Origin of the sequence: Carnobacterium sp. (assembly GCF_045617425.1) — a bacterium.
Classification (GTDB): Bacteria; Bacillota; Bacilli; order Lactobacillales; family Carnobacteriaceae; genus Carnobacterium_B.
The window spans coordinates 519,042-576,712 of record NZ_JAZLIO010000009.1 but is presented as its reverse complement, the minus strand read 5'-3'; the positions used below and the strand labels follow the sequence as shown (position 1 = coordinate 576,712).

Below are 57,671 nucleotides of genomic sequence, written 5' to 3'. Positions count from 1 at the left end.
TTGGGAAATTTTCAAAAAAAGACGGGTATATTGTTTTAAATTCATCGAATGACGTGATTACTTGGGGATTTGGACACTTAGTCGAATTGGCTTCTCCAGAGGAATACAAGGATGAATGGAAGAAATGGAACCTGAAAGAGCTGCCGATTATTCCAGAAATATTTAAATTTAAAGTAGGGCAGGGAAAAGCCAAGCAATTTAATGTCGTAAAAAAATTGTTAAAAGAAGCTGATCAAATCATTATCGCTACCGATAGTGATCGCGAAGGAGAAAATATTGCGCGTTCGATCATCAATCAAGCTAAAGCAGGGAATAAAGAAATTAAACGATTATGGATCAATTCACTAGAATCTGATGAAATCCAAAAAGGTTTTTCTGATTTAAAAGATGGAAAAGAATTTTATTCTTCCTATATTGAAGCTCAAACAAGGCAAATAAGTGATTGGTTAGTAGGGATTAATTTATCTCGTATGTATACTCTCTCTTTGCAAAAAAAAGGCATCAATGAAGGAGTATTCAGTGTCGGACGCGTTCAAACACCAACGCTTTATATGATTTATATGCGTCAAAAACAGATTGAAAATTTTATTCCAGAACCCTTTTTCGAATTGCATGCAACAGTAAAAGCTGTAAATGGCTCATTTAAATCCAAGTACAATAAGAAATTTCCAACAAAAAAAGAATTGCAAGAATATATCAAAAAACACGATTTATTGGCTAGCAATCCTGGCATAATTTCTTCAGTTGAAACTAAACGGATATCACAGCCTTCGCCATTTCTGTTTTCATTAAGTGATTTGCAAAGTTTAATAAACAAAAAATATAAAGTGAGTCCTTCAGACACATTAAAACATGTCCAGTCGCTGTATGAGGCTAAATTAGTCAGTTATCCTAGAAGTGATTGTAGATACATCACTGATTCAGAGTTTCGGTATTTGTTAGAAAGAATTGAAGGGTATCAAAGGGTATTAAACCACACCATTAAAGAGTCAAATACTAGCAAACGAAAACGCTATGTAGACGGTTCGAAGGTTCAAGAGCATTATGCTATTATTCCAACTAAAAAAGTACCTACACAAAAAGCATTAGAGAAGCTGCCCTCTATTCAAAGAGAGATTTACTTTACTATTTTAAGGCGAACAATGGCTATGTTTGAGACAGACTATAAATATGATGAAACAACTGTCATTGTAGACATCAAAACTGTTCCGTTTTTAAGCAAAGGAAAAGTGATATTGGATAAAGGTTGGCAGAGATTAGAATATGGAGTAAGTAAAAAATCGGATAAAGAAGCAACTAGTGAATTACCGTTAGTAAAAAAAGGGGAGTCAGTAGAAGCAGATCTAAATACTTCCGAAGGGTTTACTTCGCCACCGAAAACTTACACAGAAGGTACGTTGATTACCGCAATGAAAACATGTGGCAAAGAATTAGAGAATGAAGAAGAAAAAGAGATCTTAAAGGCAACAGAAGGTATTGGAACAGAAGCAACAAGAGCGAATGTTTTAGAAACCCTTAAAAAGCAGCACTATATAGAGATTCAAAAAAATAGTGTGACGGTTACTGAAAAAGGGGGAATCTTGTGCCAAGCTGTCGAAAACACTCTTCTAAGCAGTCCTGAAATGACCGCTAAATGGGAAACCTATCTAAAGAAAATAAAAAATGAGAACGGTACTCAACAAGCTTTCTTAGACAGTATTGAAAAATTTATTGCTCATACCTTAGATTCAAGTACACAAATTATTGAAAAGAACGATTGGTCTACACATACCAAAAGTATCAGTCCTTTGTCGCAGAAGACAATTGGAAAATGTCCAGTTTGTGGGCAGATGATGATCAATAAAGGGGAATTTTATGGCTGCAGTGGTTATAGCAATGGCTGCACCTTTACCTTGCCAAAAAGATATGTAGGGAAAACACTTTCTGAAGCAACCCTTAAAAAATTACTTGATACGAGAGAAACGCAGTTGTTAAAAGGATTTAAGAAAAAAACGGGTCAAACATTTTCAGCTGCCCTTATACTGACAGAAGACAACAAGTTACAATTTAAACCTTACGAAAAAACGGAAAAGGAATGAGAGTAAAGAAAGAACAGTAAGGAAAAAGCAGTTCGTTTTGCTGCACCTAATGATTAAACAAATTGAATCGTAAAAGTATCACTAAAACTGGTTCTTCGTTAAATGATATGGATGAGTTTACCAAGAGTCAAAGCGGAAGTAGTGCTTTGACTCTTTTAGTAGATAAAATTTCTTTTATAATGAACGAGAACTCGTACCCTATGATCCACTCTGTTTGTAAGTTCAGATTATGAGCTAGCCCTCCTTCACCTCACAATCTAGTATGTTTTTAGATCGAATTATGAGCTACAACTGCTTTATCTCATAACCGTATATTCTTTTCATACAGTTTTATGAAGTAGAGCCTATATAAATTATACTAGATTCTTGTCTCTATCAAAAATTGTGAGGTAAACCCCTATTACCTAATCCTAAAATGCTCAAAACGTTTTTGATGTTCGTTCATCAATACAAAAAAAGAAAATTGTTGCGTATAGATAGAATGTCATCTATATTAGTAAGAGTAGAAAAAAAGAAAGAGGTTTAACTATGGACTATGAATCTTATGCAAAAGTGATGAAAGCTTTGTCTGATCCTAAACGTGTACAAATAATAGATATGCTTTCTAATGGTAAGTTATGTGCTTGCGATATTCTGGAGCAATTTGATTTTACACAGCCTACGTTATCTCATCATATAAAAGTTCTTTTAAATGCAGGTTTAGTTACAGTAGAAAAAATTGGAACATGGCATCATTATTCATTAAATGAAAAGTGTATTAATCAACTAGTGTCTGATACTAGTCAACTTACTTCTGCAACTACACGGTAAATAGGAGAAGAAAATTCCTGGGAATTGTTGTGATTGAATCCGTTGCAACTAAAGCTTCAAAATACAGGTGAGACTCTGCAAATCGTCGATACGCGTTCAAAGAAGGATTTTTAAAAAGCTCATATTAAAGGAGCGATTTATTTCCCTATTGCTGATTTAAGAGAGAGAAGTATTGTGTTAGTTGGATCCATCTGTAGCAATAATCACCTACAGCAACAAAAGAGTTACCTCAAGATGGTGAAATTAAAAAAATAATACTCTACTCATAACTACTATTCGGGACAAATAGGAAGTTTCCTTTCTATTTGTTTTTTTTGTTTGAAATATAATGATGTCTAAAAAATTCAGTAAGTAAAAGAAAGGGACGAAATGATGTTTAATACGTTAAAAAAATATGGCTGGTTTTTTAAATTACGTTGGAAAAGCTATTCTTTTGGTGTTTCTGCGCTAATTATTTGTGCCATTTTACAAGTGATGAATCCTAAAATTATCGGGACTATCATTGACCATTTTATAGCAGGAACGTTAAGTTGGAAGATATTACTTTTTTGGGTGAGTTTGATTCTTATTTTTGCCCTAGTTATGTACGCTTTGCGTTATGGATGGAGAATGGCTTTATTTGGAAATTCAACATTAATTGAATCTATCTTGCGCAATCGATTGTTTTCATTTTTCACGCGTATGGATTCAGAATTTTTCCACAAATACCGAACGGGTGATTTGATGGCACATGCTACAAACGACTTGGCAGCTATCCGGTTTGTTGCGGCGGATGGTGTGTTAACGTTGACGGATGCCTTATCATTAGGTGGGGTAACACTCTTTTCGATGTTCTTTTTCATCGATTGGAAATTAACACTAGTGTCCGTTTTGCCATTACCTATTTTGATTATTGTTTCGACGTATCTAGGTAAAATGATCCATGCACGTTACCGTGGTGCGCTACAAGCTTTTTCATCAATGAATGACCATGTTCAAGAAAGTGTAACAGGAATGAAGGTCTTGAAAACGTTGGGTGAAGAAAAAGAAGATTTATCTGCTTTTAAAGAAGAGACGCAACATGTTGTCGATGAAAATCAACGTGTCTACAAATTAAAAGCAGCATTAAATCCAAGTATAGAAATTGTCATGGGGCTAACGTATGTGATTGCTTTATTAGTTGGTGGAAATTATGTTCAAAGTGGACGGATATCAATTGGAGATTTAGTAGCTTTTATCAGTTACATCGGCATGATGCAGTGGCCGTTACTCGCAGTAGGGGGACTAATCAATACCCTTGAAAGAGGGAGTGCAGCTTATGATAGAGTAGATGTTTTATTAGCTTATACCCCTTCTATTGTAGAAATAGAAAATCCTTATCGCCAAGCATTAGATGGAGATATTATTTTTGATATCCAATCGTTTACTTATCCAGATGATGAGAAACCTGTTTTAACGAATATCTCTTTTCACTTAGCAAAAGGAAACATGCTGGGAGTTGTCGGCAGAACGGGTGCTGGAAAGAGCGCACTCTATAAATTGTTGTTACGCGATTACGATCAATATGAAGGTATGATTTCATATAACGATATTAATATAAAGGATTATGCTTTAGAGTCGCTAAAAAAAGGCATTGCAATTGTCCCACAAGAAAATTTTCTGTTTTCAACAACCATTAGAGAAAATATCCGATTTGGGAATCCAAATTTAACTCAAGAAGAAGTTGAAAAATATGCAAAATTAGCGAATGTTCATGAAGATATTTTGCAGTTTCCACAGGGGTACGATACCGAAGTGGGCGAACGAGGCGTTTCTTTATCTGGTGGACAAAAACAGCGTATTGCTATTGCTCGCGCTTTAGCAGTGGAGCCAGATTGTCTGATTCTAGATGATTCCTTATCAGCTGTAGATGCTCACACAGAAGAAGCTATTTTAAATTCATTGAAAAAAGAACGAAGCAACAAAACAACGATTATTTCTGCTCACCGCATCAGTTCAATTATGCACGCAGATGAAATCATCGTCATGGAAAAAGGAAGCATTAGTGAACGTGGTTCTCATGAGCAGTTAATCGAAACAAAAGGTTGGTACCGTGATATGTATCAAAAACAACAACTAGAGAAAAAACTAGATGGGGAGGGGTTATAATGGATAAACAAAAACAAACGGCTTTTTCTACTAAAGAATCTTGGCGTATTTTACTTAGTCTGTTTCGTTTTGCAAAACCCTATCAGTTTCTATTTCTCATTTCGTTTGTATTCCTAGCATTGGGTTCAGCTATCGCTGCGTATCTGCCCATTATTATTCAGCGTTACATCGATACGTATTTAGCAAATGGAACAGCAACAATCGAGATTACGGTACGTATAGTAACTTTTTATGGGATATTAACCCTTCTTAAAGCTGTATTTGCTTATGCAAAAGACTTTCTCTTCAACACGGCTTCAGAAAGAACCGTGGGCAATATTCGAAATCAATTGTATGAAAAGGTCGTTTTACTTGGCATGCGCTATTTCGATCAGACACCAGCGGGGACAGTTGTTTCCAGAGTGACAAATGATACGGAGACGATCAAAGAATTTTGGACGGTCTTTTTGACCATTGCCACTGGGTTATTCAATGTATTATCGATTACGATTGCTATGTTTGCGCTAAACTGGCGTATGGCGTTAGTTTTTCTTCTCTTCACACCCGTTATTGTTTGGATCGCAGGTGTTTATCGAAAGAAGAGTACCCTAGTTTACAGTCGTATGCGAAAAGTATTAAGTCAGTTGAATGCCAATTTAAGTGAATCCATTAGTGGGATGAGTATTATTCAAAAATACAACCAAGAAGAGCGGTTGGTAGATGAGTTTAATACGGTCAATGAAGAATATGTTATTTCTCGTCGTTCTATGTATAGTATGAATGCATTACTATTGGCACCTGCAATCAATGTGATTGAATCGGTTGCTTTAGTAGCGGTGCTGCTTATTTTTGGGTATCAAGATTGGACTCAAGGGAATATTAATATAGGTTTGGTATACGCGTTTACGGCTTATTCACGATCATTTTTCCAACCAATCAGCCAAATGATGAATAGTTTAAGTTCGTTACAAGATGGAATCGTGTCAGGACATAGAGTGCAAGAATTACTGAAAAGTGAAGAACTTGCTCCGCAATCTAAGACTGGTACCACTGGTATGATTACAGAAGGCCATATTCGTGTAAATAACTTGAATTTCTCATACGATGGGAGTAAGCAAGTCTTGCGTGATATCAGCTTTGAAGTGAAACCTGGACAAACGGTTGCTTTAGTCGGTCAAACGGGATCAGGGAAAAGTTCTATTATTAATGTACTGATGCGGTTCTACGAATACCACGAAGGAGAAATCACCATTGATGGTCACTCACTCAAGGATATGCCAATAGAAGGTCTTAGGACTAAAATGGGATTGGTTCTGCAGGATAGTTTCCTATTTTATGGAAATATCGCTGACAATATTCGAATGTACAATAATGACTACACAGAAGCTGAAGTAAAAAAAGCTGCGGAGTTTGTTTATGCAGATGAGTTTATATCTGAAATGGAACATGGATACGCATCAAAGGTCATCGAACGTGGGGCCAGTTTATCTGCTGGAGAAAAGCAATTAATCAGTTTTGCTAGAACCATACTACGTTCGCCTCGTATTCTAATTCTTGATGAAGCAACAGCTAATATAGATACCGAAACAGAAGAGAAAATTCAAAAAGGTTTAGCCAATATGCGCAAAGACCGAACATCTTTAATCATTGCTCATCGATTATCCACGGTCAAAGACGCAGATCGAATTTTAGTTTTGAGTAACGGTGAAATTGTGGAAAAAGGAACTCATGATGAATTGATCGATAAAAAAGGAACTTATTTTGATATGTATGAACTGCAAACCTATCAAGAAAAAACTGGTGAAATGTAACCATTAGATTGAATACCTAAAAGAAAGGGCTGAGATTTTTATCTCAGCCCTTTCTTTTATATATGGATTTTTATTCTAGTACGTCCTCAAATAGTATAGAGCGAGACCAAGAATCTTTATTTTCCTTTGAAAATAGTTCCAATTTGATATTGAAGCAAGTTTTCTAATTTTATCAAACTTTCTCACTTACAGAAACGTCCTTTTTACGCCATGTCAACATAAAGGCTGTAAGCCAGGCAGTAATCGGTATAATCAGAATGGCGCCTGTTCCAATACAGAATATGGAAATGACTTCTGAGCTAAATACTTTAGAATTGATTACTTCACCAAGCGAGTAAGACAAGTCTTTAAACCAAACGATTAAGGCTAAATATCCACCAATAAATGCAAAATACAAAGTGTTTGTGGTGGTGCCCAGGATATCTTTTCCAACAGTCATACCGGATTTAAAAAGATTGTAGCGGTCCATGAATGGATTGTGGATAAAAATTTCGTTCATTGCAGAAGAAATGGAAATAGAAGTATCTGTAATAGCCCCTATAGAACCCATTATGATGGTGCAACTAGCGATTTCAAGAAAATTAACCCCAACATAGAGATTGAAGAAAGAAAGCTCTTCTATCTCTTCTACGCCAAATCCCTGTATCATAGCTTTTTCAACAAATATAAAAATAATCCCGACTAAAAAGAACAGCGTCATCAGCGTTGCAATAAATGAAATAACGGATTTAAGATTTATCGTATTTATATAAAAGAGGTTGATGCAACTAATAAGGATACAAGCAATCATGGTTAGAAAAATCGGATCAAAGGATTCTCTCGTCATTAAGATTATCGTCAAAAGAGTGATACCAAAGTTTAAAAAAAGAGCAATAAACGATCTTGTCCCTTTTTTGCCACTAATCCATTTCATGAGTACAAATAAAATAATGGATAAGCATACTAAGACATTCATTTAGATGACCTCCTTTTTTGAATGAAATAAGTCGCAGTATAGATACTTATTGGGATGGTCAGTACAATTCCAATACTTCCAACGAGCGCACGGGTCAATTCCAAGGATAAATTCATCGCTAATGTGTAACCTAGTGTAGAGCCGTTTTTTAAGTATAGAAGAATCATTGGTATGCTTCCGCTGACATATGCAAAAAACAAAACATTTGTCATTGTGCCCATGATGTCTGCACCAATTTCCTTTCCAGAAGCTCTTAAGTCTGTTAAGGGAATGGAGTTGTTTTTATTATATAACTCATAAAGAGAAGAGGTGATCGTAATCGCAATATCCATTACCGCACCCAAAGAACCAACTAGAATGCTAGCTAAAAATATCTTTTGTGGAGATCTTGTTATAAAAGCCATCTCCTCATATCTAAGTCCTTTTTCCGCTGTTAACTGCATGACAACATAAGCAATCAGTAGAGCAGAAAAGGTACCCGTCAATGTGGCTAAGATAGCAGCATATGTTTTCTCGGTATTTCCACTAACTAAGAATAAAGAAGTAATCGTGAAGAAAACGACTAAACCACTGCATATAAGTAGTAAATTAGCATTTTCTGAACTTGCATAAACAGTTAATGCGAGTGACAATACTAAGATGTTAATGAGTAAACTGACTAATGAAAACCAGCCGCTTTTCTTTCCAACCAGTAATACCGTTACTATAAATAACCAAGCGGCTGCTAAAATATAAGTATCTCGTTTTGGGCCATCAATGCTTCCACGTAACTCACTGCCTGAATTCTTTTGAATGGAAACAAAGAGGTCATCACCTATTTCATACTCGTGATCATATGCTCCAGATAGAGAGTAAGTATTTTCTAATGTGATTAATTCGCCCTTTTGTTCACCACTTACTAGTCTCCCAACTAGAGTTTGATCAAACAAACGATTATTAGTAGTTGGATCGTTTTCGTTTTGTTGTTCGTTAAGGGTCACTGTTACGACTTCTGCTATGGGATTATCATATAAATAGAAATTGTTTTGTACAAATAACATAGACAGAATGATACATAGCAAAAGACTACCGTATAAATAACTAGACTTTTTATTCAAAGAGATACCTCCAGTTTAAAGATGGTTCAAACAAAATAAGCATGTTTATTGTAACATATATTGTTTTACTGACGATTCTAGCTAAAAAAATTATGTGTATTTGATTTCGCGTAGCATGACCAATAAAATAGCAGTGTGATAAGAATAGTAGGCACAACAAACAAATGAGTGGATTATCCAGTAGAATGATTTGCCCAAAAGGAGTGTAATATGAAATAGAAATTTATCACTGATTTTGAGATTATGATTCAAAGTATTCAATCTGTTTCATCTCAACAATTTGTAGGTACGATACTTTTATTCGTAGTCGAAGGGAATTTTATGGTTTCTATGGATAGAAAAGAGTACCACTACTTGCAAGAGAGCGATATTTTAATCATCAATATATAGATCATTTGAAAAGAACAAAAGAAAAAATAATCCTTTTGGGTAAATCTTTGACCTATTTTTTTCTAAATCAGATCTAAAATAGAATAGTAATGAACGGATGAGCAAATTTATTCGTTTCGAATATAAAATAGGAGGTTAAGTTATGAATGAATCAATAAAAAATAGTCTTTTTGAAAAAATGAATGAGAAACAGAATCGTATGATTGATATACGCCGTTATTTACATGAGAATCCTGAATTATCTTTTCAAGAAGAAAAAACTGCAGCTTATATTGCAGATTTTTATAAAGGTAAAGATTGTGATGTACGTACAAATGTAGGTGGACGTGGAATAGTTGTAACAATTGATTCAGGTAACCCTGGAAAAACAATTGCGATTCGTGCGGATTTTGATGCCTTGCCGATTCAAGAAGAATCTGATGTTCCTTTTCAATCAAAAAATCCAGGAGTGATGCATGCTTGTGGGCATGATGGTCATACGGCATACATGTTGATCTTAGCAGAGTCTTTAATTGAAATAAAAGAACAATTAAACGGGAAAGTCGTTGTGTTGCATCAACATGCCGAAGAAATGCCACCAGGTGGTGCGATTCAAATGATTGAAGATCACGCATTAGATGGTGTGGATAATGTTTTTGGTATTCATGTGATGTCTCAAATGGAATCAGGTAAACTATTTTACCGTCCTGAAAATATCCAAACAGGACGTGCAAATTTCCATGTTAAAATCCAAGGTCTCGGTGGACATGGTTCTTCTCCGCACAAAGCAAATGATGCAATTGTTGCAGCAAGTTATTTTGTCGTAGCTGTTCAATCTATTGTGAGTCGTCGTTTGAATCCATTTGATGTGGGTTCAATTACCATTGGAAATTTTGATGGACGTGGATCCTTTAACGTCATTAAAGATTCTGTTCAATTAGATGGCGATGTCCGCTCAATGTCTGAAGAAGTGCGTACAATAGTTGAAAAAGAAATTCGTGCTAAATTAGATGGTATTGCAGCCATGTTTGATGTTACTTATGAATTGCAATATGAAAATGATTATCCTGTCTTATATAATGACCCAGATCTAACAGATGAAACGATCAGTCATTTGAAACAAACAACAATTTCTGAATTAAAAGGAATTGAAATGTGTGATGCACAACCCCCTTCAGAGGACTTTGCGTATTATGCAAAGGAACGTCCAAGTATGTTCTTTTATGTTGGTGCTGCTCCCGAAGGAAGCGAAGCTTACCCGCACCATCATCCTAAATTTAAAATTAGTGAATCAAGTTTAATTGTTGCAGCAAAAGCTATGGGTTCAATTGTAGTGGATTATCTAATATAAGGAATATAGAAAGAAAACAGAAACAAGATATAAAAGTTCAAATAGTTTTTTCGAGGTAGCAGTTATGACTGACTATCAAAACTTGTTTTTAAACAAAAGAAAAACTAAATGTAAATCCAACTAATACACGATTTGCTGCTAATCCTTTGATTGGAATATAGTACCGCGTTAGGATACTATGAATCTTTTTTCGTATCTTTCAATCCTTAATTATTCATGCTAAGATAAATAATAGTCACGACTTTTCTTTATTTTGTAGTAATTTTTGTTTACTTTTAAAAGATAGGCGAAGTAGGAAGATTATTATACAAAAAAATTAAAGTCCTCTATGTAAAAGTGAATGAAAACGTATTTATATTACATTTATTAATGAGTGGAGATCGAGTATAAGAAACTTTGTTGGAAGACAATGCTTTAAAGACGATATCGAGTAAAATCAGTTAACAAGGTATAAAATAAATTTTGAATATGAGGAGATAGAGAGATGTCTGAAAAAGAACGAATGGTAGCAGGAAGATTGTATCTTGCCCAAGGAGAAGAATTGAAAGCTATGCGACAAAAAGGACAACAATTAATTCGATTATTTAATGGTACCACTGAAGAGGAAAAACCGTATCGTACGCAACTGTTAATGGATATTTTTGGTGAAGTAGCAGGGGGCATCTACATTGAGCCGACTTTACGGGTTGATTACGGACAAAACATTACTATTGGTAAAAATTTTTATGCAAACTTTGATTGCGTTATGATAGATGTTGCTCCAATCAAGATCGGAGATAATGCTATGTTTGGGCCGCGAGTATGCTTGTATACAGCAGGTCATCCGATTGATCCAACTATACGCAATAGTGGATTAGAATTTGGGACATCGATTACTATTGGAGATAATGTTTGGATCGGTGGTAGTGCAGTGGTGAATCCCGGTGTGACAATTGGAGATAATGTCGTTATTGGATCTGGATCTGTTGTAACAAAAGACATTCCATCGAATACGATAGCCGTTGGAAACCCTTGTCGGGTCATTCGAGACATTACTCAAGAAGATAAAGACTTCTGGGAAGATAAACAAGCTGCTTACTGGACAGAAATCGCGAACGAACAGAATACCACAATTAAGGAAGAGGTTTCTAAATGAAAATTGCACATGTAGCATTGTGGACCAAAGATATTGAACGAATGCGCCAATTTTATGAAACTTATTTTAAAGCTCAATCAGGAGAACGTTATGAAAACACTAATCGAGGTTTTGCCAGTTACTTTTTAACTTTTTCTGAATCAGAAGTTCGATTAGAATTGATGCAACAACCCACGATTACTTATCGACCAGAAGAAACACCATTAGGTTGGGCACATCTGGCTATTAGTGTGGGTAGTGAAGAAGCAGTCAATGCGGTAACCAAGGTTATTTCAAGTGATGGGTATGCTGTTATTGGTCAACCTCGTTGGACAGGAGACGGGTACTACGAAAGTGTTGTGGCCGATCCGGAAGGGAATTGGATAGAAATTACGATTTAACATTTAAGAAACTTCAAATAAACTTGTTTAAATAAATAGTAAGCTAAGTTATAAGATAAAAGCAGCATCTCAGTTTATAATGAGAGGTTGCTTTTTTTGATTCTTTATATAAACCAAATTACTTGAACTTTCCATTTGTTTTTCCTATCCTTATGCTGTAGTACAAATAGATAGAAGAGGAGATGTTAGGATGAGTCAAAAATTTGATGAACTGAAACAAAAACTCAAGGGTGTAGATAAGAAAAAAGCAGGGCAACTATTGAAAGAAGTTAAACAAGCCCATGACGATGGAAAAATCGATGATAATGAGAAAAAAGAATTAATGAGTGAAGCTAAAAAAACAGTTGGAGATAATCCACTTGGTTGATTTGGAAAACAACAAAAAATAAATAAAATAGATTAAATAACCATTGCAATAAAAGAGGCTGGAATTATCATTCCAGTCTCCTTTATTGCATGCATTCATACATATGCTTATTCAAAATTGTATTCAAGACTAGATTTAATGATCCACTCAGGAATAAAGCGATGAACTTTGCCGAAAGAGTGGAACGGATAAATGTGAGTCTCTACTCTTCCGTGAATAAAAAAGTTTTATCTTAAACGAATAACAAACCATCTAAATCAATTATTTGAATTTGTTTATGTGTCAATTGCTTGATATAACCTCGCTCTTCTAGCTCGTTAAATTTACGGCTGATCGTTTCAGGTGTGGTTCCTAAATAAGAAGCTAAGTCTTTTTTACTCATTGGTAAAGTGAGTTCATCTCCTCCAACTTTTTCTTTATCGAGATAATCCACTAAAAATAAAGCAATACGCGTATCAACTTTTTCTGTTACGAAGCGAGAAGACTGTTTTTCAGAAGTTTCAAGCCGATGTGAAAATTCAACCAAAATTTTTAAAGAGATTGAGGGGTACTGCACTAGAAATTCTTGTAAATCTAAACGGTTAATCATACATATTTTTGTATCGACCATTGCTTCTGCATAAGTCTCATGTGTGGATTCAGAAAATAAGGCCATTTCGCCAGTAAAATCACCAGGATTTAAAATTCTAACTAATTGTTCTTTACCAGATTTCGATAATCGGTATATGCGAATTTTTCCTTGGTTGATAATATAAAGAGCATTAGACTCATCTCCAGCATGATAAATAAGTTCATGTTTCTTATATGAAACTGAATGAGTGGTTACCATGATTTCATCTAACTGTTCATCTTCTAAATGATTGAAAATCGGGACTAAGGAAACGCAAGCTTTATGTGATTCTGCGGAATGATTATGGTGTTTAGTGTCTTTAGTCATTGTAATCCCTCCGTTAACATACTTTTTAAGCCTATTCGATAATCCAAGTATAACAATCTTTGCTGCATTCTTCGAGTTAAGATTGCTTTTTTAAATTTTTACCGGTGCTCTAGTTGGCTCAACTGATTGTGGAGGTTTACGGTTAAAACGAATCAAACGCATAGCATTTAAGATAACCACTAGTACACTAGCTTCATGAATGAACATTCCAGATGCCAAATGAACGTTTCCCATTAAGACGCCACCTAATAAAAGGACTACGACACTAACTGCAATCAAGATATTCTGCTTCATATTTCGGATGGTTGCTTTAGCTAAAGAATAGGAATGAGAAAATTGCATCAACTGATCTGCCATTAAGACAACATCAGCTGTTTCCATTGAGATATCTGTTCCGCCTTTACCCATTGCTAAGCCAATATCAGCTGTTGCAATAGCGGGAGCATCATTGACGCCGTCTCCAGCCATGGCAACAATATGACCGGAATTTTTTAATTGGTTTACATAGTCTACTTTATTTTCTGGTAACAATTCAGCATGAAATTCATCCAATCCCAACTCAGTTGCGACAGCTTCAGCGGTGTGTTTATTATCACCGGTTAACATAACAATTTTTTTTATTCCATCTTCTCTCATTTGTGTTAAAGCTATTTTGGCATCGTCGCGAATTTGATCAGCAATAGAGATGATACCTGTTATTTTCCCATCAATTGCAATGAAAATAGCAGAGTTACCTGCTTTTTCGCGAACCACTGCATATTGATCAACAGTAGCTTCTAGTGAGATAGTTTCAGCCTTCATTAATTTTCGATTTCCAGCAACTATGTTGTGGTTGTTTACGATAGCTTTGATTCCATTTCCTTTGATTATTTCTCCATCTCTTAATTCTATAGAAGAAAGATCTAATTTACGGGTTTGAGCTGCTTTCACAATCGTTTGCCCTAAATGGTGCTCTGAAATTGTTTCTGCTTTAGCCACGAGTTCCAATAAAGTATCCTGATTGCTGTTGTTAAAGATATGAATATCGGTAACTTCAGGTTTTCCTTTAGTCAAAGTACCTGTTTTATCAAAGACTATGGTATCTACTTTAGAGAATGTATCCATTATTTCTCCACCTTTGATCAGTACACCTTTTTTGGCTCCATTTCCGATACCTGCAACATTTGAAACAGGCGCTCCAATTACTAAAGCTCCAGGACAAGCAATAACTAGGAACGTAATGGCCAGATGTAGATCTCTGGTAAAGAGGTAGACAAGGATGGATAAAATGACGACAGACGGCGTATAAATCGTGGCAAATTTATCTAAAAATTTTTCTGCTTTTGATTTGGATTCTTGCGCTTCTTCGACAAGTTCAATGATTTTAGCAAAGGTCGTATCGTTTCCGATTCTTTCGGCAATCATTTCAATGTAACCATTATCCAAGATTGTTCCACTGAAAACGAGATCATCAATTGCCTTTGATGCTGGAACAGATTCACCGGTGATAGCTGATTCATTAATAGAAGCCTTACCATAGACAATTTTACCGTCAACTGGAATTTTATCGCCTGAATGAACGAGGACACGATTGCCTTCTTTGACATCTTTAACGGGAACAGTTTCTGTTTGGCCGTCTTCATGCAATAAAGTTGCTTCTTGAGGAGCTAAGTCAACCAATTCTCTTAATGATGAACGTGTTTTTTCTAAAGTTCTCATTTCTAAGTAATCACCGAATAAAAATAAAAAGGTTACAATGGAAGATTCCGTGTATTCTCCAATGTACAAGGCGCCAAGAACAGCGATACTAACTAGCAGATCGATACTGAATACTTTCATTCGTAAAGCTTGAAGGGCTTTAATAAAAATAGGTATGCTGGTAATGAGGGTTGCAGTAATCAATGCAATATCCTGTAGATTTTTAGTTCCCATGAAGCCAGAAATAAAGCCGATAGCGATTAAGCTAGCTGATAGAATAATGATGTGTTTTTTATGATGATTGATATGGGTAATCATTTTGATTCCTCCTTATGTTTACGCGGTTATTTTTGAATAAATGTGATGACCTGTTTGTAAAAGTATATCTTCGACTTTATAGAGGATTAGTTCTTTACTGTCGAATGAGATAAGTATTTTTCCAAGTTGTGGAAAAACTTTGACAAATTCGATTCCTTTTAATGCATTGATTTGATTCGCTATTTTTTTAGCACAGCCATTACATTCAAGTGGTTCAATTAGAAATAGGGCTTTTTCCATAAGGAACGCTCCTTTCTTTTGGTAGTTTTTTCATATATTTATCTTACTTCATATCTAATAGTTAAAAATTGACAGTGATCAAGAATAATTGAGTTGCTTCATTAAGTTCATTCTCGTTGAAAGAGATTGTATCAAATGTAAAAGTATTCTTATTCAAAAAAATGAGACTGGGAACTATGTCCCAGCCTCATTTTTTTTGTATTCTTCTCCTTAACTACCTACGCACTCAATGCGTAAAGTGCTTTCGTTTTGGTTCATTGATAAAATAGATGGCCCGATAAGGCTCTATTTGACTAATAAAAAAGTTTTATTGATTAAATGAGCATTAAAATAACTTTTCACTTGACTAATAAAATAGGTTTATTGATTAAATGGGCATCAAAAAATTGTCTATTTGGCTAATAATATAGACTTATCGATTAAGAGAGTATAGAAGATAAAACTGGATAACCTAGTTTTTGAATGGTTTCTTGAATCTTACCAGCTTGGATTTTTGATTCATCGAATTGTGCTTTTACTTTGCTGGAGTTGAACATCACCTTAACGGATTCAATTCCTTCCGTTTTAGTTAACGTTGTTTCGATTTTTTTGATACAAGATGGACATGATAATGGTTCTAATTGATATATGGCCTTTTTCATAATTGCATTCCTCCTATCGGTTAGTACCTTTAGTATAAGGAGTAGGGGAATAAAAAAAATTGATCTTTATCAATATTTTTTACGCATCAAAAAAGATTCTCACTTATGAGGAGTTTTCTATCTTTACATATAGTAGATATCCATAATGAAAATTTAACAATTTAAAATTTTCATTATAATTTTGCTGTTCGAAATGCTAGTATGGTCTTTATTTAAGAAGGACACTACAAAACAAGTGATCAAGTATTATAATAAGCAATATTTGAGTTGGAAGAAAAATATCTTCCTCAAGTAAATCACCGTATTTTTAGGTTCTCATCAATAGAAACACAAGGTGAATCTCATGTAATGGGACATATGGAATTAAAAATTTAGAATTATAGATTTCTATTGACAAAGATCCAGAATCCCCTATCTTTATTCACTTTGATTATAGTTATATTGGAGATTCAGCTGATTTATTATATGTTAGTTTATTAAACATAACTGAAACGATACAAGCATATAATTTGAAATTGTATGCTGAAAATTTTAAGATGAACTTATTCATTACTAATTTAAAAGGAGAGAGATAAATGCAAAATAAAAAGTTAGAAAATCCATTAAATCAATTTTTTACGGAAGACTTTCCAAAGCAATATCAAGAACCTCCAGCTTTACAAAGTAAAATGGATCCGCGTCCAGATTGTGGTGAAGAATCCTATAAAGGAAATGAACAATTAGTTGGACGAAAAGCTCTTGTAACTGGGGGAGACTCTGGTATAGGTCGCGCTGCAGCTATTGCTTACGCACGTGAAGGAGCCGATATTGTATTGAACTACCTTCCAGAAGAAGAATCAGATGCACAAGAAGTGAAGCAGCTGATTGAACAAGCTGGTCGAAAAGCTATTCTTATCCCAGGTGATTTAAGTGATGAAGCATTTTGTAAACAACTGGTTGATCAAGCACATAAAGAACTTGGTGGATTAGATATATTAGCTTTAATTGCTGGAAAACAGCAAGCTGTTGAAGACATCTTAGAACTTTCAACAGAACAGTTAAGACAAACATTCGAAATTAATGTTTTCTCTCTATTTTGGGTGATAAAAGCTGCATTGCCTTATCTACCAGAAGGTTCTTCTATTATCACAACATCCTCTGTACAAGGATACAATCCAAGTGCAAATTTACTAGATTATGCATCAACTAAGTTTGCAATCAATGGGTTTAGCCGAGGTCTAGCAAAACAACTAGCGCCAAAAGGCATTCGTGTTAATGTAGTAGCTCCTGGACCTATCTGGACACCATTACAAATTTCTGGTGGTCAGCCAAGTGAAGCCATTCCAACGTTTGGACAAAAGACTCCATTGCAACGAGCTGGACAACCGGTAGAACTTTCCGATATCTATGTGTTCTTAGCTTCTACAAAATCAAGCTACGTGACTGCACAAATTTACGGTGTAACCGGTGGTACCGAATTAGCTTAAAATAGTAACGAGATAAAAAGTAGTAGAATCTATTGATTTAGAGTATACTGCTTTTTTATTTTTTGAATAAGTTAGTCTATTTAGAAAGTACATATTTTGTAAAAAGAACGGTTTCATTAATGGTAAAATAAATTGACTATATCTTGATGCATACTAAAGTATAAAAGACAGATAAAAGGGTGATGGGATGAAACTACTAGTTGAAGAAATTATAAATTGGATAAATAAATCAGACAGGCCGGTGATTATTGGTATATCGGGTCATGGTGCGGCAGGTAAAACAACTTTTTCTACTAAACTGGCTCAATTGATAGGACTAAATGAAGTATCGTATCTCAATACAGACCCCTATATTGTTCCATCACAATTACGAAAGTACACCATGATTACCTATACCCATCAACATAAAAGCTATCATTCAAAAATGACTGCTTGCCATTCAGACGCTCATCATACACCGTCTTTAGAAAGGGATATTCGAATGGTCAAATCTGGATTAGACTTTTATACTATAGATACGGACTACAAAAAAAGTGAGTTGATATCTCCTAAAAAAATCACGATCATAGAAGGAATGAGTGTCGCATTTATTGATCCTAAGTTAATGGATCTGAAAATTTACTTTTACACAGATGATGAGACAGAGTTAGTAAGAAGAGTTGGAAGAGATATTTTGGAAAGAGGTACGGATATAACTGCTGTACGTCAGTCTCACGAACAACGACGAATTCAGTACGAATTGTTTATGCATCCATTCAGCCAGAACTTTGATATTATTATCAAAAATTCAAATGAAGAAGTATGCATAGAAAAGAATCTTTTTACTAAACTAGTGAAACCGAGCGGAAATTAGAGGATATAAAAATTACTCTATTATTCATATGAACTTATTGAACAAAGTACCTTGTCTTTAAGTAGATAATGCGTAATATACTTTTAAATAGCTATTGCATTAGTAGTGATTAATTGTTAATATATTCACATGAAGAGTGAGTTCTTAAGAAAGTGAAGGTGGATGATATCGAGAAATGGTTGAAAAATTATCGCGAACTATTTTTGTGTATCCAACTGTTTTTGATGCTGTATTTTTTAGTTTTCTCGATCGATTATACAACTACGGAATTGGCCGGTTGGATCTTAGTTAGTTGTATAGGTCTATTTATAGTGGCTTTTTCTGTTAAAGATTATTTAGTTAAGAAGAAAATGAAATACATTTTGTTAAGTATTTTTTTGAGTTCGATCAGTTCACTAGTTTTGATCATGGGTTTATGGATAATCACAACACTCACATCGAATATGGGAAATTAAAGAAATTAGCATTGGAAGTAATAATCAATTAGTTTTTGTCAAAAAAGCTATATGAATGAAATTTTTCAGTCTACTTAGTAAGGAGCGATTAAAATGACTAATCCACGCAAAAAAATGCAAAATAATAACGGTAAATACATTAAAAGTATTGTTTATGGAGGATTGGATGGCATTGTCACGACTTTTGCTGTGGTAGCAGGAAGCGTTGGTGGTGAATTAGCGCTTAAAGTTATTTTGATTCTAGGGTTTTCCAATTTGTTGGCTGACGGGTTTTCGATGGCAGTCGGAGATTACCTTTCAACAAAATCTCAAAACGAGTATGAAAAAATGATACGACAAAATGAACAATTAGAGATAGCGACCCATCATGAACAAGAAGTGAAACGAATGAAGGAATCATTTGTAGACCAAGGGGTGGAGAAAGAGGACGCAGACTTAATCGTAAAAACACTGGCAAAGTACGAAGAACCTTTTATAAAACAAGTGAGGAAAGAAAAATACGGTACTGACTCAGTAGAAGAATTGCCTCTAAAAAATGCTCTAGCCACCTTTTTGTCTTTTAGTCTCTTTGGTGTTGTTCCACTCTTAACATACGTGTTTTCACTACGTTTACCAATATTAATTCAAAATTCTTTTTTGATTGCTTCTATACTTACTGGAATAACATTATTTATTCTGGGGGCAGTTAAATCTAAAATTAATCACTCAAATTGGTTGAAGTCTGGTATTGAAATGTTAGTAGTTGGAGGATTGGCTGCTGTAGTTGCCTATGTTGTAGGTGTCGTTTTAGGGAATATTTGATGTAGAGAGCATCAATTTTTAGGAAAATAGAAGTTCCATAAGCAACGTATAGTTGCTTATTTTTTTTTTGCATTTTTCCTCATCTTATTTTAATGAACATTAGAGGATAATTTTGCTAGAAATCCTGATTAAATAAACAAAACACGATTAAACACGAACAATAAATGTATTTTGTGTATATTAATTCGATAAAGTGATTGTCCAATCACTTTTTTATAGTTATACTGATTTGTGTAGAAGCATGTATGTTAAGAAATAGCAGGAACGATACAAGAGCGCTCTTCATCGTCTCTTGGTCTTTTCATTTTTTAAGGAGGATTTATCTTATGTCGAAAAAAATCCCGTATCTAATATTAGCACCGGGATTCATCTTACTTATTTTCTTTTTATTGATTCCATTAGTGTCAGTCATTTGGCCAACATTTTATAATGGATCATTCTCAATTGAGTCTTATACTTCTTTTTTTCAGGACTCATATAATGTCGGTATTTTTATCCGAACGATTCGCGTTTCACTCATTGTAACGTTCATTTGCATTATCCTTGGAGTTCCTACTGCTTACTTTATAGCTGGAACATCTCCAAAATGGAGAGGGTTATTAATGGCATTTACATTATTTCCGATGTTGACCAATTCTGTTATTCGAAGTTTTGCATGGATCAATTTACTAGGACAAAATGGTGTGATCAATAAATTATTGTCTAGTATAGGGATTATTTCTGAGCCATTGACCTTACTATATACTGAGTTTTCAATTATTATTGGGTCAATTTACTTATTTTTACCCATTTTAATCATTACATTAGTAGGTGTAATGGAAAATATCAATCCAGAAATCATGGAAGCGGCAGAAATGCTTGGGGCAAGTCGCATTAAAGCGTTCATTAAAGTTGTTTTACCTTTGAGTACTCCAGGTATCATCGTAGGAAGTGTTTTAGTATTTACAGGGACATTGACAGCTTATACGACTCCTCAATTACTTGGAGGCAATCGTAATATGATGTTGTCAACATTTCTTTACCAAAATGCTATGACATTGGGAAATTGGGAAGATGCAAGTGTTATTGCTTTGATCATGATCATTACCACTTTACTGGTTATGAAAGGTTTTAACTTAATTGCCAATAAAATCGACAAGCGAGGTGAACAAGATGCGTAAACAAAGAGGATTGTCATTATTCGCCGGAGCTGTATTTGCATTCTTGTTTATTCCCTTAGTCATTATAACGATAACGGCTTTTGGAGAAAATTCGACCATTCAATTTCCAATTACTGGATTTACATTTAAGTGGTTTACAGCAGTTTTTGAAAATCAATCTTTTATAGACAGCTTCTTGTTGAGTTTAGAAATTTCTTTACTTGCCACTTTATTGGCTTTGGTTGTTGGAATTCCAGCTGCGTATGCCTTAACTAGGCATGGTGTGAAAGGGAAAGAGTGGATAAAAAGTTTCTTTTTATCGCCAACTATCATACCTGGTGTTGTAGTAGGGTATTCTCTATTTCAATTCATTGTTATCCGCCTCCAAGTGCCACTATTCCATGGGTTGTTGTTAGGGCATTTTTTAATTAGTTTGCCTTATATTATTCGTGTAGTGGGCTCTAGCTTAGAACAATTGGACTTTTCAATAGAAGAGGTGGCATGGACGTTAGGCAGCACTAAATTCAAAGCTTTTACGAGTATTGTATTGCCAAATATCTCTTCCAGTATATTTGCTTCTTTTATGTTGGCATTTATTAATTCATTTAACAATATACCTGTTTCACAATTTTTATCTGGTCCTGGTATTTCGACTTTACCTACCACTTTAATGAATTACATTGAATACAATTATGATCCAGTCGTTTCTGCTTTGTCTGTACTTTTGATGCTTGGAACGATCATCTTGATGTTTTTAATTGAAAAAACCCTTGGACTAGCAAAAGTAGTCTAGTAAGTTACTTGTACAAAGACAAATGAATTTTAAAAAAACTAGATTCGCATTTAACTGCTCACTCTATGAGTCGTTTTGTTAAATACCATTAAGGAGGACATGTACTGTTATGTCATTTGTTGACTTAGAAAATATTCGTGTTAGTTATGATGGAAAAAATAATATATTAAAAGAACTCAATTTATCTATGGAAAAAGGGGAACTGATTTCGTTACTAGGGCCATCAGGTTGTGGGAAAACAACGACTTTACGGGTCATTGCAGGTCTGATTGAGCCTAATGATGGAACCTTTACTGTAGGAGATACCAATTTGACAAACGTTCCTGTTCACAAACGTAATTTTGGAATGGTTTTTCAAAGTTATGCGTTATTTCCACATTTAACCGTTAAAGAAAATATTGGATTTGGATTGAAGTTGAGGAAAGAAAAGAAAGAGGTCATCGAAACTAAAGTGCAGGCTATTTTAGAATCTACTGACTTATCAGATTATGCTGAGCGTTACCCTAAGCAACTTTCTGGAGGGCAACGTCAACGTGTAGCTCTTGCTCGAGCTTTAGTGATTGAACCTCAATTATTGTTACTAGACGAACCTTTGAGTAATTTGGATGCTAAATTGCGCATCAGTATGCGTATTGAGATTAAACGCATTCAACGCAGATTAGGCATAACGACGGTTTTTGTAACACATGATCAAGAAGAATGTTTTTCTATTTCAGATAAAGTAGCCGTTATGAACAACGGTGTAATTGAACAGTATGATTCTCCGGAAGAAATTTATAAAAATCCTAAAACAGAGTTTGTGGCTCGCTTCATTGGATTTGAAAATTTCTTTGCTTTAACCAAAAAAGATACACATGCTTACACGACTTCGGATGGAACGTTAATTGAAACACTGCATCCAGCAGATAGACAACAAGCAACCGGAACGATTCGACCAGATGATATTTTACTTTCTGAGGAAGGACAAAAGATGCCATCTAATAGTTTAGCTGGCACTATAAGAGTTCGTACGTTTTTAGGCAAGAGTTATCAATATGAAGTAGAAACAGCTATTGGAAAGCTGTTAGTTAATGATGTGCGAGTACCAGGTTACCAAGTAGGAGATAACATTTTTGTGATTATTCCAAAAGAAAAATTGATTTTAGTCTAACCAATTATAAAAAGGGGGATTTTTAAGTGATGAAAAAGAAAGTAATTTTGGCAAGTTTAACAGTGATGAGTGCAGCCGTTTTAATGGCCTGTGGACAAGAAGCAAGTGGAGAGAACAAAGAATTAGTGATTTCTACCTTTGGATTAAGTGAAGATGTTATGCAAGAAGATATATTTGCACCATTTGAAGAAGAGTATGGAGTAGATATTGTAATAGAGACAGGTACAAGTTCTGAACGCTACACTAAATTTGAAAATAATCCTAACTCGACGATTGATATTATTGATTTGCCACAATCAAATTCTTCTCAAGGAGCGACAGAAGGGTTATTTGAAGAAATCGATACAGAAAAAATTCCGAATTTAGCTGGATTGATCGATAGTGCAAAAGAGTTGAGTGAGAACGGATCAGGAGCAGCGTATACAGTGAACAGTATTGGAATCATTTATGATGAAGAAGCTGCTGGAATGAAGATCGAAGAGTTTTCTGACTTATGGGATCCATCATTGGAAGGAAAAATTTCTATTCCAGATATTGCTACCACTTTTGGACCTTCCATGATGTATGTGGCTAGCGACTACAAAGGGGTAGACATTACTACTGATAATGGGAAAGCAGCTTTTGAAGGATTAGAGGAACTTTCTCCCAATATCGTTAAAACCTATGCTAAATCATCTGACTTAGCTAATATGTTCCAGTCGGGTGAAATCGTTGCAGCAGTTGTAGGCGATTTTGCAATTCCAATGATTTCAGAAGCTCATCCAGCTGTTCAATATGTTGTGCCAACTTCTGGAACGTATGCCAACTTTAATACTGTAAATATTAATGCGCATTCCGAAAATAAAGAAATGGCGTATGATTTTGTGAATTGGAGACTCAGTGAAGAATTACAAACTATCACAGCAGCTTCTTTAAATGAAGCTCCAACAAATAAAAAAGTTGAATTAACTGGAGAAGTTGCCGAAAATAAAACATATGGTGATATTGCTGAGTTAACTAAACCAGTAGATTTTGAATTTGTGAATACCCAGATGGATGAATGGATCAAAACATGGAATAAAACGATGAATCAATAAAGAAACCAATAAAATAGTTGGAAAAATAACCTCTTCTCTATATAAGAGGTTATTTTTATAGTAGAAAGGTGAATGACTGATGGAAGTAGATAAAATCATTACGAATGTACGAGTGTTTAATAGCTTTCTAAAGAAATTTGAATGGAAGGATGTGGCCATTCTTAATGGAAAATTCTTTTCAATAGGAATAGAGGCATCGGCAGATTTGAAATCAGATATCATTATTGATGCGAATGAAAATTACATGATTCCTGGATTAATCGATATCCATATGCACATTGAAAGTTCCATGGTTCCTCCTTCGATATTTTCGAAAGCTGGTTTGACCCATGGAGTAACAACGATTGTCGCTGATGCTCATGAAATCGTTAATGTATTCGGAGTGGAAGGAATGGATGCTTTTATGAATGAAGAAACGGAAATGGATATTTTTTATGCGATTCCATCTTCTGTTCCTTCAACGATTCCAGCATTAGAAACAACAGGTGGATTCATAGGAGTAGAAAAAGTTCAGCAATTATTAAACCATTCTAAAGTAATTGCTCTAGGAGAAGCCATGAATTTTGATGGCATCGTGAATGATCCCAATTCTTTAATTCGTCAAATTTTACAAACCGTGCAGGAAAAGAAACCTTTTATGCCTATTGAAGGACATGTACCACTCGTCTCGGGAATGGATTTGGCTAAATTTATGTACCAAGGTATAACGGCAGATCATACCCAGCAAAGTCCTGAATCTATCTACGAGAAAATTAGCAGTGGAATGTTTATTGAATTGCAACGCAAATCGTTAACAAAAGAAAATATGGAATTAGTAGTGAACAATCAATTTTATGAATACTGTGCCATTGTGACAGATGATATTATGGCAGATGAATTGCTAAATGGACATCTGAACGCAAATGTTCAATTGGCTATTGAAGCAGGAGTTCCAGTTGAACAAGCGATATATATGAGCACCTATACTCCAGCAAGAAGGATGAGCTTTCAAGATAGAGGTGCGATTGCTTCCGGTTTTAAAGCTGATTTTATTTTGTTGGAGGACCCTGCAACAATGGAAGCTTCAGCCGTTTACAAAGCTGGGAATTTGGTGCATAAAAAAGGGGACGAAATAAACTATCCCGAAACGAAACCGGTTTTTCCTGATTTCTTTTATTCATCTGTTCACTGTGAAAAAGTTACATGTGAGGATTTTCGAATTCAAGCTGAAGGTAAATCTGCTGTTTGTAATGTGATTCGTATAGCTGAAGTAGGAACCTTTACTGAATGTGTTCAAAGAGAAATCCCAATAAAAAATGGTTATTTGGATTGGGAATCAAGTGGCCTAGCGTTAATTGCAGTAATGGAACGCTATGGGAAATCTGGGAATACAGCATATGGTCTTGTCGAAAATGCACTGACAGAAAAAGGAGCAATAGGAACCACTTGGGCACATGATCACCACAATTTAATGGTGATGGGAACTTCAATTGAAGATTTAGTAGTAGCACAAAATAAGTTAGTTGAAATACAAGGCGGTTACTTAACCGTTGAAAATGAAACAGTTATAAGTTGTTGCCCGCTTTTAATTGGAGGAATCATCAGTGATGCGCCGATTCAAATTATCGGACAACAATTAAGTGAGGTACGCCAAGGAATGATTGATTTAGGTTATCGCAATGCAAATGAAATCATGTCTTTTTCAACATTGTCATTACCCGTTTCTCCAGCTATAAAAATTACAGATAAGGGACTGTTTGATGTGCGAAGTCAACGTCAGATTCCTTTAGTGGAGGAGATTAAATGAAGACTTTAATTAAAAACAGCCATATCTTAACGATGGATGCCAGGCGTACTGAATATTCTGATGGTTACTTAATTATAGAAGACAATGAAATATTGGAAATAGGTTCATATGATCAGCTCTTACAATCAGAAAGTAACTTTGATGAAGTAATTGATGGTTATCAAACGATTGCGATTCCTGGAATGGTGAATACACACACTCATATTGGCATGATCCCTTTTCGGTCGTTAGGTGATGATTGTCCTGATCGATTGCGTCGTTTTTTGTTTCCGTTAGAAAAAGCTTGTATGACGAAAGAATTAGCCTATCATAGTGGCAAATACGCAATTGCTGAAATGCAATTGGCTGGTGTTACGACATTTACAGATATGTATTATTTTGAAGATGCTCTAGCGCAAGCTACTGATGAAATGAAATCTCGAGCCGTTTTAGGAGAGACCATTGTTGATTTTCCAACTTGCGATGCTCCAAAAGCTCATGGTGGCATTGAGTATGCAAAAAAGTTTATTCCAAAATGGATCGACCACGAATTGATCACGCCAGCGATTGCTCCTCATGCACCAAATACCAATGACCCTAAAGCATTAAAAGCAGCCGCTGATTTAGCAGAAGAGTACGATATTCCAATGACCATGCATGTAGCAGAAATGGATTATGAAATGAACCATTTTAGAGAAAAGTATAGTGCTACACCTGTAGAATTTTTACAATCAATCGGTGTTCTTAGTCCGCGTTTTATCGCGGCTCATTGTATTCATATATCTGATAAGGATCTCCAAATCTTAAAACAAGAAGGAGTCGGAGTTGCTCATTGTATTGGAGCGAATACAAAATCAGCTAAAGGCGTCGCTCCAATACAAGAAATGCGTGATCTAGCTATTCCAGTAGGTTTAGGAACAGATGGACCAAGCAGTGGCAATACATTGGACTTATTTACGCAAATGAAACTCGTGGCTAATTTTCATAAAACAGCTTTAAACGATAGAAAGGCTTTTCCTGCTAAAGAGATTGTAGCAATGGCCACTATTGAAGGAGCGAAAGTATTGAATATGTCCGATGAAATTGGTTCTTTGGAATTTGGAAAGAAAGCTGATATCGTATTGATCGAAACGACTTCAGTCAATATGTTTCCAATTTTTGATCCTTATGCAGCGCTAGTTTATTCTGCAAATGCATCAAACGTGCGTGATGTCTTTATCAATGGAGCAGCAGTAGTCCGGAACAAACAATTGGTGAATCATGATTTATCTGATTTGCGTTCCAATCTAGCAGTTGAAATGACAGATTTTTCAAAAAAAGTCAAAGAGTTAGCCTGAAAAATCATGCTTTAGACCGATACATTCTAATTTTGCTACAGTTATACTAACTGTAGTCAAAAAAAATGGAGGTCATGTAAAAATGAAAATGAAGACAAAGCAAAATAGGACCCCAATGTCACAAGTGAAGTCTCTCATTCTTTCTTTATTTAATACAAAAACAAGCGGGAAAAAGAAATTAATGGTAGCAGGGATCATCCTCTATATCATTAGTCCAATCGATTTTATCCCTGACTTTATTCCAGTAGTGGGATATGCAGATGACGTCATTCTTCCAATACTCTTACTCATTGCCAATAAGTTACTTTCAGATGATACCCAAACAAGCACTGCTCAAATAAGAAAAGAAGCTGAGAAAGCTTAACACTAAACTTACTATAAAAATTAAGACGTGAATAAAATCTAACTTCGTTTCTCATATAAATCTCACTTTTCCTTGGAAGAGTGAGATTTTTTTGTTTTCAATTGTCCATGAATAGCTGTTTCCATGACACAGTGACACTATATAGAGAATGAAATGGCTTTTAAAAATAAGTATAACAGTTAGAAAGTCCAGGTTATTCTTATCAAGAATCTATTTTTATAAAGTGGGGAAAATTTTAAAAATTTAATAAGAAAGAAAAAGAGTCACTCCTTTTTCAAAAGGGACTCTTTTTCTTTAAGGATAAATCACCTAATTATAGTATTTTAACCTTGATTATTCTGCTAGTTTTTTTTTGTAAAACATATCCCAATAAATTTTACCTAATCCAATATTTCTACGAGTTATTAAATGACATTTCCTTAAATCGTTGTCTTTGTGTTCATACAAACCATAATGGTATAAATTCTGCTTAAGTTCATTTATTAGTGGACTATTCACATTTTCTAAGGGAATTAAGAGAAATAAAGAAGAGAGGGTTAGCCTGATATAATAATCTTTAAGTATGCGTGTATCGATTGTAGAGTCTTGTACTAATAGATTGATGGCATGTTCTAGTGCAGTTAGACCGGTTAATTTCCCTTTAATTTGTATCACACTTATGGGTAAATGGCGACTAAGATAATAGTGGTAATGAGGGGGTGGGCTGTAAATAATGGTTTGGCTTTTAAAGAAACATTGTATAACTACTAATAAATCTTCATAATAACTTATTTGTTCATCAAAACGGATAGTGGGATGAGAGTTAAATATATCTAATTTAAAAAGTTTATTACATAAAAACCCATAAGCTCTAGTTTGAGCTAAACAGAGTTGAATGGCTTCATTTTTTGATATCATTCTTGTTTCATCAGGTCCAGGAACGAGATAGAGTTCTGAAATAGTATCTTCGAAATATCTGCAAGTGATCATATCTGCATTGAATAGCTTATTTGTTGTGATGAGACGTTCCAACATTTCTGCGTCAATCCAATCAACAGCATTAATAAAACAAACATATTCTCCTTGAGCATGAGATAACCCAATATTTTTAGCAACAGAAAGATTACTATTTGGAATGTGGATAACTATAAATCTAGAATCATTTTTAGCGAATTTTTCACAAATTTCACCACTTTTATCAATTGAACCAATATCAATTAAAATGACTTGCAAATGATGATAAGTCTGACCTTTAATACTTTGTAAACATTTAGTCAGCGATTTTTCAACATTACGAATTGGAACAACTATTGAAATCATAACATTCCCTCCCAACTTTATTAATTTAACTAGACGGATTAAGAATCGGTTGAAAAATGATCATGATTTGTAAGGCTTTACATTAAGCTTACGAATTTATAAACTATTGTCAATAATAAACAGTCAATCCTTATGGGTTTATGGAAAAGCAAAAAATCCATGGGGGTTGACTGACTGGATCTATCCTGCTAAATTAAAAGAGAAACGGGGGTGGAGTGAATGGAAGAATATAGTTATTTACTGAGCTGTTACAATCACTTAGAGGGGAAACGTATCCAGTTGCGGCCAATCGTTTTGTCGGATGCGGAAGATATGTATGAATATGCTTCTGATGAAGAGACTGTTCGTTTTGTTTTTGAAAAGCATCAGAATTTAGAAGAAACGAGAAAAAATATTGCTAATTATTTTATGAAAGAACCTCTAGGGAAATACGGCATTGTATTGAAAAAAACAAAAAAGATGATTGGTACAATTGATTTAAGGTTGAAGGAAGAAAAAAATAGTGCGGAGATCGGATACACATTAAATAAGCAATATTGGGGAAGCGGATATATTACAGAAGCAGGAAAAATAATTCTTGAGCTGGGATTCGAAACATTAGGACTGGAACGAATTTTTGCTTGCCATGATAGTGAAAATCCAATGTCTGGAAAAGTAATGAAACGTTTAGGTATGACTTATGAAGGAACACTAAGAAAAAATAGAATCCACAAAAAACGATATATTGATGATGTTCATTACTCTATTCTCAAACAAGACTATTTATCTTAATTAATTTTCGTACTAGTTATAGAGCTGTAAAACTCATTCTTGTCAAGTTTCTATAATGGAGAGTCAACTTATAGAAAGAAGGTTAAGAAATGAATACATTTACTCAGGCAACATCCATGAATCAAGTTATCCAATTTATTAATGAAAATTCTCTTGCTTTTGTTTATATTTCAAGAGAAGACTGTGGGATTTGTCATGCTGTTCAACCCCAAGTACAAAGCATGCTAAAAGAATTTCCATCTATTCGACCAATTCAAGTCAATGCAGATATTATTCCAGAAGTGGCTAGCCAATTCACAGTTTTTACTGTTCCATCATTGTTGTTATTTAATGAAAGGAAAGAAGTTATCCGTGAAGCACGATTCGTTGTAATGAATGATTTATATAAGAAGTTTCAACAAGTTACTGAAAATTGTGCAAATAGATAAAATAGCCTTCACTCTCTAAGCTGTATTCAATTAGCGAGAAAGTGAGGCTATTTTAAGTAAGCAGTTATTTTTTTTCTTGAATTAATCCCTTTAATGATTGTGGGTTGATAGGTGGATTGCTTAGGACTGCACGCACTTCATCTAGATTAGGCTCTACATTCCAAGTTAAAATACCTACAGGAAGATCATCCTCTAAGTAATAAACTACTTTACCATTCCCAATTTCATCAATTAGTATTGTTAAGGAAGAGTCTAGTGTACCAATTGCTTTCCACGAAATAGAAAAAACAACAGAATAGAAGTAAGGTGTATATGCATAAGGCTCAGTTGAACCCGCCATTGCTTTACCGGCGGCTTTACCAGATTTTCTGGCATGATCCACATGTTCGATACGAGTTCTGCCCAAAATTTTATCCGGATAATAGGCAATATCACCAGCAGCCCAAATAGCTGGATCAGTAGTACGCAATTGTTCATCAACGTACACACCATCTTCTACTTTAAGGCCACTATCTTCAGCTAGTGAAATACGAGGAGACACACCTAAGCCAATGACGATTGTATCGCCTTCAACAGTAGACCCATCATCAAGTTGGAGTATAAACTTTCCATCTTTTTTTGTATAAGAATCAGCACGTTTACCATTTAAAAGTTCCACACCAGCTTCGCGGAAAGAACTTTCATATTCTTTTGCTAGTTCACTAGGAAATTGACTGCCTCCTAACACCTCATCAGGATAAATAAGCGTCACTTTTGTGTTGTTTTGAATTAATCCAGCGGCTAATTCTGATCCAATATATCCACCGCCTACAACGACAACATGTTGATTATTTCCAGAAAAATCACGGAGACGTCTATAATCAGACCATTCTCTAAATAAAATCACATGTTCATCATCCGGACCATCAATTTTTTTAGGCTCTCCACCCGTAACGAGTAGCAATTTATTATAAGCAATTGATGTGCCGTCTTTTAGTTTGACTCTATGCTGGTCTCGCTCAATAGCTGAAACGGTGGTATTGAGTCTTAGGGTTGTATCTTTAGTTTCTTTTGCAGTATTAAGTGTAATTTGATCTTCAGTGAAGGATGGATCAGTCCATAACTTTTTAGATAAAGCTGGCCTTGTGTAAGGCTCATCGCTATCAGAAGAAAGTATTCCGATACTGCCAAACACATCATGTTCACGAATACCTCTTGCTGCAGTATCTGCAGCCATTCCTCCACCAATAATTAAATAATCGTAATAGTTAGCTAATACTTGGGGATTTAATTTTTCTGTTGTGTAATTTGTCATGATAAATAACCTCCACTTTAGTTGCTAAATTGTTGCTACAGAACCTGCATCTACACGGTAATTTGAGCCATTTACAAATGAAGCTTTGTCCGAACAGAGAAAGGCAATAACTGCAGCGACTTCTTCAGTTTGACCACGACGCTTAAGTTCAAGATAAGGTCTTTTTTGATCAAGAAAAGACTGAATAGCTTCGTCTTTTGAGACTTGTAATTCTTTAGATCTTTTTTCCATCATCGCATCCGTCATCGGTGTTTCGATAAAAGCAGGTGAAACAGAGTTGACTAATAGGCCTTCACGAGCATATGTTCGTGAAAGTCCTTTTGATAGTGCAAGAATACCGGCTTTTGCACAACAATATGGAAGCTCATCATCATAAGGTTGAACCGCATCCTCAGAAGCAATGAAGACGAGTCTTCCCCAACCGCCAGCTCTTAGGTCGGGCAAAAATTCATTCACCAAACGAACAGGACCTAACAAGTCTACTTCAAGAGTCGTTGTCCAACCCTCATCATCTAATTCGTGGAAAAGTCCCTGTGCGCCGGTGATGCCTGCAGACTGAACTAAAATATCGATTTTTCCAATCTTTGCAGCAATTTTTTGATGAAGTTCTTTTAACTCTTCACTATTTGTAATATCTGCTGGAAAAAAGAAGACTTGATTCGAATGTCCGATTCTTTCAGCAGCTATAGCTAATTTATCTGGATCTTTATCAGTTAGAATGACTGATGCGCCTTCTTCTAAAAGGATACGCGCAGTTTCCCATCCAATTCCTGAATCAGCACCAGTGACTAATGCGATTTTTCCTGAAATACCCAAATCCATTACAGTTCCTCCTCATATATGATAGTTTAAGATAGTTTTCTTCATTAATAATGGAACAAATATACTTTTTTTCTATTTAACGTACCTAATTTCTTTGCTTAAAAAAAAGATGTAGGTATCAAAAAAGCATCAATAAGGAAATTCCTCTATTGATGCCTTCATTTCTTCAATCTAGAAAAATCACTTTATTTTATAGAGGTGTAGTGTCATCTTCATCTTCAACTGTGACGTCTCCATGTGTTTGTACATCTAAATTCTCTCTACGAACGGTATCTGTAACTTCTTTGACATCTTCTTTAGTATCTTTATTAATTGTTACTTCATCAGTAACAACTGAACGTTTATTAACATCAATTTGTTCTTCAGTTACAGGTATAACAAGTGTTTCATCTTCGAGTTCAAGCGACTCCTCTACAGGAGTACTATCCGTTACAGGATGTCTTTCAATGGTAACTTCTTCGTGTTTTACAGGAACATCAACGGTTTTTGTTTCTTCATCAACCGTTTTATTGATAGTTACTTCGCCAGTTTGAACTTCTGTCGTACCTACATCTAAACGTTCTTCTTTAAGTTGGATTCTTTCTTCATCTGTTAATGTGGCATCTTCTGTCTCAGTATCCAACGTTGAATAATCAGTCGTGTCTATTGTGTCGACGGTATCTACAGTATCTATTGAATCAGTAGGAGGAACATTAGGAGTGGTAGGTGTGTCGGTTGCTCCAAATGGAGTGCTGTTATCAAAGTCTTCAGCTCCAGATTCTTCAGAAAAGTCATCTACCAATACTACAATAGAGCCATTATTGATATCATCTTTATAGCTGCTCAAGACTGTCTCATCTGCTTCGTAACCTTCATCTGTTGTATCTACATTTGCATTTTCTGCTTCATCATCGCTCATTGTAAAAACGTTTTTTACTTTATCCATAAATGACTCACCGTTATCATCATTTTTATCGGCGTGTTCTGTAGAAACGCCTACTTCTAAATCATTAGGTAAAGTATCAGCCGTTTCTCTATTTGTGACGAGTGTAATTAAGTTATTATCGTAACCTTCTGTAACAACTTCATCAATAGCGATTCTTGCATCTTCAAATGTGAGGTAACTTCCTTTTACAAATTTACTCATAATATTCTATTCCTCCCTAAGATTTATTTTGTATGATTCATAATCATTATATAAAATAAAAAGAACGGAAAGCAAAGAAAAGGGCTTAAAAAAAGAGAACGGTTGCAAGTTATTCATCTGCTTAAACAAAGTGATATAAAATATTAAATTCTTAAACATATCAATAATAGAATGAAAGACTTAGCATGTAAGAATAAAAAGATCATCACAGTTTGGTTTGAGAAATTACCTTGCGAACTTCCTCTAGAGAATGTGTGGCAAAATCGCCTGTTTTGAACATAACGCTAACAAATAAAGCATCTATTAAACTGAGTTGTGTGATACGAGAAGTTAAGGCCTCAGAGCGGTAGTCCGTTTCTTCAGCGGTTGATAACAATAAAGCATCTGCGAACTTCGCTAAAGGAGAAAGGGAGTAACTCGTAATAATAATTGCTTTGGCTTTTTTTTCTTTAATAATTTCAGCCAACTGGATCGTGTCTTTTGTGATACCAGAATGTGAAATGATAATAGCGCAATCATTTTCCGTCAAACGAGAAGCTTGCATCATTTGGATATGAGTATCTTGTGTATAGGTAGAGTTTAGTGGGGTCCGTAAAAATTTATGGTAAGCATCCATTGCAATAATACTAGAGCCGCCAACACCAAAGAAGCCGATTGTTTTAGCAGCCGTTAAAAACTGAACAGCTTTGATAAGTTCTTGCTCATCTAATAATTTTTTTGTGTCATTTAAAGACTTGATATTGGAATCAAAAACTTTTTGTGCCATCAATAATTCATTGTCTTCTTTAGAAATATTTTCGTGGATAGATAAAGAACTCGATACTTTTTCTGAAGCTAAGGCAATTTTAAAATCTTGAAATCCATTATAACCTAAGCGTTTACAAAATCGAAAAAAAGTAGCGTCTGCAACTTGGATCGTATCTGAAATGTTGCTGATAGTTCCGTGCATTACTTCTTCAGGATGTAAAAGGATGAAATCTGCAATCATTTTTTCCTTGCTGCTTAAATCGCGATAAATTGATTTGATTTTTAAGTTAATATCTTGTGTTTTCATATCTTCACCTACTTAAAAGAGTTTTAGTAAGTATAGCATAAAACTATCAAGAAAAAATATTTTTTTTAATGGTTGCAAAAAGAAAAAATATTCCATATACTAAAACCATAAATACATAAGGAGTGGTGAAATTGGAAATTGGATTAGTTGGATTAGGAAAAATGGGTTATAATTTAGCCTTGAATTTACAAAAAAATGGTCATCATGTTGTAGGTTACGATAGTTTCGAGGCAGCAAGAAAACAAGCTGATGCAAGAGGAATAAAGACAGCGAAAGACCTAAAAGAATTGGTTAATAGTCTTAAACATCCTAAAATTATTTGGATTATGGTTCCAGCAGGAGATCCATTAGAGGCTGTTTTAAGTGAAGTGAATGAGTTGTTGGGACCAGATGATATCATCATTGACGGAGGAAATTCACATTACAAAGATTCCATTCGACACGCTAATATATCTGCAACAAAAGGCATTCATTTCTTAGATATGGGAACATCAGGTGGTACGAGCGGTGCTAATGCAGGTGCTTGTTTAATGGTTGGAGGCAACTCAGAAGCATTTGCAGTGATTGAACCCGTTTTAAAAGGTATTTGTGTAAAAGATGGGTATTTATATACTGGAAAATCTGGTAGTGGACATTACTTGAAAATGGTCCACAACGGTATAGAATATGGCATGATGCAAGCGATGGCTGAAGGTTTTGAAGTTGTTGAAAAGAGTGAATTCGAATATGATTTGGCCGATGTATCAAAAGTCTGGAATAACGGATCGGTCATTAGAAGCTGGCTGATGGAATTGGCAGAAAGTGCCTTTCAAAAAGATGCCCATCTTGATGAAATAAAAGGAATTATGCAATCGTCTGGTGAAGGAAAATGGACGGTAGAAGCCGCTATGGAAGCAAAAGTTCCAACACCTGTAATCGCACTCTCATTAATGATGCGGTACCGATCTCTAGAAGAAGATACTTTTACAGGAAAAGTGGTCGCTGCACTTAGAAATGAATTTGGTGGACACGGGGTTACAAAGAAATAAGATAGTCAAAAGAGCGGTTATTTCATATTTTTGAAATAGCCACTCTTTTTGATTTAACAGACGACATACGATTGTTTAAAATTTGTCAATTTCCTTTTGACAAGTTTGTATTCATTATCCATTGTAAGCGGAAACAAACACTTGTAAGATTATCCTATCAAAGAAATAAAGGAATTCAAGGAGGAAACCAATATGGAAGCTGTAAATAGTAAAGAGAGAATAAAAGATAAAACGACTATTAAAGTTGGGGCACAAAAAGTAGGAACTTTTTTAAGTAACATGGTGATTCCAAACATAGGAGCCTTTATAGCTTGGGGAATAGTTACAGCATTATTTATCCCTAACGGGTATTTACCAAATGAGAAACTTGCTGAATTAGTAACACCGATGATTACATACTTACTGCCATTGTTGATCGGATATTCTGGTGGGAAAATGATTTCGGGTCATCGTGGAGGTGTAGTAGGAGCAGTAGCATCAATTGGTGTTATCGTAGGAACGGATGTGCCTATGTTTATCGGTGCAATGATCATGGGGCCATTCGGTGGCTGGGCAATTAAAAAATTTGACGATATGTTTCAATCTAAGATAAGAGCCGGTTTTGAAATGCTGGTCAACAACTTTTCTAGTGGAATCATCGGTTTTATCTTAGCTATTATAGGGTATTTAGGAATTGGACCCATCGTTTCAAATATCATGGCCTTTTTAGGAAATGGAATCGAATTCATGATCAATGCAAATTTATTGCCATTAGTTAATCTGTTCACTGAACCTGGTAAAGTTATCTTTTTAAACAATGCAATCAATCATGGAATTTTAGGACCTCTTGGTGTTGAGCAAGCAGCTCAAACAGGAAAATCAATCTTGTTTATCTTATCTGGAAATCCTGGTCCTGGATTTGGAGTTCTATTAGCATACATGTTGTTTGGTAAAGGAACAGCTAAAGCTTCTGCACCAGGTGCTGCAATCATCCAATTTATTGGAGGGATACATGAACTGTACTTTCCTTATGTGTTGATGAAGCCATTAATGATTTTGGCAGTTATGGCCGGTGGAGTTGTAGGAACGTTAACATTCACACTATTTGATACCGGGTTAGTTGCTACTGCATCACCTGGTTCTATCCTTTCCGTTATTGCAATGACGCCTAAAGGTGAATACTTGCAAATATTAACTGGTGTGTTAGCATCAATTGTTGCATCTTTTGTTGTTGCAATGCTTATTTTAAAAGCAGACCATTCTGAAAATGAAGACTTTGAAAGCAATGTAACTAAAATGCAAGGAATGAAAGCTGAGTCAAAAGGTGCAGTTCTAAATACAACTTCCGCTAGTATTTTAACTGAATCTGAAAGCGTTGAACAAACGATTTCTTCAGCAAACGTTAAGCGAATTATTTTTGCTTGTGATGCAGGAATGGGGTCTAGTGCTATGGGAGCATCGATTTTAAGAAACAAAGTAAAAAAAGCCGGTCTAGAAATACCCGTTACGAATTCAGCCATTAGTGATCTGGAAGATGAACAAGGAACGTTAATTATTACGCAAATTGAATTAAATGCTAGAGCACAACAAAAAACACCAAGTGGGATGCATGAAACAGTCGATAACTTTTTAAGTAGCCCTAAATACGATCAAGTTATCGAAAGTTTACTCCATTCTTGATGATAGAATAAAAAGTAATAAAAAGAGAGTAGGAACGAGGGTAATAAATGTATTTTTCAATAAAAGAAAAGCAATTATTGGAATTGCTTTTGCTGAATAAAACTGGGATTTCTTTAGAGGTCTTGGCTAGAGAACTGGAAGTGAGCAGTCGAACAATTTATCGCGAACTTGCCCTAGCTGAAGATACGCTATCTCTTTACCACATTGTTCTTAATAAAAAGTTAGGTACGGGATTTTATTTAAGTGGTGAATTAGAAGAGTTAAATCGATTAAAAAAAGATTTATTAAATACAGATCTTATTTTTGATTCAAAAGATCGTCAGAGTTATCTAATTTGTCAGCTTTTACTCACAAAAGACAACATTAAATTAATAGGATTAGCACAAGACTTTAATGTGAGTCCAGGAACGATCAACAATGATTTAAGCAAAGTTGCAGAAATTATTGAAGGAGTCCAAATGACCTTACAACGTGGGAAAGGTAAAGCAGTTTCCATTAAAAGCGATGAAGAATCTTTGCGGTTGATCGTCAGCGGAATTATTACTAGCAAATTAAATGAATACGAATTTTTAAATCTTTTTCAAAATGAGTATGATGAGGAGCACTTTGAACGAGTAAAGAAAACAAGAATGCCATTTTTATCTTTTCTAACTTATCGTTATTTTAAACTAGCTGTACAGACTACCTTTCGAATGAAGCAACATTTTTTTGAAGATATATCCAATAGTGGTTTAATGCAATTTATTGTTATTTTAACTTTAACGATTATGCGTTTATCCGAAGACAATCCGTTAACCGATATTCATGTTGAAGAAAAAGAAAACTCTATTCTCACTAATAACATAACGGATTATGTGATTAAAAATATTTCTCAAGAAACGGAGTTGCAATTTTCAAGATCAGAACGAAGCTTTTTAAAAAAGGCAGTAAACGGTGTGCGTTTTTTTCAAAAACAAGATGTATTTTCAACAGATTATAACATGGAACTAACGTATCATGTTAAGCACTTTATTCATTTGGTTGAAACAGAAGTTCACTGGGAATTTAGCAAAGACCATACACTATTTTCGGGTTTATTGACACATATGGAAGCTTTACTAAATCGTACAGTTACACCGGTTCTACAAGTAGAAGATAGCCTTTACGCAACGATTCGTGAACGTTATCCAGAAATTTATAAAGGTGTAATAATAGGGTTAGCAAGTGTCTATCCAGATAAACGTTTTTCAGAAAATGATTATATTTATCTAGTTATTCATTTTGCTTCTTCTTGGGAAAATGACAAAAAAATATATGGCTTAAAAGCAATGGTCATTTGTACTAGCGGAATTGGTACCTCAAAAATCTTAGAAAACCGATTAAATAAACATTTTTCTGAGTTGAAAGAAATAACGGTAGTTTCTCTTTCTGAGGTAAATGACTATCAATTAACGGACTTTGATTTTATTTTTTCAACTGTTTTATTGCCACATTTTTCAGTACGTTACCACTTGATTACGCCTATGCTTTTGAGTGAAGAATTAATTAAGATCAAAGGATTAATCGATGAGTGTATTGATCAAAAGAAGGATTACACATTGACCGATTCGATAAAAGAAATAAACAAACAAAATAGCGAAAAGGTACCTACAGAAAAAACGTTAAAAGAAATTCATCATTTGTCTAAAACCGCATTAGGTATCCTAAATTATTTTTCCATAGAGTCTATTAATGGGAATCAGCCACTAGAAGAAAGGTTATTATGGATTTGCCGTCAACTCCAAGATATTGGAGTTTTAACAGATGCTAGAAATGTGCAACAAAAGTTGATGGAACGAGCGAAAGTTGCTCCGGTAGGCATACCTGGAACTCAAATGGGACTTTTTCACGTGAGAAATGCTCATGTTGCTTCTAGTTATTTTGGAATCTATGAATTAGAGCAAGAGGTGCCCATCTTAGGAATTGATAGGAAGAACATGCTCTTGAAAAGGGTATTGATAATGGTCGCACCTTACCCGCTAAATGTTGTTGAGCGGGATTTATTAGGCTTAGTCAGTAGCATGGTAATTGAAAATGACAGTACTACAGCTTTGTTTAATAAGGGCGAGGAAGAAGCGATTCGAAAGAAGATTGAAAAGGAATTTAAAGCCTATGTGCTAAGAAAGACTTATTAAAACTAGAGGAGTGATTGAAAATGGTAACATTAACCAAAGAATGGATTGAATTAGGAGCAGTAGCTGAAACTAAAGAAGAAGCTATTCGTTTAGTAGGTAATTTATTAGTTGAAAACGGTGCAGTAAATAAAGAGTATATTGAAAGTATGCTGGAAAGAGAAAAGACTGTGTCTACTTACATGGGAAATTTTATTGCTATTCCTCATGGGACCGATAGTTCAAAAAAAGATATCTACAAAACAGCTATTTCGGTAGCGACTTTCCCGAATGGAATTGATTTTAGTGAAACAAGTGATGAAAATAAAGTATTTGTTTTATTTGGAATTGCAGGTAAAGGCGACGAACACTTAGATTTATTGTCTTCTATTGCTATCTTTTGTTCAGAAATTGAGAATGTGCAAAAGTTGATTACAGCTGATACACCAGAAGAAGTGATTGAATTATTGAAAACTACAAATGAATAATAGTTAACCAACAAGAATATGGGTAAACAAATTTAAAAAATAACAAAAAAAGGAACTGCTATGCAGCTTCTTTTTTGTTATTTTTATGTAACTTGGTAAAGTAGTCAGATAGAGTAGCATATCCCCTAAAAAAATTCTCAAACTTATATACTACTATATTAAGCTGTCCCGTATTGTTATGATTTGAAAAAAAAAAATAATGATACTACCATTACTTAAAGTATTCAAAGAATTTTATAAAGGAACATTTATTATCAAAAAAAAGTAAAGTTAAATTATTCTTTTTTATAAAGGAACTTAATTTCTTTCTAACGAAAAAATTTAATCAGATGGGCTAGTAATTCTTGTCAAATATGATGTTAGAATGCAAATTTATAAGTAATTTTAATTTGATTTTAAAAGAAATTACTTCCAAGCAATAATTAAAAGTACAGCTTTTTTGCATTTTTTTTTCTTTTGATTAAACTATAGTTAGTAAGCGTTATCAAAATATGAGGTATAGTCTTAATTTTTTAATCTGCCCAATTGAAGTGCATGCATTTTATCATTAATCGTAAGGGATTAAGGTTGCTTATACGAGGAGGAATTGCTATGAAGAGGTTAGAGATGAATCAACTGGATAAAAAAAAATCGAGTAACATGAAAGATTTACATTTAAAAAAATTAAAAGACCAAGTTATCGTTATTACGGGTGCCTCTAGTGGAATAGGTTTAGTGACAGCAAGAATGGCTGCGGAAAAAGGAGCAAAAGTTGTTGTGGCTGCGAGAAATGAAGAAGCTTTGCAAAAATTAGTAGAAGAATTGCAACGGAAAGGTCATTCAGCTATTTATGTTGAAGCAGATGTTGGAAAAGAAGAAGATGTCAACGCGATTGCTGAAGCAACTTTAAGAGAATTTGGGCGTTTTGATACGTGGGTCAACAACGCAGGAATCTCTATTTTTGGTCATTCCATGGATGTTAGCACTAAAGATATGAGACGTATGTTTGAAACAAATTTTTGGGGTGTAGTTTATGGTAGTAGGGCAGCGGTAGAGCATTATAAGGACCGTAAAACGCCAGGCGCATTAATTAATATTGGTTCTTTATTTGGTGATAGAGGTACTACGGTTCAATCAACTTATGCTTCCTCTAAATTTGCTGTACACGGATGGACAGAGAATCTTCGGATGGAACTTGAAAAGGAACATCTACCTGTTTCTGTAACGTTGATTCACCCGGGTAGAATCGATACCCCATACAATGAACATGCTATGAGTTATATGGATAAACAGCCTGGTCATAGAGGAATGATTTACCCACCGGAAGCAGTAGCAGAAGCCATTTTATTTGCTGCAGAAAATCCAAAAAGAGATATATTTGTGGGTTCTCAAGCTAAAATTTTTGTTGTATTAGGCAGAGTATTTCCACGGTTTACTGATAAATTAGTTGAAAAGATTATGTACCCGACTCAGCATTTAGACAAACAGTCTAATCCGCCCGAAGAAAGTGCGTTATATCATGCGGGGTATGGATTACATGAGAGAGGAACTAAAGAAGGTTGGGTTCGTTCAAATAGTTATTACGTAAAAGCAACTAAACACCCAATGATTACAACAGCAGCAATTACTGGGTTAGGAGCATTGTTTTTATTGGCGGCTAAAAAAAAATATAAAGTATAGGTAAAAAAGCAGTGATAAAGGTCTTTTGTGAGACTATAATCACTGCCTTTTTTGTGCATATTTGAATGTATTGATAGTAAGTAAATTAAATTACTACTTGAAAGGCTTTGCGGAAAATAAAATCTTTGAACCCCGATATATTGTTAGTTAATAATATAGTAAAAGATAATCAGTGTAGTGTTTTATTAATGAAAGAGCATGATTTACCCAATGAATACAATTGCCCTATCTATTGTATTTTTTTAGCAGTAGAAATATTAGTTATGTGAAGGTTCTTAAGTGGAGCATAACTAATTAAATTTATGTGAAGAAATTATAAACTTATTGAGTAGTTTTAGAAATGTGTAAGTAATTATTTTTTTAACTTAATCAGATAAAAGGTATACTGTTAGTAGGAAGATTAATTCAGTTGCTTATATAAGAGCGTCAACTGTTTATGGGGTGGAAAATATGTTTACAGGAAGACGGTTAACCGAAGCTTACGAAAATGCTAGAGTGGAAGAATTTGATGAGCATTCAAAATACATTTTTTTTAGTGATGTCCATCGAGGCAATGGGAATATATCAGATGAATTTACTCGAAACCGCAACATTTTCCTACATGCTTTAAAGTATTATTATAAAAATGGCTATACTTATGTAGAAGCAGGAGACGGAGATGAATTGTTAGAGTACTCTGATTTTACTTATACCAAAAATGCCCATAATGAAGTATTTGACATGATAAAAAAATTTTTTGATAGCGATCGATTGATAAAATTGTATGGCAATCATGATATTGCTTTAAAAAATCAGAAGTATGTTGAAAAAAATTACTACACTAATTACGATGAGTACACCGAAGAATATTTTGATTTTTTAAAGGGACTTCAACCTATTGAAGCATTGGTATTGAAGTATAAAAAGACAGGACAAGAAATATTAACGGTACACGGACACCAAGGCGATGCACCGAACGATCAATTTGCCTTTTTTACAATGTTGTCTTTAAAATTCTTTTGGCGCTTTCTCCATGGATTTGGCATTAAAAATCCTTCAAGTCCGGTTAAAAATGTAACCAAGAGACATAAAATCGAGAAAAACTTTGGGAAATGGATAAGAAAGAATAAAATCATGCTTATTTGTGGGCATACACATCGATTTAAGTACCCAAAAGATAAAGATCTCCCTTATTTCAATACTGGTTGTTGTGTCTATCCAACGATTATTACTGGAATTGAAATAGCTGAAGGTAAAGTTCGATTAGTACGATGGGAAACAAAAGTAAGTAAAAAAGGTGTATTGACTATAAAAAAAGATACCATGCGAGGACCAGAACCAATTGAAGAATTTGATATGCAATTGGAAGGTTGGAACAAAAATAATAGTCAAATATAAATTCTTTGAATTGAAAAATTAAATACGATAAAGCTAACTTTTCTAAATATAGAGGTTAGCTTTTTTTGTGTAAAAAAAATAATAAGTTTAAAATAAACTAGTTTTTCTATTGAAAATTAAAAACAACTTTGTACCTCAGTAATTACTGAAAAAAAAAGCATGTGTCAATTTTAAAATAGTTGCGATAGGTACTTTTTTAGGAAAGTACATGTAGCAGGTTGATAACAGCTGTAATAAAAAAATAAAGAATAAAAAATTTGTAAATTTTTTAATTATCACTAAAAATGGTACAACTTTTTTTATGAATTCAAGGGATATTACTTCAAAAATTACAAAGTCTGTGATAAATTGTACGAAATAAATCGTTTTCATTTCAAAACGACTTTTTTTATTAAAATTAAATTAGTTTTCGTGATCGGTTTATTGCTTTTTTCATACGTTGTGTTTTAAAAAAGTTTCGTAAATATGAGGAGGAATAAGGCATGGGGAAGTCTTTTGATTATAGAAAGAAAATGAACAACAATAGGAAAATACATATTAAACGAGTAAGGAAAATAGTACTGTCTTCAGCAGTAGCTTCGACGCTGGTTTTTCAACCATTTATTCCAGTAATTGAAAATGGGAAATTAGTCGGATTTACTGAAGAGTCTGCATCAGCAGCTACTTTAGCTGAAGTGGGTATACTTGAAGATATTGATATTGATGCTGCTTTAGGTAATTTAGAGGGCCCAGGACCCTACGAGTTAGACCTTGATTTAACGGGAACAGGTTTAGCGAATATTGATTTAGTAAGCCCTCAAACTGTAGCATTGTTTAATCTTCCTAGTTTGGCCGGTAATATAGCTACTGCTGGCCCAGCGGATGTTCGTGTTGAACTTTTGCCTGTCACTTTGGATGATTTGCCTGCTTTAGGAACATTGGTTTCTAACTTAACAGGAACATTAGATACAGCGGTGTCTGGTATTGTAGGAACATTAGATACAATTGTAGAGCTTCTTCCTGCTGATGTTTTGGAAGTGAATGGATTAGAGGAATTGCAAAATGCAGTAGCAGCTTTAAATAATGTTGATGCTGCTTTAGCAGATTTACTTGTGTATGAAGATCAAGTAGGTGCTGTGATAAATCCAGATGGTTCAATTAGTGTAGACTTCACTAGCGGTTTGGATAAATATTTAGACACTGCAGTAGATAGGGTAGTTACTGAATTGCTAAATGATGTAATCGTTGCTGCTCAAGGGCTTGAAGTGAACTTGTTACAAGAAGTTCCTATTGTAGATACAGTTGTTAATGGATTGATAAATGGTATTTTAAGTACAGTAACTGGAACAATTTTGCCTACTGTTCAGACAGCTGTAGATGGTATTGCATCTGGAACAACAAATTTGACTGGAGAATTAGCTGCTGCGCAAGTTATTGGTTCTACACAGGTCAACTTGCCAACGACAATCAATAGAGTACCAGAGGTTTCAGGAGAAGTTCCGATTTCTGGAGCAGTGATAAATACAAATTTTATTGATCTTACATTACTGAGTACTTTACCTTTGGAAACAAGTGTAGTTTTACCTGAATTGGATACAACTGCACCAATCATTACACCTATCGCAGATGTAACGACAAATGAAGATGCACCAATTGCACCAATTTTAGTGGAATCAAATGAAGAAGGCTCAATAGTAGTAAACGAGTTACCAAGTGGTTTGACGTTTGATGAAGCTAGTGGACTGATCACAGGAACTCCGGTAGTTGATGATTGGGGACAAACTGAAGAAGAACGCGACTTTACAGTAGAAGTAACAGCAACAGATGATGCTGGTAACAAAGCAACACCTGAAACATTTGTGATTACGGTTCAACGCGATACAGATGGAGACGGAGATCCAGATGTAACAGATCCAGATGATGACAATGACGGTGTACCAGATGAGGAAGAAGTAGAAAATGGAACGGATCCAAAAGTGGATGATATTGCACCAGTCATCACGCCAATTGACGATGTAACGGGGCTGGAAGACAGTGTTATTGAAAACATTTTAGTTGAAGTTAATGAAGCAAGTGATGTAACAGTTAATGGATTACCTGAAGGAATTGTATTTGATGAAACTACCAATAGCATCACAGGTACTTTAACTGTAGAGGATTGGGGAGCAAGTGAAGAAACAAGAGTTTCTAATGTAACAGTAACCGCCACAGATGAAACTGGGAATGAGAGTACCGAAACATTCACAATCACAGTAGAGCGCGATACAGATGGAGACGGAGATCCAGATGTAATGGATCCAGATGATGACAATGATGGAGTGCCAGATGACGAAGAGATTGAGAATGGAACAGATCCAAAAGTAGATGAACTAGCTCCGGTTATTTCCCCTATTGAAGATGCAACGGCAACTGAAGATGAACCAATCGAAGCTATTTTAATTGAAGTAGACGAATCCAATGAGTTTACAGTTGACGTAGCAGGGTTACCAGAAGGACTTGAATATGATCCAGAATCAGAAAGTATCGTGGGTACGCCTACTATTGAAGAGTGGGAAGGAACAGAAGAAACACGAGAGTTTGAAACAACAGTAACCGCCACAGATGAAGCAGGGAACACAGATACTGAAGAATTCGTAATCACAATAGAGCGCGATACTGATGGAGACGGAGACCCGGATGTAACGGATCCAGATGATGATAATGACGGAGTACCAGATGACGAAGAGATTGAAAATGGAACAGATCCAAAAGTAGATGAATTTGCTCCAGTGATATCACAAATTGAAGATACTGTTGCTATCGAAAATGACCCAATTGAAGATATTATTGTTGAAGTAGATGAATCAAGTGATATTACAACTGAAGGGTTGCCAGATGGACTTGAATATGATTCTGAAACAGAAAGTATTACTGGTACACCAACTGTTCCTGATTGGGGAGAACTAGAAGAAACAAGAGATTTTGAAACAAGTGTAACCGCAACTGATGAAGCAGGAAACACAGATACTGAAGAATTCGTGATCACAGTAGAGCGCGATACTGATGGAGATGGAGACCCAGATGTAACGGATCCAGATGATGACAACGATGGTGTAACAGATGAAGAAGAAATCAGTAACGGAACGGATCCAAAAGATGACACAGATACACCAGACTTGGAAGCACCAAATGCACCAGAGGTAGATGGTGTAACAAGTGAAGATACCGAAATAGTTGGTAGCACTGAACCTGGAGCTGAAGTAACTGTAACGTTCCCTAATGGAGAAACGGCAACAGGAACAGCAGACGAAGAAGGCAACTTTGTAGTAGTGATTCCTGAAGACATCGACTTAACTGGTGGAGAACAACTAGAGGTCGTTGCAGAAGATGAAGCAGGTAATGTCTCAGAAGTAACACCTATAGAAGTTGATGATACTACAGCGCCGATCATTTTGGAAATTGAAGACCAAACAGTTATCGAAGGAAATCCAATTGAAGATATCGAAGTAATTGTTGAAAATCCTGGAGAACAAGCTGCTCTAGCTAGAGTTATGGCTATTAATCTAATCATGCCGCTAGCAACACCTCTGGTAGACGGAGCTATTGTAACAGGGTTGCCAGATGGTGTCACATTTGATACAAATGGAAATATCATCAGTGGAGTTCCTATAGTCGATGATTGGGGTGCAACAGAAGAGTCACGCGACTTTGTGGTTACTGTAACCGCAAGAGATGAAGCTGGTAATGAAGCTACTGATGAATTTACGATTACGGTATTACGTGATACGGACGGAGATGAGAATCCAGATGTAACGGATCCAGATGATGATAATGATGGAATAACGGATGAAGAAGAAATTGAAGCAGGAACAGATCCTAAAAATCCTGATGTATTAGCACCAATCATTTTGCCAATTGAGAATGTTGATGTTGTAGAAAATCAACCAATTGACGACATTGTGGTTGATGTGAATGAGCCAAGTGATGTGATAGTTGATGGTTTGCCAAATGGACTTGAATACGATCCTGAAACAGGTATCATCAGTGGAACTCCAGTAGTCAATGATTGGGGCGATAATGAAACGGAAAGAGACTATGTCGTAACTATCACTGCAGAAGATGAAGCTGGAAATACTAGTACATTAGAGTTTATCTTAGTTGTCCAACGAGATACAGATGAAGACGGGGATCCAAATGTAACAGATCCGGATGATGATAATGATGGAGCAACGGATGAAGTAGAAATTCAAGCTGGTACAAATCCATGGGACAATACAAATTATCCAAGAAGTGGATCAGGATCTGCTAATAATACTGTGAAAAACCAAGCAATGCTTCCTCAAACGGGTGAATCACAAAGTATTTTTGCAGTAGTTAGTGGTTTAGTTCTTGCAGCTGTTAGTAGTGCAATGCTTATGTTTAATAAAAAGAAAAATTCTTCAAACAGTTCAAAAAGAAACATTAAGAAATAGAGTTGTATGAGTAGTTTACCGTAGCTTTAATAATATAAGAGGCGAATAACTCTTAGCAACTAAACGATTGGCCTCCAGAGTTTTAACTGGAGGCCTTTTTTATAAGAGTAACAAAAAGTGACTATATAATATAATAGAAAGAAAAAGAGGGGAATTATGAAAAAAAATAAATTAAGAACTCTTACATGGTTGGTAGTACTGCTAGTTGGGTTGGGCTTGATATTTAATGCTCCTATAAAAAATTGGATGATCTCGATGAGATCAGACGCATTAGCAATTGAGTCTATGGATACAAGTGACATTGACAAAAACCAGCAAAAAAAGGCCTCTTTTGATTTTGAAGAAGTACGATTGTTAGATTTAAAAACGGTAGCTTTAGCTCGTTTTAATAGTGATCAAATTAATGTGATTGGTGGAATCAGTATACCGAGTGTCAATCTAAACCTGCCCATTGGCAAAGGAACTTCTGAATATACATTAGCTTTAACTGCAGGAACAATGAAAGAGAATCAAGTGATGGGAAAAGGGAATTATACGCTGGCCGGACACCATATGAATCGGTCAGATTTATTGTTTAGTCCATTATATGAAGTGGAAATGGGAGCTGTAGTTTATCTAACTGATTTAAACACGATTTATGAATATGAAATAACAGAACAGCGAACAATCGAAGCTACAGAAATAGAGGTGCTAGCGGATAGTCCTGATGAGACGGTCTTGACATTGATTACTTGTGACGATGATGGGATAACAAGATTGCTGACTGTAGCAAAATTTGTAAAAGGAATTCCGGTTGAAGAAGCCACCTCTGAGATGTTAAAAGCTTTTGATCTTAAAGTAAACAATCGGTGATGTAAGAACTTTTTTTGATTTTTGATGTAAACAAGAGTATAGTATACAAAGTAAAAACACAACGCGTAAGTCAGAGGGCTTTCCTCTGTTACGCGTTGTGTTTATTCTGTTGCTTCGCACCACTTATGATTAAGTGATAGAGGCGTTGTAAATTTGTTTGATGGATTCCTTTAATAAGGCATTATATTCTTCGTCTGACTGACTAGCACTTAACCCCTCAGATAAAGCTCTTGAAAAACTAGCGATCAATCCATGGTTGTGTGCTAAAGCTTCATCAGCTTTTTCACGTGTATAACCACCTGAAAGAGCGACTACTCGCACAACTCTAGGATGTTCAATCAATTCTTTGTAAAAATTATCAATTGTAGGAATAGAGAGTTTTAACATGACATTATCTGATTCGCTTAAGTTATCAAGTTGAGACAGAATCTCATTCTTTAAAAGAGCCTCAGACTTCTCTTTGTCTTTGCTGTTAATATCCACTTCTGGTTCAATGATTGGAACAAGACCTGCTGCAATGATTTGTTTGCCGACTTCGAATTGTTGGTCAACAACTTTTTTAATAGCTTCAGGGTTGGCTTCTCTAATTAATGAACGCATTTTTGTTCCAAAAATATGACGTTCATTAGCTCTCTGCAACAATTCTTCTAAGTTAGGGTTAGGTTTCATTAACTGGACACCGTCAGTTTCTTCTGCTAAACCTTTATCGACTTTTAAGAAAGGGACTACGCCTTTCTTCTCCCATAAATAATCGGCTGTATAAAGGTCTTCTACTTTGCGATCCATTGTTTGTTCAAATAAAATAGCACCTAAGATTGAATCAGAATTAAAAGCTGGAGAAGTCATTAGACGAGTTCGCATGTCATGGACTAAATCAAACATCTCAGTTTCATTTGAATATGCGTCAGGTGCAATGCCGTAAAGTTCTAAAGCTTTTGGAGTACTTCCGCCACTTTGGTCCAATGCTGCTATAAATCCTTGTCCGTTTTTCATTCGTTCGAATTGTTCTTTTTCCATAATTTCAGCTCCTTAGATTAGTTTTAAGAACAGTAAATAGGAAAGCCCAACCCAATTATATGGGTAGTGAACCTTTCACTATTTAGTATAGCACTACAGGATTTAAATTGAAAAAATAAGCTATTTTAGAGCACTTTTCCTTTAAATAATCAATTAATAAAGAAAGTATAGCTTACAAAAATTGAATAAAGGGGAAATAGTAATGATTCAAGAAGAAAATCAAAATATGTCATTTGGGCATGTTATATCTATATTAGGAGTTATTTTGATGGGGTCATTTGTGACTATACTAAATCAAACTCTTATGAGTACGGCGTTACCAAGTATTATGAAAGAATTTTCGATTACAACGACACAAGGCCAGTGGTTAACAACCGCCTATATGTTGATTAATGGGATTATGGTACCTATTACGGCATATCTGGTAAATCGATTTACAACACGTCAATTGTATCTCTTTTCGATGATTATTTTTTCAATCGGAACACTTGTTGCTGCTACTTCTAGCATTTATAGTGTATTGATTGTTGGAAGAATGATTCAAGCAATTGGAGCAGGGATTATTTTGCCATTACAAATGATTGTGGTATTGTACCTTTTTCCGATTGAAAAAAGGGGATCAGCAATGGGATTGATTGGTTTAGCGATGAACTTCGCTCCAGCTATAGGACCAACATTCTCAGGGTGGGTAGTGCAAAATTACCACTGGAATATGTTGTTCTACTTTATCTTACCATTCGCTATTTTAGATGTTGTAGTTGCCTTCTTCGTCTTGAAAAATGTTGGTGAAGTAGGTCGCCCTAAATTAGATTTAATCAGTGTCATCTATTCAACATTAGGTTTTGGCGGTCTATTATTCGGTCTTAGCAATGCATCTTCACATGATTTCATGAGTATTAATGTAGCCTTACCTTTATTTGTTGGGATTATAGCTTTAATTTTACTGGTTAACCGATGTAATCATTCAAAAGAGCCTTTATTAAACTTTGGTATTTTTAAATACAGAGGATACCGATTAAACATTATTATTTCATTCGTATTGACTGCAGGAATGTATGGAGCTATAATTTTATTGCCAATTTACTTTCAAACGATACGCGGAATGACACCGATGGAATCAGGAATGATTCTTTTGCCAGGTTCACTCGTTATGGCTGTTATGAGTCCAATAACTGGTAGAATGTTTGATAAATATGGTTCTAAAAAATTAGCTATGAGTGGGTTAATGTTGGTAACAGTTGGAACTTTTGTTATTGGTTTAATAAATATTAATACACCTATCTATATTATTGTAATACTGCAAATGGTTCGTACGTTAGGTTTTGCATTAACGTTGATGCCTATTCAAACAGCAGCCTTCAATGCTGTCCCTCTAGAGTTAGCTTCGCATGCTGCAGCAATGTTTAATACTCAACGCCAATTAGCCGGATCAATGGGAACAGCTTTGTTTGTTGTTGTGATGATGCTTGTTTCTCAAAATAAACTAGCAGAACATGTTACAGGACAACTAGCTGATTTAGCTGGTTTTCAAATGGTCTTTAAATTAGTTGGACTACTATCATTAGTAGCTTTCATTATGACATTGTTTATCAAGGAAAAACCGTATTTACCTAAAGGGAAATTAGTTGAAAACAATTAGATGAAAAAGTGTAAGAATCATTAGGATTCTTACACTTTTTTTAATGGGTAAGTAACGTTTTTTTTGATTGGATAACTTTAAAGTTATCTAATGTGCTAGGTTGAATAGGTGAGTACTTGTTGAAATATTCTGCAATAAGTTCAGTCATATCAACGGTTACTTCTCTAATAATTTTATCAGCACTAAACATATCATAATTTCCGCCACCAACTGCACGATATTGATTGATAACAACTTCTAATCGATCGTCTTTTTGAATCAATTTGCCATTGTAACTAAGGTGGCGAATACGACTGCCAAGTGGAAGTGAAACGTCAATGGTATAATCGACTCCAGCATACATATCGTAGTTGTATTGTTGAGCTTTAGGGTAGAGAAAAGCTGGACTGATCTCAAGTTGCCCGTTTGTCGAAGGACTAAAATAGCTGGCTGATTTTTCTAAGGCACGTTTTAAGTCATTTCCGGTTACTTTTACGACTGCCAGCGTATTCGGGTAAATGTAGTTCGTAACGATATCTCGCATGGTTACAGTTGGACCAAACCCTTTGCTATCATTTGTGAAAAGAGCTGTACCAGAAATGGTGGTTCCGGTTGCTTCCATTTGAACTTTATGAATAAAATCAATATAAGGATGACCGGTTAAACGAACTTGAAAAGGATCCTGTATCCACATGTCACCCTCTAGGTCTCCAATTTTTTGATCTAACCAATCTTCAATCTCATTTTGAAAACTATTGTATTTTTCTGTCATAGTGGGACTAGGTAGAGTATCTTTAGCAGAGATAAGTTCAGCTTTCTTAGAAAGAATAGCGAACTTTCCATCTTCTTTTTCAATGGTTAAAGAAACTTTTCCAATATTGTGTCCTTTGTCTCCAGGCTGTACGATAGCAACTGAAGAATTTAAAGCGGCTATTTCGCGGTGTTGGTGTCCTGTTAGCAGAACATCGATCCCTGGAATTCTTTTTAAAAGTTCGGACCCTTCGTTTTCACCTGTTAAAGCTTCTGTAGGTTCACCAGTTGTTAAGTCTTTTTCAAAACCACCATGATAACTGACAATGACGACATCTGCCAATTCTTGTAATTTCGGGACGTATTCTTGGGCACATGTAACAGCTGACTGAAAGGATAATCCAGTAATAGAGGAAGGTTGTTCCCAATTTGGAATGTACTGAGTTGTCAGTCCAAGTACAGCTACCGTTAATTTGTCAAACGTGAATAATTCATAGGGTTTACCAAATGCCGGCTTGCCTTGATCGTTTAAAATATTAGCACATAAGATAGGATGATCAAGTGTCTCTATAGCATCAGCCAAGTATTTTTTTCCATAATTAAATTCATGATTGCCTAATACACCTGCATCAAAACCGATGTCATTAAGAATCGATGTATAATGTGCAGGATGTTTCGTTTGTTTGGCCGTGTAGTAAGTTAAAGGGGAGCCTTGTAAGAAATCCCCATTATCAATTACCAATACAGGATCCGTTTCTTTGGCTCTTATGTCTTTGATGATGGAGCCGATTTTCAATAATCCAAATGGCAAATCTTGATTTCTTTGTTTATAATCGGTTGGGTAGATGTACCCATGGATATCGCTTGTGGATAGAATAGTTAATTTCATAAAAAGACTCCTTTAAAATTCATTGGTTAATCTTTAACGAGGTTTGCTCTCATCTTGTTGGAAAAGAACTGCACTAGTAAAATTAAGAAAATCAAACCAATCAGTATAGATTCGACTTCATTCCAGCGGTAAGAATTCATTACAAATATCAATGGAGCACCTAAAAAAGCTCCAAAAATGGTTCCTAAAAAGGCAATACAAATGGTTTCAAATAAAAGATAAAGTATACCACTAGTGGTCAATCCGAATAATAAAGTTAAATCTGGATTTAAAAGACCTTTGGAAATATTTGATGCGATTGTCAATCAACTATCATTTTGGCTTTGTACTTTAATAGAAGAAACAGACAAAATTAAAGCAATTAAAAAAAAAATTTGCTTTAATTTAATTATAAAATACGAAGTTTAAATACAAATTGATTATTTGTATTGTTTTTGTAAATTTCATGTTGGTTAAGCAAGAATCAAAGTAATCAACGACTGGTGCAGAAAAATTTGAGAATCATAAATGGGTCATACAAGAAGAAATTGAAGAAACAGAAGACGACGCTATTGCAAATCAGCAAAATAAGTCAATAAAAGTGTAAATCAAGCAAATAGCAGGATATAAGTCCCATTGTTGGAATCTATCCTGCTATTTTTATTGGACTAGTTTAAAATAAACAAAGTGATGATTCTTAGTCGCGTGGGAAATTTCCCAGGAAATGAAAAAAGTACCTATTAAGGAATGTCGATTTTTTTGAAGGATAGAGGATTGAACAAAAAAAGAGGTGATGGTATAGTTTGTATATGGAAACGATTTCATAAAAGAATAAGGAGATGAAAAGAAAATGATGCAAAAACTACAGCGGTTTGGCGGTGCGATGTTTACTCCAGTTTTATTGTTTGCTTTCTCAGGTATTATCTTAGCCATTGCTATTATGCTTCAAAATACATTAATTGTTGGAGACATTGCAACTGCGGGGACAATGTGGGCGAACTTTTGGTCAATTGTTGAATCAGGTGGTTGGACTGTATTCAATCAGATGGAATTACTATTTATTATTGGTCTACCTCTTGGGTTAGCAAAAAAAGCTAGTGGAAGAGCAGCATTAGAATCAGTTGTTGTTTATATGACATTTAACAATTTTGTTGGAAAAATTCTTGAACTGATGGGTCCAACCTTTGGTGTAGATTTTGCACAAGAAGCTGGCGGAGACAGCGGAATAAAAATGATTGCTGGTATTAAAACATTAGATACCAACTTAATCGGTGCTATTTTAATTGCTGCAATTGTTGTTTGGTTACATAATCGTTTCTTTGAAACTAAACTACCAGATTTTTTAGGTATTTTCCAAGGGTCTTCATTAGTTGTGATGATAGGATTTTTCCTAATGCTTCCGCTAGCATTTTTAACAGCTTGGGGCTGGCCCATCATTCAGGGATTGATTGGTTCAATGCAAGGTTTCTTAGCTTCTTCAGGTACATTAGGTGTTTGGCTATATGTATTCTTGGAAAGACTTTTGATACCAACTGGAATGCATCATTTCATTTATCAACCATTCATTTATGGTCCAGCAGTTGTAGAAGGCGGGATTACAGCTTATTGGCTAAATAATTTAAGCGATTTTGCTTCATCAACGGTTCCGCTTAAAGAGGTATTCCCTGCTGGTGGATTTGGGTTACACAATGTTTCGAAAATATTTGCTCCTCTTGGTATAGCAGCAGCATTTTATGCAACAGCAGATCCAGCTAAAAAGAAAAAAACATTGGCTTTATTGATTCCGACAGCTTTAACAGCAGTTCTTGCTGGAATTACAGAGCCGTTTGAATTTACGTTCTTATTTATTGCACCACAATTGTTCTTAATACATGCTGCTTTAGCGGCTACTTTAGGAGCAACTGTTTATGCATTTGGTGTTGTAGGAGATGTAGGTAGTGGGTTGATTACGATGCTGACACAATTTATTATACCCATGTCAATCAATCATCTCGGTACAGTATTAACTTTGGTTGGAACTGGGCTAGCATTTAGTGTCATTTACTTCTTTGTATTCCGTTTTGCTATTTTAAAATTTGATATCAAAACGCCAGGTAGAGAATTAGAAGAAGAAGTTAAAATGTATTCCAAAAAAGACTACCGTGAAAGACAAGCAAATGGGAAAACAGTTCCAGCAAAAGGTGGAGCCTATGCAAGTAGTGCAGCTCATTATTTAGAAGGTCTTGGCGGTGCTGCCAACATTGGAGATGTAAATAATTGTGCTACAAGATTAAGAGTGTCCGTTAAAGATGAGAACTTGGTGAAAGAAGACGGCTTCTTTAAAGCAGCCGGTGCTCATGGAGTTGTTCGTAAAGGAAAAGCCTTCCAAATTATCGTTGGATTGGATGTGCCTCAAGTAAGAGATGCATTTGAAGATGAAATGAAAAGTACTGGAACTTTAGTAGATACTCAGAGCCAAGCAGAACCAACGATTTAAATAAAATAAACTTAAGGAGTAGATAAATATGACTTTAAAAAAACAATCAATTTTAGTAGCAGGTGGAGGAAGTACTTTTACACCAGGAATCATTATGATGCTATTAGAAAATTTAGAAATATTCCCGATTCGTCAAATCAAATTCTATGATAATGATGAGGAAAGACAAAAACAAATTGCAGATGCTGTAGAAATCGTATTACAAGAACGTGCACCAGAAATTGAGTTTTTAGCAACTACTGATCCAGAAACAGCTTTTACTGATATTGACTTTGTGATGGCACATATCCGAGTTGGGAAATATGCTATGCGTGAGCAAGATGAAAAAATCCCTTTAAAATATGGCGTAATTGGACAAGAAACATGTGGGCCAGGTGGGATCTCTTATGGGATGCGTTCAATTGGAGGCGTATTAGAATTAGTTGATTACATGGAACAATACTCGCCAGATGCTTGGATGTTAAACTATTCGAATCCAGCAGCAATCGTGGCAGAAGCAACTCGTAAGCTAAGACCAAATAGCAAAATTATCAATATTTGTGATATGCCGGTTGGAATCGAGCACCGTATGGCGGAAATATTAGGACTGAAAAGTCGTAAAGACATGACAGTTCGATATTACGGCTTGAATCACTTTGGGTGGTGGACAGATATTAGTGATAAAGATGGTAATGATTTGATGCCGGCAATCAAAAAACATGTTGCAGATCACGGATATGTTACTCCCGGTGAACTAGAAGGCATTCCAGGTGAAGATATTGAGCCAAGCTGGATGCACACATACGGTAAAGCAAAAGAAACCTTTGCTTTAGATCCAAATACTTTACCAAATACGTACTTGAAGTACTACTTGTTCCCACAAGATGAAGCTGAAAAATCAAATCCTAATTACACGCGTGCGAATGAAGTAATGGACAATCGTGAAAAACAAGTCTTTTCTGAATGCAACCGCATTTCAAATATTAAGACAGCGGAAGATGCAAAATTAGTAACTGATGACCATGCTTCATATATTGTCGATTTAGCAAGAGCGATTGCTTATAATACTCATGAAAGAATGTTATTGATCGTACCAAATGATGGTGCCATCTCTAACTTTGATCCGACAGCTATGGTAGAAATCCCGTGTATCGTTGGTTCAAATGGTCCAGAAAAAATCAATCAAGGAGAAATTCCACTTTTCCAAAAAGGAATGATGGAACAACAAGTAGCTGTTGAAAAATTAGTCGTTGAAGCTTGGGAAGAAGGTTCTTACCAAAAATTATGGCAAGCACTGACTGTATCTAAAATTGTACCTAATGCTCGTGTAGCACGAGAAATATTAGATGATTTGATTGTAGCTAATAAAGGGTTCTGGCCTGAACTAAGATAATCAGCTATGCTATAATAGTATATATAAAAACATGGAGAGATTGTATTCTTCATGTTTTTATACATTGCTAATAGCAGGGAGAGATTTACTTGGATTTAGAAGTACTCGTTAACCAGCATTTCCATGAACTAAATGAAAATGATTTACAAATCATATCATACGTTATGAAACATAAAAATAAATGCCAAACGATGCCGATTGTTGAATTGGCACAAAAAACCCTTACTTCAAAATCATCCATTGTAAGGTTGGCAAAGAAATTAGGATTCTCAGGATTTAGTGAATTTAAATACAGTTTAAAAAAAGATTCCGACCAAACACAAAGAAATGTGGCTCAAGTAAGCTTTAGTTCACTGCAAAGTGAAGATAATATAGCAACTGCAAAGTTATTTAATCAAACAGATGTAGTTCCTATCTTAAAAGAAATTTATTCTGCGAAACGCATTTTTTGTTATGGAACTGGTTGGGGACAAAGAGATGTTCTTTCGGATTTTAGACGGAACATGGTACCGTTAGAAAAGTTTTTAATTCTTCTATCCGCTCAAAGAGAGCTACAAATGGCTGCAGCATCGACTATTACAGAAGATGACTTATTGATTGTCTTATCTTTAAGCGGAGATATTCAAGAAGTAAAAGATGAAATGACCATGCTTAAATTGAAAGAAATTCCTATCTTATCTATTACTAGTCTAAGAAATAACAATTTAGCTTCTATGGCAACACACAATCTCTATTTCCAAGCTACGCCAATTGTTTTAAATGGCGAAGATATCTTTTCCTTCTTACCACTTTTTCAAGTTACCGACTCATTATTTAGAACTTATCTTGATTTTTATCAACAGAACGAGTTTGAAAGGCAGGATGAATAAATGAAGAACCCTTTATCTTTAGTACAAAATAAGGTTCAACCAACACTGTTTTTACGAGTTTACTTAATTTTAGCTCCAATTCTGTTTTTTATTTATTTTGCTGTAAATGCTGGATTAAGAGATGAAAGCTTTGCTGTATATTTAACAAGTCAGCCGATAAATTCAGTTATGTTGTTGATTGCTTTGCTTTCATTCTTCTGGTTTGCGGTATTGTCTACGGCACAAAATCAGTCAAGTGAAAAAATTTGGAAGCGAACGATGATTGCTTTTATGGCAAGTAATTTATTGACTGGAAACGTAGTAGCTATTATTCTTGGCTATATGTCTATAAAGCAAGGGATAGTGTTAAAAGAAAATAAAGAAGGTGCCGTCTCTAATCTTGCATTACTATTAACAGTAATCATTAGTATTTTAGCAGTGCTATCGTTATTCGTGTGTTTTGCGTTTATCCGAATTACCTTAACTTAAAAGAATAGTTGAGTAAAACCACTTTAAACAGTGGTTTTTTTATGGAACATTTTGGTTAAATGGTATAATAATTTGTAAATAGCCCTATCGGTTTCAAAAAGAGGAGGATATCCAATGATTTATACAATCACTTTAAACCCAACTATTGACCGTTTGTTACATCTTGATGGAGAATTGACCAAAGAAAAGAACAATCGCTTAGAGAGCATTGCTTATGATATAGGTGGCAAAGGACATCATGGTTCGTTTGCTATGAGTAAGTTGGGCGTCGAAAATCAAGCATTAGGTTTTTGTGGCACGACCAATAAAGGACAGTTAGATAAAATACTGGAACAAAAAAATATCA

Annotated in this window: 49 protein-coding genes (2 of these 49 cut by a window edge); 35 read left to right on the top strand and 14 right to left on the bottom strand. The window is 35.0% G+C overall.

The window, feature by feature from the left end:
* From topB to ACKI3H_RS05995, 4 genes are all read left to right on the top strand, one after another.
* A protein-coding gene (gene topB, locus ACKI3H_RS06010; RefSeq protein ID WP_407371368.1) for a DNA topoisomerase III crosses the window boundary here: on the top strand, nucleotides 1-2,078 show its 3' portion. The gene continues 58 nt to the left of window position 1, outside the view; only the last 2,078 of its 2,136 coding nucleotides appear in the window; its start codon lies beyond the left edge, outside the window; it ends in the stop codon at nucleotides 2,076-2,078.
* Between the two features lie 528 nt (nucleotides 2,079-2,606).
* Nucleotides 2,607-2,888: an ArsR/SmtB family transcription factor gene (locus tag ACKI3H_RS06005; protein ID WP_407371367.1), complete on the top strand. Its 282-nt coding sequence runs from the start codon at nucleotides 2,607-2,609 to the stop codon at nucleotides 2,886-2,888.
* A gap of 372 nt (nucleotides 2,889-3,260) precedes the next feature.
* Nucleotides 3,261-5,015 (top strand): ABC transporter ATP-binding protein, encoded by a 1,755-nt coding sequence (locus ACKI3H_RS06000; RefSeq protein WP_407371366.1) that lies wholly within the window; start codon nucleotides 3,261-3,263, stop codon nucleotides 5,013-5,015.
* Nucleotides 5,015-6,805, top strand: coding sequence for an ABC transporter ATP-binding protein (locus ACKI3H_RS05995; protein WP_407371365.1), 1,791 nt, complete (start codon nucleotides 5,015-5,017; stop codon nucleotides 6,803-6,805). The genes ACKI3H_RS06000 and ACKI3H_RS05995 overlap by 1 nt, the downstream gene beginning before the upstream one ends.
* 172 nt (nucleotides 6,806-6,977) lie before the next feature.
* Here ACKI3H_RS05995 and ACKI3H_RS05990 read toward each other — a convergent pair whose 3' ends face one another.
* Nucleotides 6,978-7,760, bottom strand: coding sequence for a YibE/F family protein (locus ACKI3H_RS05990; protein WP_407371364.1), 783 nt, complete (start codon nucleotides 7,758-7,760; stop codon nucleotides 6,978-6,980).
* Nucleotides 7,757-8,857, bottom strand: coding sequence for a YibE/F family protein (locus ACKI3H_RS05985; RefSeq protein WP_407371363.1), 1,101 nt, complete (start codon nucleotides 8,855-8,857; stop codon nucleotides 7,757-7,759). Before ACKI3H_RS05985 ends, ACKI3H_RS05990 begins: the two co-directional genes overlap by 4 nt.
* Nucleotides 8,858-9,389: 532 nt before the next feature.
* Here ACKI3H_RS05985 and ACKI3H_RS05980 point away from each other — a divergent pair.
* The 4 genes from ACKI3H_RS05980 (at nucleotide 9,390) to ACKI3H_RS05965 (ending at nucleotide 12,459) form a co-directional block, all read left to right on the top strand.
* Nucleotides 9,390-10,577, top strand: a complete 1,188-nt coding sequence (locus tag ACKI3H_RS05980; protein ID WP_407371362.1) for an amidohydrolase — start codon at nucleotides 9,390-9,392, stop codon at nucleotides 10,575-10,577.
* Nucleotides 10,578-11,061: 484 nt separating this feature from the next.
* Nucleotides 11,062-11,712 (top strand): sugar O-acetyltransferase, encoded by a 651-nt coding sequence (locus ACKI3H_RS05975; protein WP_407371361.1) that lies wholly within the window; start codon nucleotides 11,062-11,064, stop codon nucleotides 11,710-11,712.
* The gene (locus ACKI3H_RS05970) at nucleotides 11,709-12,092 is read left to right on the top strand and encodes a VOC family protein (protein WP_407371360.1); all 384 of its coding nucleotides are present in this window, start codon (nucleotides 11,709-11,711) and stop codon (nucleotides 12,090-12,092) included. Before ACKI3H_RS05975 ends, ACKI3H_RS05970 begins: the two co-directional genes overlap by 4 nt.
* A gap of 190 nt (nucleotides 12,093-12,282) precedes the next feature.
* On the top strand, nucleotides 12,283-12,459 hold the full coding sequence (locus ACKI3H_RS05965) for a hypothetical protein (protein WP_407371359.1): 177 nt from the start codon (nucleotides 12,283-12,285) through the stop codon (nucleotides 12,457-12,459).
* Nucleotides 12,460-12,691: 232 nt separating this feature from the next.
* Here the strand turns inward: ACKI3H_RS05965 and ACKI3H_RS05960 are convergent, their stop codons facing one another.
* The 4 genes from ACKI3H_RS05960 to ACKI3H_RS05945 all read right to left on the bottom strand — a co-directional run bounded on the left by ACKI3H_RS05960 (nucleotide 12,692) and on the right by ACKI3H_RS05945 (nucleotide 16,272).
* Nucleotides 12,692-13,396: a Crp/Fnr family transcriptional regulator gene (locus ACKI3H_RS05960; protein WP_407371358.1), complete on the bottom strand. Its 705-nt coding sequence runs from the start codon at nucleotides 13,394-13,396 to the stop codon at nucleotides 12,692-12,694.
* A gap of 90 nt (nucleotides 13,397-13,486) precedes the next feature.
* Entirely contained in the window at nucleotides 13,487-15,391 is a 1,905-nt protein-coding gene (locus tag ACKI3H_RS05955) for a heavy metal translocating P-type ATPase (RefSeq protein WP_407371357.1), read from the bottom strand.
* A gap of 18 nt (nucleotides 15,392-15,409) precedes the next feature.
* Nucleotides 15,410-15,631 carry a heavy-metal-associated domain-containing protein gene (locus ACKI3H_RS05950; RefSeq protein ID WP_407371356.1) on the bottom strand — a complete coding sequence of 74 codons (222 nt, stop codon included), beginning with the start codon at nucleotides 15,629-15,631 and terminating at the stop codon, nucleotides 15,410-15,412.
* A 419-nt stretch (nucleotides 15,632-16,050) separates the two neighbouring features.
* On the bottom strand, nucleotides 16,051-16,272 hold the full coding sequence (locus ACKI3H_RS05945; RefSeq protein ID WP_407371355.1) for a heavy-metal-associated domain-containing protein: 222 nt from the start codon (nucleotides 16,270-16,272) through the stop codon (nucleotides 16,051-16,053).
* A gap of 575 nt (nucleotides 16,273-16,847) precedes the next feature.
* Here ACKI3H_RS05945 and ACKI3H_RS05940 point away from each other — a divergent pair.
* The 11 genes from ACKI3H_RS05940 to ACKI3H_RS05890 all read left to right on the top strand — a co-directional run bounded on the left by ACKI3H_RS05940 (nucleotide 16,848) and on the right by ACKI3H_RS05890 (nucleotide 27,471).
* Nucleotides 16,848-17,738: an SDR family oxidoreductase gene (locus ACKI3H_RS05940; protein ID WP_407371354.1), complete on the top strand. Its 891-nt coding sequence runs from the start codon at nucleotides 16,848-16,850 to the stop codon at nucleotides 17,736-17,738.
* Nucleotides 17,739-17,925: 187 nt separating this feature from the next.
* Nucleotides 17,926-18,591, top strand: coding sequence for a uridine kinase (locus ACKI3H_RS05935; RefSeq protein ID WP_407371353.1), 666 nt, complete (start codon nucleotides 17,926-17,928; stop codon nucleotides 18,589-18,591).
* Nucleotides 18,592-18,749: 158 nt separating this feature from the next.
* Complete coding sequence (locus ACKI3H_RS05930) at nucleotides 18,750-19,046, top strand: hypothetical protein (RefSeq protein WP_407371352.1); 297 nt, start codon at nucleotides 18,750-18,752, stop codon at nucleotides 19,044-19,046.
* A 93-nt stretch (nucleotides 19,047-19,139) separates the two neighbouring features.
* Entirely contained in the window at nucleotides 19,140-19,847 is a 708-nt protein-coding gene (locus ACKI3H_RS05925) for a VIT1/CCC1 transporter family protein (RefSeq protein ID WP_407371351.1), read from the top strand.
* A 326-nt stretch (nucleotides 19,848-20,173) separates the two neighbouring features.
* Nucleotides 20,174-21,007 (top strand): ABC transporter permease, encoded by an 834-nt coding sequence (locus ACKI3H_RS05920; RefSeq protein ID WP_407371350.1) that lies wholly within the window; start codon nucleotides 20,174-20,176, stop codon nucleotides 21,005-21,007.
* Nucleotides 21,000-21,779 (top strand): ABC transporter permease, encoded by a 780-nt coding sequence (locus ACKI3H_RS05915; RefSeq protein ID WP_407371349.1) that lies wholly within the window; start codon nucleotides 21,000-21,002, stop codon nucleotides 21,777-21,779. Before ACKI3H_RS05920 ends, ACKI3H_RS05915 begins: the two co-directional genes overlap by 8 nt.
* 109 nt (nucleotides 21,780-21,888) lie before the next feature.
* Nucleotides 21,889-22,929 (top strand): ABC transporter ATP-binding protein, encoded by a 1,041-nt coding sequence (locus ACKI3H_RS05910; protein WP_407371348.1) that lies wholly within the window; start codon nucleotides 21,889-21,891, stop codon nucleotides 22,927-22,929.
* Nucleotides 22,930-22,958: 29 nt separating this feature from the next.
* Nucleotides 22,959-24,005 carry an ABC transporter substrate-binding protein gene (locus ACKI3H_RS05905; protein ID WP_407371347.1) on the top strand — a complete coding sequence of 349 codons (1,047 nt, stop codon included), beginning with the start codon at nucleotides 22,959-22,961 and terminating at the stop codon, nucleotides 24,003-24,005.
* 79 nt (nucleotides 24,006-24,084) lie between these two features.
* A complete protein-coding gene (locus tag ACKI3H_RS05900; RefSeq protein ID WP_407371346.1) occupies nucleotides 24,085-25,791 on the top strand; it encodes an adenine deaminase C-terminal domain-containing protein in 1,707 nt (568 codons plus the stop codon).
* Complete coding sequence (locus ACKI3H_RS05895; RefSeq protein WP_407371345.1) at nucleotides 25,788-27,107, top strand: amidohydrolase; 1,320 nt, start codon at nucleotides 25,788-25,790, stop codon at nucleotides 27,105-27,107. Before ACKI3H_RS05900 ends, ACKI3H_RS05895 begins: the two co-directional genes overlap by 4 nt.
* Nucleotides 27,108-27,189: 82 nt before the next feature.
* Nucleotides 27,190-27,471 (top strand): YkvA family protein, encoded by a 282-nt coding sequence (locus tag ACKI3H_RS05890; RefSeq protein ID WP_407371344.1) that lies wholly within the window; start codon nucleotides 27,190-27,192, stop codon nucleotides 27,469-27,471.
* 333 nt (nucleotides 27,472-27,804) lie between these two features.
* Here ACKI3H_RS05890 and ACKI3H_RS05885 read toward each other — a convergent pair whose 3' ends face one another.
* The gene (locus ACKI3H_RS05885; RefSeq protein WP_407371343.1) at nucleotides 27,805-28,770 is read right to left on the bottom strand and encodes a glycosyltransferase family 2 protein; all 966 of its coding nucleotides are present in this window, start codon (nucleotides 28,768-28,770) and stop codon (nucleotides 27,805-27,807) included.
* Nucleotides 28,771-28,989: 219 nt separating this feature from the next.
* Here ACKI3H_RS05885 and ACKI3H_RS05880 point away from each other — a divergent pair, with 219 nt between their 5' ends.
* Entirely contained in the window at nucleotides 28,990-29,541 is a 552-nt protein-coding gene (locus ACKI3H_RS05880; RefSeq protein WP_407371342.1) for a GNAT family N-acetyltransferase, read from the top strand.
* A gap of 89 nt (nucleotides 29,542-29,630) precedes the next feature.
* Nucleotides 29,631-29,969: a thioredoxin family protein gene (locus ACKI3H_RS05875; RefSeq protein WP_407371341.1), complete on the top strand. Its 339-nt coding sequence runs from the start codon at nucleotides 29,631-29,633 to the stop codon at nucleotides 29,967-29,969.
* Nucleotides 29,970-30,033: 64 nt separating this feature from the next.
* Here ACKI3H_RS05875 and ACKI3H_RS05870 read toward each other — a convergent pair whose 3' ends face one another.
* The 4 genes from ACKI3H_RS05870 to ACKI3H_RS05855 all read right to left on the bottom strand — a co-directional run bounded on the left by ACKI3H_RS05870 (nucleotide 30,034) and on the right by ACKI3H_RS05855 (nucleotide 34,265).
* Nucleotides 30,034-31,263: an NAD(P)/FAD-dependent oxidoreductase gene (locus ACKI3H_RS05870; RefSeq protein WP_407371340.1), complete on the bottom strand. Its 1,230-nt coding sequence runs from the start codon at nucleotides 31,261-31,263 to the stop codon at nucleotides 30,034-30,036.
* Between the two features lie 24 nt (nucleotides 31,264-31,287).
* Nucleotides 31,288-32,085: an SDR family NAD(P)-dependent oxidoreductase gene (locus ACKI3H_RS05865; RefSeq protein ID WP_407371339.1), complete on the bottom strand. Its 798-nt coding sequence runs from the start codon at nucleotides 32,083-32,085 to the stop codon at nucleotides 31,288-31,290.
* A gap of 190 nt (nucleotides 32,086-32,275) precedes the next feature.
* Nucleotides 32,276-33,211 (bottom strand): YsnF/AvaK domain-containing protein, encoded by a 936-nt coding sequence (locus tag ACKI3H_RS05860; RefSeq protein WP_407371338.1) that lies wholly within the window; start codon nucleotides 33,209-33,211, stop codon nucleotides 32,276-32,278.
* A gap of 205 nt (nucleotides 33,212-33,416) precedes the next feature.
* A complete protein-coding gene (locus tag ACKI3H_RS05855; protein ID WP_407371337.1) occupies nucleotides 33,417-34,265 on the bottom strand; it encodes a MurR/RpiR family transcriptional regulator in 849 nt (282 codons plus the stop codon).
* A 131-nt stretch (nucleotides 34,266-34,396) separates the two neighbouring features.
* Between ACKI3H_RS05855 and gnd the strand changes: the two genes are divergently transcribed.
* The 8 genes from gnd to ACKI3H_RS05815 all read left to right on the top strand — a co-directional run bounded on the left by gnd (nucleotide 34,397) and on the right by ACKI3H_RS05815 (nucleotide 47,887).
* On the top strand, nucleotides 34,397-35,293 hold the full coding sequence (gnd, locus tag ACKI3H_RS05850) for a phosphogluconate dehydrogenase (NAD(+)-dependent, decarboxylating) (protein ID WP_407371336.1): 897 nt from the start codon (nucleotides 34,397-34,399) through the stop codon (nucleotides 35,291-35,293).
* 192 nt (nucleotides 35,294-35,485) lie between these two features.
* On the top strand, nucleotides 35,486-36,952 hold the full coding sequence (locus ACKI3H_RS05845; protein WP_407371335.1) for a PTS mannitol transporter subunit IICB: 1,467 nt from the start codon (nucleotides 35,486-35,488) through the stop codon (nucleotides 36,950-36,952).
* 47 nt (nucleotides 36,953-36,999) lie between these two features.
* A complete protein-coding gene (locus tag ACKI3H_RS05840; protein ID WP_407371334.1) occupies nucleotides 37,000-39,105 on the top strand; it encodes a BglG family transcription antiterminator in 2,106 nt (701 codons plus the stop codon).
* 20 nt (nucleotides 39,106-39,125) lie between these two features.
* Complete coding sequence (locus ACKI3H_RS05835; RefSeq protein WP_407371333.1) at nucleotides 39,126-39,569, top strand: PTS sugar transporter subunit IIA; 444 nt, start codon at nucleotides 39,126-39,128, stop codon at nucleotides 39,567-39,569.
* Between the two features lie 591 nt (nucleotides 39,570-40,160).
* Entirely contained in the window at nucleotides 40,161-41,228 is a 1,068-nt protein-coding gene (locus ACKI3H_RS05830) for an SDR family oxidoreductase (protein WP_407371332.1), read from the top strand.
* Nucleotides 41,229-41,678: 450 nt separating this feature from the next.
* A complete protein-coding gene (locus tag ACKI3H_RS05825; protein ID WP_407371331.1) occupies nucleotides 41,679-42,605 on the top strand; it encodes a metallophosphoesterase in 927 nt (308 codons plus the stop codon).
* A 482-nt stretch (nucleotides 42,606-43,087) separates the two neighbouring features.
* The gene (locus tag ACKI3H_RS05820; protein WP_407371330.1) at nucleotides 43,088-47,035 is read left to right on the top strand and encodes a putative Ig domain-containing protein; all 3,948 of its coding nucleotides are present in this window, start codon (nucleotides 43,088-43,090) and stop codon (nucleotides 47,033-47,035) included.
* A gap of 156 nt (nucleotides 47,036-47,191) precedes the next feature.
* The gene (locus ACKI3H_RS05815; protein ID WP_407371329.1) at nucleotides 47,192-47,887 is read left to right on the top strand and encodes a class A sortase; all 696 of its coding nucleotides are present in this window, start codon (nucleotides 47,192-47,194) and stop codon (nucleotides 47,885-47,887) included.
* A 129-nt stretch (nucleotides 47,888-48,016) separates the two neighbouring features.
* Here the strand turns inward: ACKI3H_RS05815 and ACKI3H_RS05810 are convergent, their stop codons facing one another.
* Nucleotides 48,017-48,904, bottom strand: a complete 888-nt coding sequence (locus ACKI3H_RS05810; protein ID WP_407371328.1) for a fructose bisphosphate aldolase — start codon at nucleotides 48,902-48,904, stop codon at nucleotides 48,017-48,019.
* Nucleotides 48,905-49,106: 202 nt separating this feature from the next.
* Here ACKI3H_RS05810 and ACKI3H_RS05805 point away from each other — a divergent pair, with 202 nt between their 5' ends.
* Nucleotides 49,107-50,543, top strand: a complete 1,437-nt coding sequence (locus ACKI3H_RS05805) for an MDR family MFS transporter (RefSeq protein WP_407371327.1) — start codon at nucleotides 49,107-49,109, stop codon at nucleotides 50,541-50,543.
* Between the two features lie 40 nt (nucleotides 50,544-50,583).
* Here ACKI3H_RS05805 and ACKI3H_RS05800 read toward each other — a convergent pair whose 3' ends face one another.
* Both ACKI3H_RS05800 and ACKI3H_RS05795 read right to left on the bottom strand, forming a co-directional pair.
* On the bottom strand, nucleotides 50,584-52,161 hold the full coding sequence (locus ACKI3H_RS05800; RefSeq protein WP_407371326.1) for a bifunctional metallophosphatase/5'-nucleotidase: 1,578 nt from the start codon (nucleotides 52,159-52,161) through the stop codon (nucleotides 50,584-50,586).
* Nucleotides 52,162-52,187: 26 nt separating this feature from the next.
* Complete coding sequence (locus tag ACKI3H_RS05795; RefSeq protein ID WP_407371325.1) at nucleotides 52,188-52,466, bottom strand: hypothetical protein; 279 nt, start codon at nucleotides 52,464-52,466, stop codon at nucleotides 52,188-52,190.
* Between the two features lie 524 nt (nucleotides 52,467-52,990).
* On the opposite strand from ACKI3H_RS05795, the gene ACKI3H_RS05790 reads away from it, so the two are divergent.
* The 5 genes from ACKI3H_RS05790 to ACKI3H_RS05770 form a co-directional block, all read left to right on the top strand.
* A complete protein-coding gene (locus ACKI3H_RS05790) occupies nucleotides 52,991-54,616 on the top strand; it encodes an alpha-glucoside-specific PTS transporter subunit IIBC (protein ID WP_407371324.1) in 1,626 nt (541 codons plus the stop codon).
* A gap of 28 nt (nucleotides 54,617-54,644) precedes the next feature.
* Nucleotides 54,645-55,988, top strand: coding sequence for a 6-phospho-alpha-glucosidase (locus ACKI3H_RS05785; RefSeq protein ID WP_407371323.1), 1,344 nt, complete (start codon nucleotides 54,645-54,647; stop codon nucleotides 55,986-55,988).
* 89 nt (nucleotides 55,989-56,077) lie between these two features.
* Nucleotides 56,078-56,857, top strand: a complete 780-nt coding sequence (locus ACKI3H_RS05780; protein WP_407371322.1) for a MurR/RpiR family transcriptional regulator — start codon at nucleotides 56,078-56,080, stop codon at nucleotides 56,855-56,857.
* On the top strand, nucleotides 56,858-57,325 hold the full coding sequence (locus tag ACKI3H_RS05775; RefSeq protein WP_407371321.1) for a hypothetical protein: 468 nt from the start codon (nucleotides 56,858-56,860) through the stop codon (nucleotides 57,323-57,325). It abuts the gene before it with no gap.
* Nucleotides 57,326-57,439: 114 nt separating this feature from the next.
* A protein-coding gene (locus tag ACKI3H_RS05770; RefSeq protein ID WP_407371320.1) for a 1-phosphofructokinase family hexose kinase crosses the window boundary here: on the top strand, nucleotides 57,440-57,671 show its 5' end (the start). 692 nt of this gene lie beyond the right edge of the window; the window shows 232 of its 924 coding nt (coding positions 1-232); it begins with the start codon at nucleotides 57,440-57,442; its stop codon lies off the right edge, out of view.

Excerpts from the sequence above, each read along its gene's own strand:
- ACKI3H_RS06005 (WP_407371367.1), top strand. The coding sequence starts at position 2,607 with ATGGACTATGAATCTTATGCAAAAGTGATGAAAGCTTTGTCTGATCCT.
- ACKI3H_RS06000 (WP_407371366.1), top strand. The coding sequence starts at position 3,261 with ATGTTTAATACGTTAAAAAAATATGGCTGGTTTTTTAAATTACGTTGG.
- ACKI3H_RS05995 (WP_407371365.1), top strand. The coding sequence starts at position 5,015 with ATGGATAAACAAAAACAAACGGCTTTTTCTACTAAAGAATCTTGGCGT.
- ACKI3H_RS05990 (WP_407371364.1), bottom strand. The coding sequence starts at position 7,760 with ATGAATGTCTTAGTATGCTTATCCATTATTTTATTTGTACTCATGAAA.
- ACKI3H_RS05980 (WP_407371362.1), top strand. The coding sequence starts at position 9,390 with ATGAATGAATCAATAAAAAATAGTCTTTTTGAAAAAATGAATGAGAAA.
- ACKI3H_RS05975 (WP_407371361.1), top strand. The coding sequence starts at position 11,062 with ATGTCTGAAAAAGAACGAATGGTAGCAGGAAGATTGTATCTTGCCCAA.
- ACKI3H_RS05970 (WP_407371360.1), top strand. The coding sequence starts at position 11,709 with ATGAAAATTGCACATGTAGCATTGTGGACCAAAGATATTGAACGAATG.
- ACKI3H_RS05965 (WP_407371359.1), top strand. The coding sequence starts at position 12,283 with ATGAGTCAAAAATTTGATGAACTGAAACAAAAACTCAAGGGTGTAGAT.
- ACKI3H_RS05960 (WP_407371358.1), bottom strand. The coding sequence starts at position 13,396 with ATGACTAAAGACACTAAACACCATAATCATTCCGCAGAATCACATAAA.
- ACKI3H_RS05955 (WP_407371357.1), bottom strand. The coding sequence starts at position 15,391 with ATGATTACCCATATCAATCATCATAAAAAACACATCATTATTCTATCA.
- ACKI3H_RS05950 (WP_407371356.1), bottom strand. The coding sequence starts at position 15,631 with ATGGAAAAAGCCCTATTTCTAATTGAACCACTTGAATGTAATGGCTGT.
- ACKI3H_RS05945 (WP_407371355.1), bottom strand. The coding sequence starts at position 16,272 with ATGAAAAAGGCCATATATCAATTAGAACCATTATCATGTCCATCTTGT.
- ACKI3H_RS05940 (WP_407371354.1), top strand. The coding sequence starts at position 16,848 with ATGCAAAATAAAAAGTTAGAAAATCCATTAAATCAATTTTTTACGGAA.
- ACKI3H_RS05935 (WP_407371353.1), top strand. The coding sequence starts at position 17,926 with ATGAAACTACTAGTTGAAGAAATTATAAATTGGATAAATAAATCAGAC.
- ACKI3H_RS05925 (WP_407371351.1), top strand. The coding sequence starts at position 19,140 with ATGACTAATCCACGCAAAAAAATGCAAAATAATAACGGTAAATACATT.
- ACKI3H_RS05920 (WP_407371350.1), top strand. The coding sequence starts at position 20,174 with ATGTCGAAAAAAATCCCGTATCTAATATTAGCACCGGGATTCATCTTA.
- ACKI3H_RS05915 (WP_407371349.1), top strand. The coding sequence starts at position 21,000 with ATGCGTAAACAAAGAGGATTGTCATTATTCGCCGGAGCTGTATTTGCA.
- ACKI3H_RS05910 (WP_407371348.1), top strand. The coding sequence starts at position 21,889 with ATGTCATTTGTTGACTTAGAAAATATTCGTGTTAGTTATGATGGAAAA.
- ACKI3H_RS05905 (WP_407371347.1), top strand. The coding sequence starts at position 22,959 with ATGAAAAAGAAAGTAATTTTGGCAAGTTTAACAGTGATGAGTGCAGCC.
- ACKI3H_RS05900 (WP_407371346.1), top strand. The coding sequence starts at position 24,085 with ATGGAAGTAGATAAAATCATTACGAATGTACGAGTGTTTAATAGCTTT.
- ACKI3H_RS05895 (WP_407371345.1), top strand. The coding sequence starts at position 25,788 with ATGAAGACTTTAATTAAAAACAGCCATATCTTAACGATGGATGCCAGG.
- ACKI3H_RS05890 (WP_407371344.1), top strand. The coding sequence starts at position 27,190 with ATGAAAATGAAGACAAAGCAAAATAGGACCCCAATGTCACAAGTGAAG.
- ACKI3H_RS05885 (WP_407371343.1), bottom strand. The coding sequence starts at position 28,770 with ATGATTTCAATAGTTGTTCCAATTCGTAATGTTGAAAAATCGCTGACT.
- ACKI3H_RS05880 (WP_407371342.1), top strand. The coding sequence starts at position 28,990 with ATGGAAGAATATAGTTATTTACTGAGCTGTTACAATCACTTAGAGGGG.
- ACKI3H_RS05875 (WP_407371341.1), top strand. The coding sequence starts at position 29,631 with ATGAATACATTTACTCAGGCAACATCCATGAATCAAGTTATCCAATTT.
- ACKI3H_RS05870 (WP_407371340.1), bottom strand. The coding sequence starts at position 31,263 with ATGACAAATTACACAACAGAAAAATTAAATCCCCAAGTATTAGCTAAC.
- ACKI3H_RS05865 (WP_407371339.1), bottom strand. The coding sequence starts at position 32,085 with ATGGATTTGGGTATTTCAGGAAAAATCGCATTAGTCACTGGTGCTGAT.
- ACKI3H_RS05860 (WP_407371338.1), bottom strand. The coding sequence starts at position 33,211 with ATGAGTAAATTTGTAAAAGGAAGTTACCTCACATTTGAAGATGCAAGA.
- ACKI3H_RS05855 (WP_407371337.1), bottom strand. The coding sequence starts at position 34,265 with ATGAAAACACAAGATATTAACTTAAAAATCAAATCAATTTATCGCGAT.
- ACKI3H_RS05845 (WP_407371335.1), top strand. The coding sequence starts at position 35,486 with ATGGAAGCTGTAAATAGTAAAGAGAGAATAAAAGATAAAACGACTATT.
- ACKI3H_RS05840 (WP_407371334.1), top strand. The coding sequence starts at position 37,000 with ATGTATTTTTCAATAAAAGAAAAGCAATTATTGGAATTGCTTTTGCTG.
- ACKI3H_RS05835 (WP_407371333.1), top strand. The coding sequence starts at position 39,126 with ATGGTAACATTAACCAAAGAATGGATTGAATTAGGAGCAGTAGCTGAA.
- ACKI3H_RS05830 (WP_407371332.1), top strand. The coding sequence starts at position 40,161 with ATGAAGAGGTTAGAGATGAATCAACTGGATAAAAAAAAATCGAGTAAC.
- ACKI3H_RS05825 (WP_407371331.1), top strand. The coding sequence starts at position 41,679 with ATGTTTACAGGAAGACGGTTAACCGAAGCTTACGAAAATGCTAGAGTG.
- ACKI3H_RS05820 (WP_407371330.1), top strand. The coding sequence starts at position 43,088 with ATGGGGAAGTCTTTTGATTATAGAAAGAAAATGAACAACAATAGGAAA.
- ACKI3H_RS05815 (WP_407371329.1), top strand. The coding sequence starts at position 47,192 with ATGAAAAAAAATAAATTAAGAACTCTTACATGGTTGGTAGTACTGCTA.
- ACKI3H_RS05810 (WP_407371328.1), bottom strand. The coding sequence starts at position 48,904 with ATGGAAAAAGAACAATTCGAACGAATGAAAAACGGACAAGGATTTATA.
- ACKI3H_RS05805 (WP_407371327.1), top strand. The coding sequence starts at position 49,107 with ATGATTCAAGAAGAAAATCAAAATATGTCATTTGGGCATGTTATATCT.
- ACKI3H_RS05800 (WP_407371326.1), bottom strand. The coding sequence starts at position 52,161 with ATGAAATTAACTATTCTATCCACAAGCGATATCCATGGGTACATCTAC.
- ACKI3H_RS05790 (WP_407371324.1), top strand. The coding sequence starts at position 52,991 with ATGATGCAAAAACTACAGCGGTTTGGCGGTGCGATGTTTACTCCAGTT.
- ACKI3H_RS05785 (WP_407371323.1), top strand. The coding sequence starts at position 54,645 with ATGACTTTAAAAAAACAATCAATTTTAGTAGCAGGTGGAGGAAGTACT.
- ACKI3H_RS05775 (WP_407371321.1), top strand. The coding sequence starts at position 56,858 with ATGAAGAACCCTTTATCTTTAGTACAAAATAAGGTTCAACCAACACTG.